General features: G+C 63.4%; 53 protein-coding genes, 1 tRNA gene and 1 pseudogene (2 of these 55 only partly in view). 35 read left to right on the plus strand and 20 right to left on the minus strand.

Features of this window, described 5'->3' with window-relative positions:
• The 4 genes from V9L20_RS12385 to argG form a co-directional block, all read left to right on the plus strand.
• On the plus strand, window positions 1-174 hold the 3' end of the coding sequence (locus tag V9L20_RS12385; protein WP_157614979.1) for an ArsC family reductase. It extends 186 nt beyond the left edge of the window; the window shows 174 of its 360 coding nt (coding positions 187-360); its start codon lies beyond the left edge, outside the window; its stop codon occupies window positions 172-174.
• A gap of 58 nt (window positions 175-232) precedes the next feature.
• Window positions 233-829: a hypothetical protein gene (locus tag V9L20_RS12390; RefSeq protein ID WP_258501648.1), complete on the plus strand. Its 597-nt coding sequence runs from the start codon at window positions 233-235 to the stop codon at window positions 827-829.
• A 144-nt stretch (window positions 830-973) separates the two neighbouring features.
• On the plus strand, window positions 974-1,300 hold the full coding sequence (gene ppnP, locus V9L20_RS12395) for a pyrimidine/purine nucleoside phosphorylase (protein WP_337296823.1): 327 nt from the start codon (window positions 974-976) through the stop codon (window positions 1,298-1,300).
• A gap of 27 nt (window positions 1,301-1,327) precedes the next feature.
• Window positions 1,328-2,668 carry an argininosuccinate synthase gene (argG, locus tag V9L20_RS12400; RefSeq protein WP_126746290.1) on the plus strand — a complete coding sequence of 447 codons (1,341 nt, stop codon included), beginning with the start codon at window positions 1,328-1,330 and terminating at the stop codon, window positions 2,666-2,668.
• Window positions 2,669-2,752: 84 nt separating this feature from the next.
• Here argG and V9L20_RS12405 read toward each other — a convergent pair whose 3' ends face one another.
• Entirely contained in the window at window positions 2,753-3,586 is an 834-nt protein-coding gene (locus V9L20_RS12405) for a glycine-rich domain-containing protein (RefSeq protein WP_337296824.1), read from the minus strand.
• Complete coding sequence (gene murB, locus V9L20_RS12410) at window positions 3,586-4,638, minus strand: UDP-N-acetylmuramate dehydrogenase (RefSeq protein WP_337296825.1); 1,053 nt, start codon at window positions 4,636-4,638, stop codon at window positions 3,586-3,588. The genes V9L20_RS12405 and murB overlap by 1 nt, the downstream gene beginning before the upstream one ends.
• A gap of 44 nt (window positions 4,639-4,682) precedes the next feature.
• Here murB and V9L20_RS12415 point away from each other — a divergent pair, with 44 nt between their 5' ends.
• A complete protein-coding gene (locus tag V9L20_RS12415) occupies window positions 4,683-5,168 on the plus strand; it encodes a YajQ family cyclic di-GMP-binding protein (RefSeq protein ID WP_028259207.1) in 486 nt (161 codons plus the stop codon).
• Between the two features lie 7 nt (window positions 5,169-5,175).
• Window positions 5,176-5,817: a retropepsin-like aspartic protease family protein gene (locus V9L20_RS12420; RefSeq protein WP_337296826.1), complete on the plus strand. Its 642-nt coding sequence runs from the start codon at window positions 5,176-5,178 to the stop codon at window positions 5,815-5,817.
• A gap of 12 nt (window positions 5,818-5,829) precedes the next feature.
• Here the strand turns inward: V9L20_RS12420 and V9L20_RS12425 are convergent, their stop codons facing one another.
• The 4 genes from V9L20_RS12425 to V9L20_RS12440 are packed head-to-tail and all read right to left on the minus strand — an operon-like array spanning window position 5,830 to window position 8,445.
• Window positions 5,830-6,183, minus strand: a complete 354-nt coding sequence (locus V9L20_RS12425; protein WP_042582160.1) for a RidA family protein — start codon at window positions 6,181-6,183, stop codon at window positions 5,830-5,832.
• 11 nt (window positions 6,184-6,194) lie between these two features.
• Entirely contained in the window at window positions 6,195-6,830 is a 636-nt protein-coding gene (gene plsY / locus V9L20_RS12430; RefSeq protein ID WP_126746295.1) for a glycerol-3-phosphate 1-O-acyltransferase PlsY, read from the minus strand.
• Between the two features lie 39 nt (window positions 6,831-6,869).
• Window positions 6,870-7,361, minus strand: a complete 492-nt coding sequence (gene ybaK / locus V9L20_RS12435; RefSeq protein ID WP_258501660.1) for a Cys-tRNA(Pro) deacylase — start codon at window positions 7,359-7,361, stop codon at window positions 6,870-6,872.
• Between the two features lie 22 nt (window positions 7,362-7,383).
• The gene (locus tag V9L20_RS12440; protein ID WP_258501661.1) at window positions 7,384-8,445 is read right to left on the minus strand and encodes an aldo/keto reductase; all 1,062 of its coding nucleotides are present in this window, start codon (window positions 8,443-8,445) and stop codon (window positions 7,384-7,386) included.
• Between the two features lie 115 nt (window positions 8,446-8,560).
• On the opposite strand from V9L20_RS12440, the gene V9L20_RS12445 reads away from it, so the two are divergent.
• Window positions 8,561-9,490, plus strand: coding sequence for an alpha/beta fold hydrolase (locus V9L20_RS12445; RefSeq protein ID WP_337296827.1), 930 nt, complete (start codon window positions 8,561-8,563; stop codon window positions 9,488-9,490).
• 13 nt (window positions 9,491-9,503) lie between these two features.
• Here the strand turns inward: V9L20_RS12445 and V9L20_RS12450 are convergent, their stop codons facing one another.
• From V9L20_RS12450 to V9L20_RS12470, 5 genes are read right to left on the minus strand one after another with little or no spacing between them, the layout of a single operon-like run.
• Window positions 9,504-10,211 carry an aspartate/glutamate racemase family protein gene (locus tag V9L20_RS12450; RefSeq protein ID WP_337296828.1) on the minus strand — a complete coding sequence of 236 codons (708 nt, stop codon included), beginning with the start codon at window positions 10,209-10,211 and terminating at the stop codon, window positions 9,504-9,506.
• A gap of 53 nt (window positions 10,212-10,264) precedes the next feature.
• The gene (locus tag V9L20_RS12455; RefSeq protein ID WP_337296829.1) at window positions 10,265-10,621 is read right to left on the minus strand and encodes a hypothetical protein; all 357 of its coding nucleotides are present in this window, start codon (window positions 10,619-10,621) and stop codon (window positions 10,265-10,267) included.
• Window positions 10,622-10,642: 21 nt separating this feature from the next.
• Window positions 10,643-11,464 carry a MetQ/NlpA family ABC transporter substrate-binding protein gene (locus tag V9L20_RS12460; protein ID WP_337296830.1) on the minus strand — a complete coding sequence of 274 codons (822 nt, stop codon included), beginning with the start codon at window positions 11,462-11,464 and terminating at the stop codon, window positions 10,643-10,645.
• Between the two features lie 49 nt (window positions 11,465-11,513).
• Entirely contained in the window at window positions 11,514-12,176 is a 663-nt protein-coding gene (locus tag V9L20_RS12465; RefSeq protein ID WP_047783086.1) for a methionine ABC transporter permease, read from the minus strand.
• Window positions 12,169-13,041, minus strand: a complete 873-nt coding sequence (locus V9L20_RS12470) for a methionine ABC transporter ATP-binding protein (protein ID WP_337296831.1) — start codon at window positions 13,039-13,041, stop codon at window positions 12,169-12,171. Before V9L20_RS12470 ends, V9L20_RS12465 begins: the two co-directional genes overlap by 8 nt.
• A gap of 238 nt (window positions 13,042-13,279) precedes the next feature.
• Here V9L20_RS12470 and V9L20_RS12475 point away from each other — a divergent pair, with 238 nt between their 5' ends.
• From V9L20_RS12475 to V9L20_RS12525, 11 genes are all read left to right on the plus strand, one after another.
• Window positions 13,280-14,098, plus strand: a complete 819-nt coding sequence (locus tag V9L20_RS12475) for a MetQ/NlpA family ABC transporter substrate-binding protein (RefSeq protein WP_337296832.1) — start codon at window positions 13,280-13,282, stop codon at window positions 14,096-14,098.
• Between the two features lie 201 nt (window positions 14,099-14,299).
• A protein-coding gene (prfB, locus tag V9L20_RS12480; protein ID WP_337296833.1) for a peptide chain release factor 2 occupies window positions 14,300-15,404 on the plus strand; the annotation gives its coding sequence in 2 pieces (ribosomal slippage) (window positions 14,300-14,380 and window positions 14,382-15,404; 1,104 coding nt in all).
• 3 nt (window positions 15,405-15,407) lie between these two features.
• Complete coding sequence (locus V9L20_RS12485; RefSeq protein WP_337296834.1) at window positions 15,408-16,097, plus strand: HAD family hydrolase; 690 nt, start codon at window positions 15,408-15,410, stop codon at window positions 16,095-16,097.
• Window positions 16,081-18,795, plus strand: a complete 2,715-nt coding sequence (gene pepN / locus V9L20_RS12490; protein ID WP_337296835.1) for an aminopeptidase N — start codon at window positions 16,081-16,083, stop codon at window positions 18,793-18,795. Before V9L20_RS12485 ends, pepN begins: the two co-directional genes overlap by 17 nt.
• A 23-nt stretch (window positions 18,796-18,818) precedes the next feature.
• The gene (locus V9L20_RS12495) at window positions 18,819-19,838 is read left to right on the plus strand and encodes a class 1 fructose-bisphosphatase (protein WP_293409554.1); all 1,020 of its coding nucleotides are present in this window, start codon (window positions 18,819-18,821) and stop codon (window positions 19,836-19,838) included.
• A 25-nt stretch (window positions 19,839-19,863) separates the two neighbouring features.
• Window positions 19,864-19,939: transfer RNA gene (locus V9L20_RS12500), tRNA-Thr, on the plus strand.
• Window positions 19,940-20,342: 403 nt separating this feature from the next.
• Window positions 20,343-20,522 (plus strand): hypothetical protein, encoded by a 180-nt coding sequence (locus V9L20_RS12505; protein WP_337296836.1) that lies wholly within the window; start codon window positions 20,343-20,345, stop codon window positions 20,520-20,522.
• 161 nt (window positions 20,523-20,683) lie between these two features.
• Window positions 20,684-22,246 (plus strand): class I SAM-dependent DNA methyltransferase, encoded by a 1,563-nt coding sequence (locus V9L20_RS12510; RefSeq protein WP_337296837.1) that lies wholly within the window; start codon window positions 20,684-20,686, stop codon window positions 22,244-22,246.
• A complete protein-coding gene (locus V9L20_RS12515) occupies window positions 22,236-23,552 on the plus strand; it encodes a restriction endonuclease subunit S (RefSeq protein ID WP_337296838.1) in 1,317 nt (438 codons plus the stop codon). Before V9L20_RS12510 ends, V9L20_RS12515 begins: the two co-directional genes overlap by 11 nt.
• Window positions 23,549-24,286, plus strand: coding sequence for an abortive infection family protein (locus V9L20_RS12520; protein ID WP_337296839.1), 738 nt, complete (start codon window positions 23,549-23,551; stop codon window positions 24,284-24,286). Before V9L20_RS12515 ends, V9L20_RS12520 begins: the two co-directional genes overlap by 4 nt.
• Window positions 24,286-27,456, plus strand: coding sequence for a type I restriction endonuclease subunit R (locus V9L20_RS12525; RefSeq protein ID WP_337296877.1), 3,171 nt, complete (start codon window positions 24,286-24,288; stop codon window positions 27,454-27,456). Before V9L20_RS12520 ends, V9L20_RS12525 begins: the two co-directional genes overlap by 1 nt.
• A gap of 133 nt (window positions 27,457-27,589) precedes the next feature.
• Here the strand turns inward: V9L20_RS12525 and V9L20_RS12530 are convergent, their stop codons facing one another.
• Together V9L20_RS12530 and V9L20_RS12535 are read right to left on the minus strand one after the other, a co-directional pair.
• Entirely contained in the window at window positions 27,590-28,111 is a 522-nt protein-coding gene (locus V9L20_RS12530) for a hypothetical protein (protein WP_337296840.1), read from the minus strand.
• Between the two features lie 12 nt (window positions 28,112-28,123).
• Window positions 28,124-29,245, minus strand: a complete 1,122-nt coding sequence (locus tag V9L20_RS12535; RefSeq protein ID WP_337296841.1) for an XRE family transcriptional regulator — start codon at window positions 29,243-29,245, stop codon at window positions 28,124-28,126.
• Window positions 29,246-30,169: 924 nt separating this feature from the next.
• Between V9L20_RS12535 and V9L20_RS12540 the strand changes: the two genes are divergently transcribed.
• Window positions 30,170-31,183 (plus strand): hypothetical protein, encoded by a 1,014-nt coding sequence (locus V9L20_RS12540; RefSeq protein WP_337296842.1) that lies wholly within the window; start codon window positions 30,170-30,172, stop codon window positions 31,181-31,183.
• Between the two features lie 95 nt (window positions 31,184-31,278).
• Here V9L20_RS12540 and V9L20_RS12545 read toward each other — a convergent pair whose 3' ends face one another.
• The gene (locus V9L20_RS12545; protein ID WP_337296880.1) at window positions 31,279-31,665 is read right to left on the minus strand and encodes a hypothetical protein; all 387 of its coding nucleotides are present in this window, start codon (window positions 31,663-31,665) and stop codon (window positions 31,279-31,281) included.
• Between V9L20_RS12545 and V9L20_RS12550 the strand changes: the two genes are divergently transcribed.
• The 3 genes from V9L20_RS12550 to V9L20_RS12560 all read left to right on the plus strand — a co-directional run bounded on the left by V9L20_RS12550 (window position 31,558) and on the right by V9L20_RS12560 (window position 32,802).
• Window positions 31,558-31,800: an HNH endonuclease gene (locus tag V9L20_RS12550; protein ID WP_337296843.1), complete on the plus strand. Its 243-nt coding sequence runs from the start codon at window positions 31,558-31,560 to the stop codon at window positions 31,798-31,800. The two genes, V9L20_RS12545 and V9L20_RS12550, sit on opposite strands and share 108 nt — an antisense overlap.
• A 440-nt stretch (window positions 31,801-32,240) precedes the next feature.
• Entirely contained in the window at window positions 32,241-32,480 is a 240-nt protein-coding gene (locus V9L20_RS12555) for a hypothetical protein (protein ID WP_337296844.1), read from the plus strand.
• An 85-nt stretch (window positions 32,481-32,565) separates the two neighbouring features.
• Window positions 32,566-32,802, plus strand: a complete 237-nt coding sequence (locus V9L20_RS12560) for a helix-turn-helix transcriptional regulator (protein WP_337296878.1) — start codon at window positions 32,566-32,568, stop codon at window positions 32,800-32,802.
• Between the two features lie 67 nt (window positions 32,803-32,869).
• Here V9L20_RS12560 and V9L20_RS12565 read toward each other — a convergent pair whose 3' ends face one another.
• Both V9L20_RS12565 and V9L20_RS12570 read right to left on the minus strand, forming a co-directional pair.
• Complete coding sequence (locus V9L20_RS12565) at window positions 32,870-33,397, minus strand: hypothetical protein (protein WP_337296845.1); 528 nt, start codon at window positions 33,395-33,397, stop codon at window positions 32,870-32,872.
• A complete protein-coding gene (locus tag V9L20_RS12570; protein ID WP_337296846.1) occupies window positions 33,394-33,612 on the minus strand; it encodes a hypothetical protein in 219 nt (72 codons plus the stop codon). Before V9L20_RS12570 ends, V9L20_RS12565 begins: the two co-directional genes overlap by 4 nt.
• A gap of 1,082 nt (window positions 33,613-34,694) precedes the next feature.
• On the opposite strand from V9L20_RS12570, the gene V9L20_RS12575 reads away from it, so the two are divergent.
• Together V9L20_RS12575 and V9L20_RS12580 are read left to right on the plus strand one after the other, a co-directional pair.
• Window positions 34,695-38,711: an RHS repeat-associated core domain-containing protein gene (locus V9L20_RS12575; RefSeq protein WP_337296847.1), complete on the plus strand. Its 4,017-nt coding sequence runs from the start codon at window positions 34,695-34,697 to the stop codon at window positions 38,709-38,711.
• A 9-nt stretch (window positions 38,712-38,720) separates the two neighbouring features.
• Window positions 38,721-39,194: a hypothetical protein gene (locus V9L20_RS12580; RefSeq protein WP_337296848.1), complete on the plus strand. Its 474-nt coding sequence runs from the start codon at window positions 38,721-38,723 to the stop codon at window positions 39,192-39,194.
• Between the two features lie 49 nt (window positions 39,195-39,243).
• On the opposite strand, the gene V9L20_RS12585 is transcribed toward V9L20_RS12580, so the two are convergent.
• Entirely contained in the window at window positions 39,244-39,513 is a 270-nt protein-coding gene (locus V9L20_RS12585; protein ID WP_337296849.1) for a hypothetical protein, read from the minus strand.
• Between the two features lie 456 nt (window positions 39,514-39,969).
• On the opposite strand from V9L20_RS12585, the pseudogene V9L20_RS12590 reads away from it, so the two are divergent.
• From V9L20_RS12590 to V9L20_RS12620, 7 genes and pseudogenes are all read left to right on the plus strand, one after another.
• A pseudogene (locus V9L20_RS12590) lies at window positions 39,970-40,227 on the plus strand (helix-turn-helix domain-containing protein); the annotation flags it as partial.
• A 619-nt stretch (window positions 40,228-40,846) separates the two neighbouring features.
• A complete protein-coding gene (locus V9L20_RS12595; protein ID WP_443098574.1) occupies window positions 40,847-41,833 on the plus strand; it encodes a bifunctional enoyl-CoA hydratase/phosphate acetyltransferase in 987 nt (328 codons plus the stop codon).
• Between the two features lie 170 nt (window positions 41,834-42,003).
• A complete protein-coding gene (locus tag V9L20_RS12600) occupies window positions 42,004-45,012 on the plus strand; it encodes a transglycosylase domain-containing protein (protein WP_337296850.1) in 3,009 nt (1,002 codons plus the stop codon).
• Window positions 45,013-45,168: 156 nt separating this feature from the next.
• The gene (locus V9L20_RS12605; RefSeq protein WP_337296851.1) at window positions 45,169-45,915 is read left to right on the plus strand and encodes a 2Fe-2S iron-sulfur cluster-binding protein; all 747 of its coding nucleotides are present in this window, start codon (window positions 45,169-45,171) and stop codon (window positions 45,913-45,915) included.
• Window positions 45,912-46,904 (plus strand): FAD binding domain-containing protein, encoded by a 993-nt coding sequence (locus tag V9L20_RS12610; RefSeq protein WP_337296852.1) that lies wholly within the window; start codon window positions 45,912-45,914, stop codon window positions 46,902-46,904. Before V9L20_RS12605 ends, V9L20_RS12610 begins: the two co-directional genes overlap by 4 nt.
• Window positions 46,901-49,078 (plus strand): xanthine dehydrogenase family protein molybdopterin-binding subunit, encoded by a 2,178-nt coding sequence (locus V9L20_RS12615; protein ID WP_337296853.1) that lies wholly within the window; start codon window positions 46,901-46,903, stop codon window positions 49,076-49,078. Before V9L20_RS12610 ends, V9L20_RS12615 begins: the two co-directional genes overlap by 4 nt.
• A 56-nt stretch (window positions 49,079-49,134) precedes the next feature.
• Window positions 49,135-50,064 carry an SMP-30/gluconolactonase/LRE family protein gene (locus V9L20_RS12620; RefSeq protein WP_337296854.1) on the plus strand — a complete coding sequence of 310 codons (930 nt, stop codon included), beginning with the start codon at window positions 49,135-49,137 and terminating at the stop codon, window positions 50,062-50,064.
• On the opposite strand, the gene V9L20_RS12625 is transcribed toward V9L20_RS12620, so the two are convergent.
• Complete coding sequence (locus V9L20_RS12625; RefSeq protein ID WP_337296855.1) at window positions 50,048-51,247, minus strand: acetate/propionate family kinase; 1,200 nt, start codon at window positions 51,245-51,247, stop codon at window positions 50,048-50,050. The genes V9L20_RS12620 and V9L20_RS12625 overlap by 17 nt on opposite strands.
• Window positions 51,248-51,399: 152 nt before the next feature.
• Here V9L20_RS12625 and V9L20_RS12630 point away from each other — a divergent pair, with 152 nt between their 5' ends.
• Complete coding sequence (locus V9L20_RS12630; RefSeq protein ID WP_337296856.1) at window positions 51,400-51,927, plus strand: nuclear transport factor 2 family protein; 528 nt, start codon at window positions 51,400-51,402, stop codon at window positions 51,925-51,927.
• A gap of 6 nt (window positions 51,928-51,933) precedes the next feature.
• On the opposite strand, the gene V9L20_RS12635 is transcribed toward V9L20_RS12630, so the two are convergent.
• Complete coding sequence (locus V9L20_RS12635; protein WP_337296857.1) at window positions 51,934-52,836, minus strand: LysR substrate-binding domain-containing protein; 903 nt, start codon at window positions 52,834-52,836, stop codon at window positions 51,934-51,936.
• A gap of 110 nt (window positions 52,837-52,946) precedes the next feature.
• Here V9L20_RS12635 and V9L20_RS12640 point away from each other — a divergent pair, with 110 nt between their 5' ends.
• The 3 genes from V9L20_RS12640 (at window position 52,947) to V9L20_RS12650 (ending at window position 55,347) form a co-directional block, all read left to right on the plus strand.
• Entirely contained in the window at window positions 52,947-53,864 is a 918-nt protein-coding gene (locus V9L20_RS12640; protein ID WP_157615009.1) for a dihydrodipicolinate synthase family protein, read from the plus strand.
• A gap of 73 nt (window positions 53,865-53,937) precedes the next feature.
• Window positions 53,938-54,897, plus strand: coding sequence for a Bug family tripartite tricarboxylate transporter substrate binding protein (locus V9L20_RS12645; RefSeq protein WP_337296858.1), 960 nt, complete (start codon window positions 53,938-53,940; stop codon window positions 54,895-54,897).
• Window positions 54,898-54,999: 102 nt separating this feature from the next.
• The gene (locus tag V9L20_RS12650; protein ID WP_258501693.1) at window positions 55,000-55,347 is read left to right on the plus strand and encodes a GFA family protein; all 348 of its coding nucleotides are present in this window, start codon (window positions 55,000-55,002) and stop codon (window positions 55,345-55,347) included.
• On the opposite strand, the gene V9L20_RS12655 is transcribed toward V9L20_RS12650, so the two are convergent.
• Window positions 55,319-56,054 carry the 3' portion of a cyclopropane-fatty-acyl-phospholipid synthase family protein gene (locus V9L20_RS12655; RefSeq protein ID WP_337296859.1) on the minus strand. Its footprint extends 566 nt past the window's final position, so the window shows 736 of its 1,302 coding nt (coding positions 567-1,302); its start codon lies off the right edge, out of view; it ends in the stop codon at window positions 55,319-55,321. The genes V9L20_RS12650 and V9L20_RS12655 overlap by 29 nt on opposite strands.

Below are 56,054 nucleotides of genomic sequence, written 5' to 3' on the forward strand. Positions count from 1 at the left end.
CGCAAGCTCGATGAAGCCGAACGAAACGCGGTGGTCGATGCCGCTTCGGCCCGGGCGGTGCTCCTGGCCAACCCGAGCCTGATCAAGCGGCCGGTGGTCAACTGGGGCGCCAAAACCGGCGTTACGACAGGATTCGACGCTCAAGCCTGGGCTGCCGCTGTGAACGCCGTGTAAACGCCGGAACCCTGCCTTGCCGGCCAGCCTCCAACCCCGATCTGCAGGAGAGAACACCATGAACAGACACGTCTTTCGCACCCTCGCGGGCCTTTCGGCGGCCGGTTTGCTGGCGGCGGGCGCCGCCACCGTGCAGGCCCAGGAAGCATGGGCGCGGGTGATTTCGGCCACCCCCGTGTATGAGACGACCGGCAGCAGCCCCAGCTACAACGTCACCTACGAATACAACGGCCGGCAGTACACCACGCGCATGAACAGCCGGCCGGGCGCCACCATCCCGATCCAGGCCAACGCCTACGGCGTGACCACGGCACCGGTTGCGCCGCAGCCTCAGCTGCAGCCCTATCCGGTCGAGGCCGACCGCGGCCAGCAGCAATACCAGCAGAGCCCGCAATACGCGCAACCCTCGCAGCAGGGCGGGTCGCCCTGGGACAACGTGGTGCCCGAGCCGGGCGTGGTGGTTTCCAATGCGCCGCCGCCGGCACCGGTCTACGTGCGGCCGGCTCCGGTCTACGCGGCGCCCGTGTACGTGCAACCGACCTACGTCTATCCGCAGCCCTACGTCTACCCGCCGGTCGGCCTCTCGCTGAATTTCGGCTACTCCAGGGGATGGGGCGGCTACCGCGGCGGATGGGGCCACCGCCACTGGCGCTGAGCCGTGCCTAGGCAGGCCCGCGCAGAGGCTGCGGGCGCGGGTTCGGCCAAGCCCTAAAATCGGGGACTTTTCCAACCCCGAGGGGTGCGCCGCCGCGGTGGTGCGTCCTCGACAAGCCGACCGCGCACGCGCCGGCGCCATCCAATGACGACGACTACCGACACTCTCAACAGCGCCGCAGTGGCGACCAAGGCCAATGTGTACTTCGACGGCAAGTGCGTGAGCCACAGCCTCACCCTGGCCGACGGCACGAAAAAATCGGTCGGCGTGATCCTTCCGTCCACCCTGACCTTCAAGACCGGCGCCCCTGAAATCATGGAAGGCACGGCCGGCAGCTGCGAATACCAGCTCGAAGGCTCCACCGAGTGGGTCACGGCAGGCCCCGGCCAGAAGTTCAGCGTGCCGGGCAACTCGAGCTTCCAGATCCGCGTGGCGGGCGAGCCCTACAGCTACATCTGCCACTTCGGCTGAACCCAGACCTGCCAACCGGACACCCACATGTCGACCATTCTCCAAAACGTTCCCGCCGGCCAGAAGGTCGGCATTGCCTTTTCGGGCGGCCTGGACACGAGCGCCGCGCTGCACTGGATGAAGCTGAAGGGCGCGATTCCCTATGCCTACACCGCCAACCTCGGCCAGCCCGACGAGCCCGACTACGACGAGATTCCCCGCAAGGCGATGCTCTACGGCGCGCAGAACGCCCGCCTGATCGACTGCCGCGCGCAGCTTGCGAATGAAGGCATTGCCGCGCTGCAGGCCGGCGCTTTCCACGTGACCACCGCGGGCGTTACCTACTTCAACACCACGCCGCTGGGCCGCGCGGTGACCGGCACCATGCTGGTGTCGGCCATGAAGGAAGACGACGTCCATATCTGGGGCGACGGCAGCACCTACAAGGGCAACGACATCGAGCGCTTCTACCGCTACGGCCTGCTCACCAACCCCAACCTGAAGATCTACAAGCCCTGGCTCGACCAGCTGTTCATCGACGAGCTCGGCGGCCGCGCCGAAATGTCGGCGTTCATGACCAAGGCCGGCTTCGGCTACAAGATGTCGGCCGAAAAAGCCTACAGCACCGACTCCAACATGCTCGGCGCCACGCACGAGGCCAAGGACCTGGAAAACCTCGACAGCGGCATGCAGATCGTGCAGCCGATCATGGGCGTCGCGTTCTGGAAGGACGAAGTCGAGGTCAAGCGCGAAACCGTTACCGTGCGCTTCGAGGAAGGCCGCCCCGTGGCCCTGAACGGCGTGGAGCACGCGAACCTGGTCGACCTCATCCTGGAAGCCAACCGCATCGGCGGCCGCCACGGCCTGGGCATGAGCGACCAGATCGAGAACCGCATCATCGAGGCCAAGAGCCGCGGCATCTACGAAGCCCCCGGCCTCGCGCTGCTGTTCATCGCCTACGAGCGCCTGGTCACCGGCATCCACAACGAAGACACCATCGAGCAATACCGCGACCATGGCCGCAAGCTCGGCCGCCTGCTCTACCAGGGCCGCTGGTTCGACCCGCAGGCCATCATGCTGCGCGAAACGGCACAGCGCTGGGTGGCACGCGCCATCACCGGCGAAGTGACCATCGAGCTGCGCCGCGGCAACGACTACTCGATTCTCAACACCGTGTCGCCCAACCTTACGTACCAGCCCGAGCGCCTGAGCATGGAAAAGGTGGCCGGCGCGTTCACGCCGCTCGACCGCATCGGCCAGCTCACGATGCGCAACCTCGACATCGTCGACACGCGCGAAAAGCTCGCGATCTACACCCGCACCGGGCTGCTGTCGCCGGGCCAGGGCACCTCGGTGCCGCGGCTCACCAACGACGACGAAACCAAGTAAGCCAGCGCGCTTTCTTCCAATGACAAACGGGCCCTCATGGGCCCGTTTTCATTTGTGCGATGTGCGCGCCAGCCGGCCGACCGATCAGTCGCCGCCACCGCCTCCGCCGCAACCACCACCGCAGCCGCCGGAAGAATCCCCTCCTCCGCTGCCGCCGTCGCCGCTGCCGCTCGATTCGCTGCCGCCGAAGCCGCCGGCATCGCCCGCGCCACCGCCATCCGACGACGAATCGCCAAAGCTGGTGCCGCAGTAAGCATCGGAGCCGCTTTGCCGGTCGATCGCCTTGCAGTCGGGCACGTAGTCGAAGCCGCCCGGAACGCCGAACTTCACGTCCAGCGCAAACAGCAGCGGCAGGCGCGAGGGCCTGCGCGGATCGATGCTTTCTTCCTTGCAGGCCCAGTACCAGCTGCGCCGCAGGCCGTCGTTGCGCTTCGGGTCCCTGCCCAGCACTTCGGCGGGACTGTGATGCAGCATGCCGCCGAAGGCCGCCTTGCACCAGTTCTGGTAGCCCTGCGTGTGCAAAATGAACTCGTGCCAGGCGGTGTCGACCACCTTGGAAGGCATGGCCACGAACTTGCGGCCGCTGCGCAGATGGGCCATGAAGAACTGGCGCAGGCCGCGCAACACCAGTTCGGCGTCGCGCACGCTGAGCCCCGGGTGCGCCGCGCGCAGCTTGCCGATGAGAAACGGCGGCATGCGGGCTTCGCGGATGAACTGCCGGCGCAGGCTGGTTTCCATGAAGCCCAGCGTGGCCGCCAAGGCCCATGCGCCAAGAACCAACGGCACCAGCACCAGCAAGCCGCCACGGCGGAAGGTGAAGAACACCGCCACCAACGTCGCCATCATCACCGCCCGGCGTGCCCACATCAGCGCAGCAATGCGCCGCCGATAGTTCAAGTGCAGAAAGTCGAGGTCCATCAAACGACCACCGGCTCCGGCTCCAGCCGGATGCCGAAGCGCTCGTACACGCTCGTCTGGATGGCCTTGGCAAGCGTCATAACCTCGCCGCCGGTTACCGGGTTTTCAAGGCCGCCGCGGTTCACCAGCACCAGCGCCTGCCTTTCGTACACGCCCGCATTCCCGACCGACTTGCCCTTCCAGCCGCAGGCGTCGATAAGCCAGCCGGCCGCCAGCTTGATGCTGCCGTCGGCCATGGGGTAATGCACGATTTTCGGGTCGCGCGCGATGATGTCGGCGCACTGCTCGGGCGTCACCGTGGGGTTCTTGAAGAAGCTGCCGGCATTGCCGAGCACCCGCCAGTCGGGGAGCTTGGCGCGGCGAATGGCGCAGATCCAGTCGAACACGTCGGTGGCGCTGGGCGTGAAATTGCCCGTTTCTTCCATCTTGCGCTCGAGGTCGAGGTAGCCCACCACCGCTTTCCAGGGCTTGGGCAGCCGAAAGCGCACCCGGGTGATCAACGCCCGGCCCGAAAGCCCGAAGTCGTTGGGCCCGCTGCGCACGTGCTTGAACACCGAGTCGCGGTAGCCGAAGGCACACTGCGCGGCGTCCAGCGTAAAGGTGCGCCCGGTGTCCAGGTCGATGGCGTCGAGCGATTCGAAGCGGTCTTGCAGCTCCACCCCGTAGGCGCCGATGTTCTGCACCGGCGCGCCGCCTACCGTGCCCGGAATGAGCGCCAGGTTTTCAAGCCCCGGGTAGCCGTTTGCCAGCATCCATTGGATGGCCTCGTGCCAGACTTCGCCCGCGCCGGCCTCCACGATCCAGGCTCGCGGGGTCTCCTCGACCAGCCGCAGCCCCTTGATCTCGACCTTGAGCACCAGCGGCTTCACGTCGCCCGTGATCACGATGTTGCTGCCCCCGCCCAGCACAAAGCGGGGGGCGTCGCGCCAGCGCGGATCGGCCCGCAGCTCGGCCACGTCCGCCTCGTTGGCGATGCGCGCCAGGTTCTGCGCGCGCGCGACGATGCCGAAGCTGTTGTACGGCTGCAGCGGGACGTTGTTCTCCACGATCATGGGAGAATTGTCGCATCCAGCTACCGTGAATCCAGGAGGAGCCCATGCCGTCTTTCGATACCGTCTGCGAACCCAATCTGCCCGAAGTGAAGAACGCGGTCGAAAACACCGCCAAGGAAATCGCAACACGCTTCGATTTCAAAGGCACGGCAGCCGCCGTCGAGCTCAAGGACAAGGAAATCACGATGATCGGCGACGCCGAGTTCCAGCTCGTGCAGGTCGAAGACATTCTTCGCGCCAAGCTCACCAAGCGCAGCGTCGATGTGCGTTTTCTCGACAAGGGCGACGTGCAGAAAATCGGCGGCGACAAGGTCAAGCAGGTCATCAAGGTCAAGAGCGGCATCGAAACCGAGCAGGCCAAGAAGATCACCCGCATCATCAAGGACAGCAAGCTCAAGGTACAGGCCGCCATCCAGGGCGACGCAGTGCGCATTACCGGCGCCAAGCGCGACGACCTGCAGGCCGCCATGGCGTTGATCAAGAAGGACGTGCCCGACATGCCCCTCTCGTTCAACAACTTCCGCGACTGAGCCCCGCATGAAATCGCTGGTCGTCGCAGCGCAGTTGCTGGCTGCCGCTGCAGGCGCGCATGCGGCGAGCTCGGTCATGCTGACCGGCACCATCGGCAGCCGGGCCATCCTCATCGTGAACGGCGCTCCGCCCAAGACGGTGGCGGTCGGCGAAACCTTCCAGGGCGTGAAGCTGGTGTCGCTGCAGGCCGAGCAGGCCGTGGTCGAGCTCGAAGGCAAGCGCGTCAACCTGCGCATGGACACGCCGGTAAGCATTGGCGGCGGCACGGGCACGGGCGGCGGCAGCCGCATCGTGCTGCCGGCGGACAGCCGCGGCCATTTCATGACGCAGGGCGCCATCAACGGCCGCACGGTCACGTTCATGCTCGACACCGGCGCCACGTCCATTGCGCTTTCGGCCGCCGATGCGCAGCGCATCGGGCTCGACTACAGCAAGGGGCAGCGCATCCAGATGAACACCGCCAACGGCGTTTCCAGCGGCTACAGGCTGCGGCTGCAGTCGGTGCGCGTGGGCGACGTCGAGGTGTACGACGTCGAAGCCATCGTGTCGCCGCAGCCCATGCCATTTGTGCTGCTGGGCAACAGCTTCATCAACCGCTTCTCGATGCGCCGGGACGCGGACCAGATGGTCCTGGAAAAGCGCTACTGAAGCGCGTCAGCGTCAGGCCTGCGCGGCCGTGACCACGATCTCGATCTTGTAGGCCGCATTGGCCATCTTGGCCTGCACCGTCGCGCGCGGCGGCGTGTTGCCGGCGGGAATCCACGCGTCCCACACCTCGTTCATGGCCGTGATGTCGGTGATGTCCGCCAAGAAGATCTGCGTCATGAGAATGCGCGACTTGTCGCTGCCGGCTTCGGCCAGCAGGCGGTCGACCATGGCCAGCACCTGCGTGGTCTGGCCGCGGATGTCCTGCGAGGTGTCGTCGGGCACCTGGCCCGCAAGGTAGATGGTGCCGTTGTGCACCGCCGTTTCAGACAAACGGGGGCCGACGTGAAAGCGGGTAATGGTTGCCATGGTGTTCTTTCTCAAGCCTTTTTCTTGGAGCCGAGCTTCGACTCCGTGCCGGCCGCGAGTCGGCGGATGTTTTCGCGGTGCCGCCAGACGAGCAGCAGACTCATGATGATGATCGCAATCAGCACCGTGCGGTCGAGCGGCCACGCAATGTTTCCGCCGATCAGGTAATAAGCAGGCGCAAAGAAAGCCGCCACCAATGACGACAGCGACGAATAGCGGAAGAACACCGCAATGATCAGCCAGGTGACGCCGGTGGCCAGCCCCAGCCACGGCGCAATGCCCACCAGCACCCCGGCCGCCGTGGCCACACCCTTGCCGCCCTGGAAGCCGAAGAACACGGGGTACAGATGGCCCAGGAAGGCCGCCAGGCCCGCCAGCGCAGCCACGCCCTCGCCCAGGCCCCACTGCGCGCCGAAGTGGCGAATGACGAACACCGGCAGCCAGCCCTTGAGCGCATCGAGCAGCAAGGTGGCCAGCGCCGCGCCCTTGTTGCCCGAGCGCAGCACGTTGGTGGCACCGGGGTTGCCGCTGCCGTAGCTGCGCGGGTCGGCCATGCCGAGCGATTTGCTCACGATGACCGCAAACGACAGCGAGCCGATCAGGTACGAAGCCACGATGGCAAGGAGGGAAGGCAAATGAAAGCTCAAGGCGGCTCCACGAAGGATGGATGTTCTTATTCGGGCCGGCTATTCTGCCAGCGCGCACTGCACCGGCTTGGCGCCGAGCAGCGCCACGCACACCTGCGGGTCGATGCCCACCAGGTAGCCGCGCCGCCCGCCGTTGATCGCGATCTTCGGCAGCTCGAGAATGGTCGACTCGATGTACACCGGCATCTGGCGCCGCGTGCCGAAGGGCGAGGTGCCGCCCACCATGTAGCCGCTGTGGCGCTGCGCGACCTCGGGCTTGCAGGGCTCCACCGACTTGGCGCCGATCTGCCGCGCCAGGTTCTTGGTCGACACCGTGCGGTTGCCGTGCATCAGCACGATGAGCGGCTTGGCATCCTGGTCCTGCATGACCAGCGTTTTCACCACGGTAAAAGGGTCGAAGCCCAGCACCTCGGCGCTGTGCTGCGCACCGCCGTGCTCCAGGTACTCGTACGGGTGCTCCGTGAAGGCGACCTTGTGCTCGCGCAGCAGCTGGGTGGCGGGCGTTTCGGAAACGTGCGCCTTCTTGCTCACCGGCGCACCCCTGGCGCTGCGCTCACGTTGCCGGGTCCCGGATTTCCCAGCGGATCTGGTCGATCTCGGCCAGGACTTCCGGCGAAAGCGTGGTGCCCCACACGTCCAGGTCTTCGTCGAGCTGGGCCACCGTGGTCACGCCGATGATGGTGCTTGCCACCTGCCACTTGGTGTAGCAGAAGGCCAGCGCCAGCTGCACCGGCGTCAGGCCGTTGTCGCGCGCCAGCTGGTTGTAGCGGCGCGCCGCCTTCAATGCATCGGGCCGGCCCCAGCGCTGCTTGCGCACCGATTCGTAGCTCGAGATGCGCGCGCCCTTCGGGGCTTCGGGTCCCTCGATGCCGCCCTGGTCGTACTTGCCGGTCAACAGGCCAAAGGCCAGCGGCGAATACGCCAGCAGCGAAACGCCGAGCCGGTGCATCGTCTCGTCGAGACCGTTCTCGAGCCCGCGGCTCACCAGGTTGTAGACGTTCTGCACCGAGGCCACGCGCGGCAGGCCATGCTGCTCGGCCAGCCGCACGAACTCGTGCACGCCATACGGGGTTTCGTTCGAAAGACCGATTTCCCGCACCTTGCCGGCCTTGACCAGCCCGCCCAGCGCTTCGAGCTGCTCGTGGATCGGCGTTTGCGAAGTTTCCTTGGCCGGGTCGTAGTAAAGCGCACCGAAGGCCGGCACGTGGCGCTCGGGCCAGTGGATCTGGTACAGGTCGATGACGTCGGTCTTCAGCCGCTTCAGGCTGGCGTTGCACGACGCCACGATGTCGGCCGCCGTCATGCCCGTGCCTTCGCGCACCCAGGGCGTGGCGCGCACAGGGCCGGCCACCTTGGTGGCCAGCGTTATCTTCTGGCGCGCACCGGGGTTGGCCGCAAACCAGTTGCCGATGATGGTTTCGGTGGCGCCGTAGGTCTCCTGGCGCGTGGGTACCGCATACATCTCGGCCGTGTCGATGAAATCGACGCCGCGCTCGAGCGAGCGGCTCAAGATGGCATGCGAGGTGGGCTCGTCCACCTGTTCGCCGAATGTCATGGTGCCAAGGCAGATCGGGGTGACCTGCAGGCTGCTCTGGCCGAGTTGGATTTTTTTCATGCGCGGAATGCTACCGCCCTCCTCTACGGTGCGCTGGCCGCGGGCTCAAAACCCGAGCGCGCGCTGTCTTGTGGCGGACTGCGCCGCAGCCCGCGGCTCCGTATCATCGGCGCCCATGTACCAAGCCCTTCGTCCTTCGCGCACCGAATTCGTGCCCGTGCGCAACCTCCGCTACCACGTGCGCGTGTGGGGCGAGCCCTCCGCGGAGCGGCCGCCGCTGGTGTTGCTGCACGGGTGGATGGACGTGGGGGCGTCGTGGCAGTTCGTGGTCGATGCGCTGGCCGAAGAGCGCTTCATCATTGCGCCCGACTGGCGCGGCTTTGGCCTGACCGATGGCGGCGGCGTCGACAACTACTGGCTGCCCGACTACCTGGCCGACCTGGAATGGCTGCTCGACCACTACGCGGGTGAAGGCGATGCGGCGCGGCCAGTCGACCTGGTCGGCCACAGCATGGGCGGCAATGTCGCCATGCACTATGCGGGGGCAAGGCCCGGGCGCATTCGGCGTCTGGTCAATTGCGAAGGCTTCGGCATGCCCGCACGCAAGCCCGAGGAAGCGCCCGCGCGCTACGGGCAATGGATCGACGAACTCAAGCGCCTGCACCGCGGCGAAATGGCGCTCGCCAGCTACTCCGCCGTGGATGGCGTGGCGCGCCGGCTCATGAAGACCAATCCGCGCCTCACACCCGACAAGGCCAACTGGCTGGCCGGCCATTGGTCGACCGCGCAAACCCAGCCCGACGGCAGCGAGCGCTGGCAGATCCTTGGCGAAGCCGCGCACAAGATCATCAACGCGAACATCTTCCGGGTCGATGAAACGCTCGCGCTCTATGCGCGGATCTCGGCGCCCACGCTCATGGTCGAAGCCGCTGACGACAGCCTGCACGGCTGGTGGAAAAGCCGCTACACGCTCGAAGAGTTTCACGAGCGCCTGAAGTCCGTGCCCTCGGTGCGCATCGAGCAGGTGGCGGATGCCGGCCACATGCTGCACCACGACCAGCCGCAGCGCGTGGCCGGGCTGATCGAGCAGTTCCTGGCCGGCTGAGCCCTGCCGGGGCTCAGCTCGCGGCGCGGCCCTGCACGGTGCGCTGCAATGCCGCGCGCGCCAGCAGCCGCGTCGAATCGAGTGTGGGCAGCGGCGAATTCACGTCGTTCATGATCAGCGGAATCTCGGTGCAGCCGAGCACCACGGCGTCGCAGCCGTCTTCGTCCTTCATGCGCTGTATGACGCGCCGGAACGCCGTGACCGCATCGGGCGTGAAAACACCGCAGACGAGCTCGTCCATGATGATGCGGTTGATTTCTTCGCGCTCATCGGTAGTAGGCCGAACGTACTCGAGCCCCCTGGCAGAGAGCTTCTCGGGATAGACCTCGCTCTCGACCAGCCAGCGCGTGCCGGTGATGGCCAGGCGCTTGAACCCGCGCTGCGCGGCTTCTTCGGCCACGCACTCGGCAATGTGCAGCCACGGCAGCGGCGAGCGCGCCTCGATGAACGGCAGCGCCTGGTGAATGGTGTTGTCCGGGCAGACCAGAAAGCTCGCCCCTATCTTCGCGAGCTTGTTGGCCGAAGCGAGCATCACCTCACCCACGCCGCGCCAGTCGTTGCGGTAGATGTGCTGCATGTAGTCGGCAAGCGACGGCGTGTGCATCGAGACTTCAGGATGCGCATGCGGCCCAAGCAGTTGGGCCCCTTCCACGCAGATGGTCTGGTAGCAGAGCGCCGCGCCTTCGGCGGAGCATCCGACGATTCCGATGTGCTGGGTCATCCGCACATGCTACAAGCCCGCGGGCCCGGCGCGCGCCAGACCCGGCTTTGCACTCAAGCTTCTTCGTCCGCGTCGTTGCCAGTCAGCATCAGCACCTCTTCGACGAAGGCGTCGAAGTGCGGCAGCGCGGCGGGCAGCGGCCGGGCCGGCGCGGCATGGCCGTCGTCGAAGAAATGCTCCGCGCCGGCCGACATGGCCACCCATTCGCCCGCCTCGAACAGCAGGCCCAGGTAGCCGTCGTCCGTCCGCACATAGAACAGGCTCGCCCGCTCGAGCGGCCGCAGGCCCGCGGGCGCGCCTTCGCGGCCCCAGCTCACGCCCTGCCTGCCCAGGTGCTCGTTGATGCGGCCGTCGCACACATGCGTGTCGCACCAGCGTCCTTCGGCATCGAAAACAGCGAGCACGGGCATGGGCGTCCTTTTGCTTGATAGTTACTGCAGGAAGCTGGGCTTGGCATAGCCCTGGAACTTGGTGTCGACCACGGCCTTGAACTCCTTGGAGCGGTAGGCGTCGGCAATGTCCTTGGCCCAGGGCGCGTTCTTGTCCGCGCTCTTCACGGCCACCACGTTCAGGTAGTAGTCGGGGGTCTTTTCCAGCACCACGGCCTCGGTGAGCTTCAGGCCCGACGAGATTGCGAAGTTGCCGTTGACGATGGCGTAGTCGGTGTCGCCCAGCGAGCGCGGCAGCTGCGCGGCTTCGAGCGGAATGAACTTCAGCTTCTTCGGGTTCTCGGCCACGTCTTTTTCAGACGCGCGCAGCGGATCGACGCCAGGCTTGATGGTGATGAGCTTGTTCTGCTCCAGCAGAACCAGCGCGCGCGCCAGGTTGCTCGGGTCGTTGGGCAGCGTGAATCGGTCGCCCTCTTTCACTTCGGCCAGGGTCTTGCGCTTGGTCGAATACACGCCCAGCGGCGCGATCGGGCCTTGCACCAGTTCGGCAAGGTCCAGCTTCTGGTCGGCCGAGAACTTCTTCAGGTAGACCTGGTGCTGAAAGAAGTTGGCGTCGAGCGAGCCCTGGGCCAGCGCGAGGTTGGGCTGCACATAGTCGTTGAACTCGACCAGCTTCACCTTGTAGCCCTTCTTCTCGAGGATGGGGACGATGCCGGCCTTGAGCTGGTCGATGTTCGAGCCGGCGGTGCCGCCGATGACGAGGTTCTTCTTGGCTTCTTGCGCCTGTGCCAGCGAAAGGCCGCCAAACGACAGGGCGACCAGGGACAGGGCGAGGACGGAACGGCGCAGCAGTGCGGTTTTCATGGAATGAGCAGGAGGGAAAAGAGACAAAAGGAAAGAGAAAAACAAGAAATCAACGCTTGTCCAGCCTGCGCGCCGTGGTGTTGCCCACGAATTGCAGGATCTGTACCAGCACCACGAGCAGCGCCACGGTGAGCACCATCACGTCGGTCTGAAAGCGGTAGTAGCCGTAGCGGATGGCCAGGTCGCCAATGCCGCCGCCGCCCACCACGCCCGCAATGGCCGAGTAGGAGAGAAAGCTCACCGCCAACACCGTGAGCGCCAGCACCAGACCGGAGCGCGCCTCGACCACCAGCACGCGCCAAACGATCTGCAGCTCCGAAGCGCCCATGGCGTGCGCCGCCTCGATCACGCCGCGCGGCACTTCGCGCAGGCACTGGTCCACCAGCCGCGCAAAGTACGGAATGGCCGCAAACGACAACGGCACCGCGGCCGCCAGCGGCCCGATGGAAGTGCCCGCGATCACCCGCGTGAACGGCACCAGCGCCACCAGCAAGATGATGAAAGGAAACGAACGCACGGTGTTCACGATCCAGTTCAGGACAAGGAACGCCGGCTTGTTTTCGAGCGACTGGCCCGGCCCCAGCAAGAACAGCAGAATGCCCAGCGGCCCGCCGATCAGCACCGCCGCCGAGAGGCCGATGGCCAGCATCAGGAAGGTCTGACCCGTGGCCACCCACAGCTCGGGGAGGATGGGCGCGATGTTTTCAAACATAGGCCACCTCGTGCGCGCTGCGCTGCACCGGCAAGGCGCGCGGCGTGATGGGTTCGCGCGCCTCGCGCTCGCGGCGACGCACCAGCTCGTCGATTTCGCGGCCCAGCGCCGTCTTGCGCTCTTCGGCCGGCGCATCGAGCACCGCAAACTGCTCCACCAGGCGGCCCTTCTCCAGAATGGCCACGTTGCGGCACAGCACCTCGACCACCGAGAGCTCGTGCGTCACGATGACGATGGTCACGCCGATCTTCTGGTTGATGTCGCGCAGGGTTTCGAGCAGCGCGCGCGTGGTTTCGGTGTCGAGCGCCGAGGTGGGCTCGTCGCACAGCAGCACCTGCGGCCGCGGCGCCAGCGCACGCGCAATGGCCACGCGCTGCTTCTGCCCGCCCGAAAGCTGGGCCGGGTAGGTGTCGATCTTTTCGGCCAGGCCCACCAGGGCCAGGCATTCGCGCACGCGGGCGTCGATTTCGGCCTTCGAATGGCGGCCGTGGATCTTCAGCGGAAACGCCACGTTGTCGAACACCGTGGCGTTCTGCAGCAGGTTGAACTGCTGAAAGATCATGCCGATGTTCTGGCGCATGTCCCGCAGCTCGCGGCGCGAGAGCGTCGTCAGGTCGCGCCCGCCCACAAAGACCTTGCCCGCATCGGGCCGCTCCAGCAGGTTGATGAGGCGCAGCAAGGTCGACTTGCCCGCGCCGCTCTTGCCGATCAGGCCGAACACGTCGCCCTGGTGAATGTCGAGCGAGAGCGACTGCACGGCGTCGAACACCTCGCCGCTGGGCAAGGCGAAAGACTTTTGCACCGATTGAAGTCGGATGACCGGCGCCGCGTTGCCGCGGGCCGTATCAGGCGAATGGTTGGTCATAGAGAGGAGGCACGGCCCGCGTCAAGGCGGGCCGCGGAGTTCGCAAAAAGGTGCCGAGTATGAAAACAAAATCGTCAAAAGGGAACGAACAAATCGGCGCTTGCTTATGCATGAAAACGCATAAGCATTGAAGAAGCCCGGCGAGCAACGCCATATCGATATGCGCATTGGTTCGTTCCCAAACCGGCGGGGCAATGCCACATTCGCGGCCTTACTTTTTTTGATTTCGCGCAACAACATGCACAGCACCCTTCGCCGCCGCACCCTCGCCCTTGCAACCGTTGCAGGCGTCCTTTTCTTCACCGGTAGCGCCGCCTTCGCGCAAGACAACAAGACCGCCATCAAGGTGGGCGTGTCCGTCGGCAACGGCGAGCAGATCTTCGAAGTGGTGAAGAAGGTCGCCGCCAAGGACGGCCTGAACATCCAGGTGGTGGTGTTCAACGATTACCAACTGCCCAACGCCGCGCTGGCCTCGGGCGACCTGGATGCCAACGCCTTCCAGCACCAGCCCTTCCTGGACAACCAGAACAAGGCGCGCGGCTTCGACATCGTGCCCGTGGGCCTCACCATCACGGCGCCGCTGGGCTTCTACTCGCGCAAGATCAAGTCGATCGACCAACTGCCCGACGGCGCCTCGGTCGGCATCCAGAACGATCCGTCGAACGGCAACCGCGCCTTGCTGCTGCTGCAGACCGCCGGCCTCATTACGCTGAAGCCCGAGGCGGTGAAGAACAACAACGCCACGCCGCTGGACGTGGTGAGCAACCCAAAGAAGCTGAAGCTCGTGGCGCTGGACGCGGCCCAACTGCCGCGCTCGCTCGACGACCTGGCCATTGCCGCCATCAACAACGACTACGCCGAAAAGGCCGGCCTGTCGCTCGCCAAGGACGCGGTGATCAAGGAAGCCCCGAAAAGCCCCTACGCCAACCTGATTGCCGTGCGCCGTGCCGACAAGGACAAGCCCTGGGCCAAGCGGCTGGTGGCGGCCTACCAGTCGGCGGAGGTGAAAAGCTTTATCGAGAGCCAGTTCAAGGGCTCGCTAGTCCCCGCGTTCTAACTTCGCCTTCCTCCCTCCCCCGCTGGGGGAGGGCCGGGGTGGGGGCACGGCGGCTTCCAAATAAGCACAGCGCTTGATCGAAGGCCCGCCCCCGTCCCAGCCTTCCCCCAGCGGGGGAAGGAGCAATACAGGGGCTCTCCTCGGCAACGGTGCGGTCCATGAGAAAATGTCCGGTTTCCCCCGAACACAGTCAGGACACCCATGGACGCAGAACAAATCAACCAAATCGGCGCAACCCTCGCGGACCTGAGCGCCCGGACGGCCGATTTACGGAGGTATCTTTGACTACGATGCCAAAGCCGAACGTCTGAGGACGGTTAACGCATCGCTCGAAGACCCGAACGTCTGGAACGACCCCAAGAAGGCCCAGGAACTCGGCCGCGAAAAAAAATCGCTCGACGACGTGGTCGTGACGCTCGACCGCCTGACCAGCGGCCTGTCGGACAACGCCGAGCTCTTCGAGATGTCGAAGGAAGAAGGCGACATGGACGGCTTGCAGTCCATTGCCGACGACGCCGCCGCGCTCGAAGCCGACATCAAGCAGCTCGAATTCCGCCGGATGTTCAACAACCCGGCCGATCCGCTCAACGCCTTTGTCGACATCCAGGCCGGCGCGGGCGGCACCGAGGCTTGCGACTGGGCCAGCATGCTGCTGCGCCAGTACCTGAAGTACGCCGAGCGCAAGGGCTTCAAGACGCAGATCGAAGACGAAACGCCGGGCGACACCGCCGGCATCAAGGGCGCGACCATCAAGGTAGAGGGCGACTACGCCTTTGGCCTGCTGCGCACCGAAACCGGCGTGCACCGCCTGGTGCGCAAGTCGCCGTTCGACTCGTCGGGCGGGCGCCACACCAGCTTTGCCTCGATCTTTGTCTACCCGGAAATCGACGACTCCATCGAGATCGAGATCAACCCGGCCGACGTGCGCACCGACACCTTCCGCGCAAGCGGCGCGGGCGGCCAGCACATCAACAAGACCGACTCGGCCGTGCGCCTGACGCACATCCCAACCGGCATTGTGGTGCAGTGCCAGGACGGCCGCAGCCAGCACAGCAACCGCGACGTGGCGTGGAAGCGCCTGCGCTCGCGCCTGTACGACCACGAGATGCGCAAGCGCCAGGAAGAGCAGCAAAAGCTCGAAGACAGCAAGACCGACGTGGGCTGGGGCCACCAGATCCGCAGCTACGTGCTGGACAACAGCCGCATCAAGGACCTGCGCACCAACGTTGAAGTCTCGGCCACGCAAAAGGTGCTCGACGGAGACCTGGACGTGTTCATCGAAGCCTCGCTGAAGCAAGGTGTGTAATCGATGAGCCTGACCCACGACAAGGTCGAAGCCTTCATCTTCGACATGGACGGCACCATGATCGACTCCATGCCGTGGCATGCGCGCTCGTGGGTCGAGTTTGTGGCGCGCCACGGGCTCAAGCTCGACGTGACCGACATTCTTGCGCGCACCACGGGCCGCACCGGCACCGAGTGCATGCGCGAGCTGTTCGAGCGCGAGCTTTCAGACGCCGAGTGCCAAGTCTTGGTGCACGAAAAAGAAGAAATCTACCGCGCCATGTTCAGCGACAACTTCACCGAGGTTGCCGGCTTTACCGCCTTTGCCAAGGCCGCCGTGGCGCGCGGCCTGAAGGTGGCCGTGGGCACGGCGGGCGACAAGCACAACATCGAGTTTGCGATGTCGCGCCTGAAGATGGACCCGCTGCCGCTGGCCATTGTGGGCGGCGACGAAGGCTTTGCCGGCAAGCCCACGCCCGAAATCTTTTTGGAAGCCGCGCGCCGCATTGGCGTGGCGCCCGAGCGCTGCATCGTGTTTGAAGATGCGCCCTTCGGCATAGAGGCTGCGCGCCGCGGCGGCATGCGTGCCGTGGCCGTGTGCAGCACCCATACCGCCGCCGAACTTGCCGGCCCCCATGTGATTGCCGCCGTTCGCGACTACGACGAACTCGCCCATTCGAATTTTCTGGAGACACTCGATGCTGCTGCAGCGTGACGCCCAAGGGCAACCGATTGCCATTCGCCGCGAAGACTATGCCGCTCCGGCATTCTGGATCGACACCGTCGACCTGACCTTCGACCTCGACCCCGCCAAGACCCGCGTGCTCAACCGCATGCAACTGCGCCGCAACCCCGACGTGCCGGCCCAGCCGCTGCGGCTGGACGGCGACGAGCTGAACCTGGCCCGCGTGCTGGTGAACGGCCAGGGCGCATCGTTCCGCATGGAAGGCGAGCAGCTCGTGATCGACGGCTTGCCCGATGCCTTTGAGCTAGAGATTTTCACCACCTGCTGCCCCATCAAGAACACCAAGCTGATGGGCCTGTTCGTGAGCGAAGACACCTTCTTCACGCAGTGCGAGGCCGAAGGCTTCCGCCGCATCACGTACTTTTTGGACCGCCCAGACGTGATGGCGATGTATACGGTAACGCTGCGCGCCGCCAAGGCCGCCTACCCCGTGCTGCTGTCGAACGGCAACCTGGTCGAGCAAGGCGAGCTGCCCGAAGGCCGCCACTTCGCCAAGTGGGTCGACCCCTTCAAGAAGCCCTGCTACCTGTTCGCCCTGGTGGCCGGCAAGCTGGTGGCGCGCGAGCAGCGCATTACCGCGCGCAACGGCAAGGAGCATTTGCTGCAGGTGTACGTGCGCGCCGGAGACTTGGACAAGACCGAGCATGCGATGAACTCGCTGGTCAACTCCGTGCTGTGGGACGAAGCCCGCTTTGGCCTGCCGCTGGACCTGGACCGCTTCATGATCGTGGCCACCAGCGACTTCAACATGGGCGCCATGGAGAACAAGGGCCTGAACATCTTCAACACGAAGTACGTTCTGGCCAACCAGGCCACCGCCACCGATGCCGACTACGGCAACATCGAAAGCGTGGTCGGCCACGAGTACTTCCATAACTGGAGCGGCGACCGCGTAACCTGCCGCGACTGGTTCCAGCTTTCGCTGAAAGAAGGCCTCACCGTCTTCCGCGACCAGGAGTTCAGCCAAGACCTGTGCGCCGACGCTTCGGCCCGCGCCGTGAAGCGCATCGAAGACGTGCGCGTGTTGCGCACCGCCCAGTTCCCCGAAGACGCCGGCCCCATGGCCCACCCGGTGCGGCCCGACAGCTACATCGAGATCAGCAACTTCTACACCGTCACCATTTATGAAAAGGGTGCCGAGGTGGTTCGCATGATGCAGACGCTGGTCGGCCGCAAGGGCTTTGAAAAGGGCATGACCCTTTACTTCGAGCGCCACGACGGCCAGGCCGTAACCTGCGACGACTTTGCCCAGGCCATTGCCGACGCCAACCCCGATTCGGAACTGGCCCGCCTGCTGCCGCAGTTCAAGCGCTGGTACAGCCAGGCCGGCACGCCGCGCCTTGCCGCTCACGGCGTGTACGACGCGCAAGCGCGCAGCTACACCTTGAGCATTGTGCAAAGCTGCCCGCCCACGCCGGGCCAGCCGACCAAGGAACCGTTCGTCATTCCGGTGAACATTGGCCTGCTCGACGCCAGCGGGCGCGAACTGCCGCTGCAGCTCGAAGGCGAAACCGAAGTGACCCGCGGCGCGCCGGGCACCCCGTGCACGCGCACCGTGGTGCTCTCGCGCGCCGGCGAGCAAATTAGCTTTGTGGGTCTCGACTCGGAGCCTGTGCCTTCCATCTTGCGCGGCTTCAGCGCGCCGGTAATTCTGGACTTTGAATACACCGACGCCCAGTTGCTCACCCTGCTGGCCAACGACCCCGACCCCTTCAACCGCTGGGAAGCCGGCCAGCGCCTGGGCCTGCGCGCCGCGCTGCAAGGCATTGCGGCGCTGGCAACCGACACCACCCCGGTGCTGAATGACGCGTATCTGGACGCCATGCGCAGCGTGCTGCGCAACCCCAAGCTCGACGCCGCCTTCAAGGAGCTGGTGCTCACCCTGCCTTCGGAAACCTACATTTCCGAGCAGCTCGACGTGGTCGATCCGCAGCGCGTGCACCTGGTGCGCGAAGCCATGCGCGCCCAGCTGGCCACCGCCCTCTTCCAAGACTGGCAACAGGTCTACGAAGAAAACCACGACACCGGCGCCTACACGCCCGACCCCACCTCTTCAGGCCGCCGCGCGCTCGCCGGCATGGCGCTCAACTTCTTGTGCCTGGCGGCGCGCTCTTCGGGCGACACCGTGTGGCCCGGCAAGACGCTGCAGCGCTTTAAAGACGCCGGCAACATGACCGACCGCTTCAACGCGCTCAACGCGCTGGTGTCGTCGGGCCACACCCTGGCCGCGCAGGCGCTCGCGCGCTTTCATGCGCTGTTCAAGGACGAAGCGCTGGTCATCGACAAGTGGTTCTCGCTGCAGGCCGGCGCGCCCGACCGCGGCGGCGACATCTTGCCGCTGGTCAAGCAGCTGATGAAGCACCCGGACTTCTCCATCAAGAACCCCAACCGCGCCCGCAGCGTGATCTTCAGCTACTGCAGCGCCAACCCCGGCGCATTTCACCGCCCCGACGCGGCCGGCTACGTGTTCTGGAGCGAGCGCGTCATAGAACTGGACGCCATCAACCCCCAGGTGGCCGCCCGCCTTGCCCGCGCGCTCGACCGCTGGAGCAAGCTGGCCGAGCCCTATCGCAGCGCCGCGCGCGAAGCGATTGCCCGCGTGGCCGCCAAGCCCGACCTGAGCAAGGACACCCACGAGGTAGTGACCCGCGCCCTGGCCGGTAACTAACCAAGCAAGGAACACACAAGCACATGGCTTATCAACAACAGAAGATCTCCCTCACCCGCTACCTCGTCGAACAACAGCGCGCCGACGGCCTTATTCCCGGCCAGCTGCGCCTGCTGCTCGAAGTGGTCGCCCGCGCCTGCAAAAGCATCAGCCAAGCCGTGAACAAGGGCGCGCTGGGCGGAGTGCTCGGCACCGCCGAAAGCGAAAACGTGCAGGGCGAAATCCAGAAGAAGCTGGACATCATCGCCAACGAAGTGCTGATTGAAGCCAACGAATGGGGCGGCCACCTGGCGGCCATGGCCAGCGAAGAAATGGACAGCATCTACGTGGTGCCCAACCGCTACCCGCAGGGCGAATATCTGCTGATGTTCGACCCGCTCGACGGCAGCAGCAACATCGACGTGAACGTGAGCATTGGCACCATCTTCAGCGTGCTGAAAAAGCCCGACGACACCCCCGGCGTGCAGGAAGCCGACTTTCTGCAGCCGGGCACCCAGCAAGTGGCCGCCGGCTACTGCATCTACGGCCCGCAAACCACCCTGGTGCTTACCGTGGGCAACGGCGTGGCGATGTTCACGCTAGACCGCGAGCAAGGCAGCTTTGTGCTCACGCAGGAAGACATCCAGATTCCGGCGGACACGAAAGAATTTGCCATCAACATGAGCAACATGCGCCACTGGGACGAACCCATGAAGCGCTACATCGACGAGTGCCTGGCCGGCAAGGAAGGCCCGCGCGGCAAAGACTTCAACATGCGCTGGATTGCCAGCATGGTGGCCGACGTGCACCGCATCTTGATGCGCGGCGGCGTGTTCATGTACCCGTGGGACAAGCGCGAGCCCGAAAAGGCCGGCAAGCTGCGCCTGATGTACGAGGCCAACCCCATGAGCTGGCTCGTCGAGCAGGCCGGCGGTGCCGCCACCAACGGCAAGCAGCGCATCCTCGACCTGCAGCCCACCAAACTGCACGAGCGCGTGAGCGTGATGTTGGGTTCGCGTAACGAAGTCGAGCGTTTGACCCAGTACCACGCCGAAAAGGCCTGACGGTGTTGCTATAATCCGAGGCTTCGCCGGTGTAGCTCAGTCGGTAGAGCAGCTCATTCGTAATGAGAAGGTCGGGTGTTCGATTCATCTCTCCGGCACCAATACAGATAAGGCCCCGTAGCTATCATATCGATAGCTATGGGGCTTTTTTCTTGGGCGATGTAACGGGCGATGTAAGAGGATTTAAAAGCATGGCCATGGTGCTGTCGCGCTCCCAGTCGACTCCATCCCAGAGCGTGCTCTCGTTTTGGCTGAAATCCTTAGCCCCTGCCCTCATGGCCGGCAGGATTCTTCCGGCTGCAGCGCACCCGACCGTCTACCGCAGCGAGATCATCGGCAAGGTCACCTACTCGGATGCCCCATGCGTCTGGGCCGAGGTGATCGACGCGATGCCCAAGCAAGGCATGGATAAGATGACCGGGCAGTGCCGCACAGCTGCCGCTGTCCATCAATACCGCTTTCGACAGCGCCCCGCGACCGCCTCATGGCCGCTCGCATGCCGACATGGACGTGATGCGACGCCGCGTGAAGCCAACCAACCATCAACAGACGCAATCCGCGCGCTTAGACGACCGCCTCCCCTCACTGGAAGCCGTCGCCGCAGGAGCCGCGCGGGCCTTCGCCTCGCCAGCTGATGTTGATCTGTACAAAGCCTGCAAGCAGTTCTTCGACCTGAAGTGCTGAGCTGCGATGATCGGCAGGTGCGGGCCTCACCAAACTCGGCCTTTGGGCAACAAGGACAACGGCTCGTGGTTCCTGAATGACACTAGATCGTCGCTCCCGCGTATGCGACGGCCGGACGGGCCGACGGGCCTCTACACAAACGACTGGATAGACAAAAGAACATGGTACAGACCGATACGAGCAAAAACGGTGGCAGCCTTGGCTTTGAGGCCGAGCTGTTCAAGGCGGCCGACAAGCTACGCGGCAATATGGAGCCGTCGGACTACAAGCATGTCGCGCTCGGGCTCATCTTCCTGAAGTACATCTCGGACGCGTTCGAGGCTAAGCACAAGGCGCTCTTGGCGGAATACCCGAAGGCAGCCGAGGACAAAGACGAGTACCTCGCCGACAACGTCTTCTGGGTTCCGAAAGATGCTCGCTGGTCATACCTCCGGGCTAACGCTAAGCTGCCGTCCATTGGGACGCTGATCGACGACGCGATGCGCGCCATCGAGAAGAACAACGAGTCGCTCAAAGGAGTACTGCTCAAGGACTACGGTCGTCCTGCGCTCAACAAGGTGATGCTTGGCGAGCTGATCGACCTGATCTCGGGAATCGCACTCAACGAGGAAGGCGACCGCTCCAAGGACATTCTGGGGCGTGTGTACGAGTATTTTCTGGGCCAGTTTGCCGGGGCCGAGGGCAAGCGCGGCGGCGAGTTCTATACACCTCGCTCCGTGGTGCGCGTGCTCGTCGAGATGCTCGAACCTTATTCGGGCCGCATCTACGACCCCTGCTGCGGTTCAGGTGGCATGTTCGTACAGTCTGAGAAGTTCGTGCAAGAACACGGCGGGCGCATCGGCGACATCGCCATCTACGGACAGGAATCGAACTACACCACATGGCGTCTGGCCAAAATGAATTTGGCCGTGCGCGGCATCGACTCCGACATCCGCTGGAACAACGAGGGCAGCTTCCACAAAGATGAGTTGCGCGACCTGAAGGCCGACTACATCCTTGCCAATCCACCGTTTAACATTTCGGACTGGGGTGGTGACCGTCTACGAGAGGATGTTCGCTGGAAATTCGGTGTGCCGCCAGTTGCCAATGCCAACTACGCCTGGCTACAGCACATCGTCCACCACCTCGCCCCCTTCGGCACCGCCGGTGTTGTGCTAGCCAATGGCTCAATGTCGTCCAACCAATCGGGTGAAGGCGACATCCGTCGCGAGATGATCAAGAAGGACATCGTTGATTGCATGGTGGCTCTTCCGGGGCAGCTCTTCTATTCGACTCAAATTCCGGCCTGCCTGTGGTTTCTTGCCCGCGACAAATCCAACGGCCGGGCCGGCAAAGCCCATTTGCGCGACCGGCGCAACGAAATTTTGTTCATTGACGCGCGCAAACTGGGCGTGCTGGTAGACCGAACGCGACGCGAATTAACCGATGCTGACGTGCGGAAAATCGCCGAGACCTATCATGCCTGGCGCGGTGAGAAGGAGGCGGGCGCCTACGCTGACATCTCCGGCTTCTGCAAATCAACCACGATCGAAGAAATCGAAGCGCACGGCCACGTGCTCACACCTGGCCGCTACGTGGGCGCCGAACAAGCCGACAACGACCGCGAGGCCTTCGACGAAAAGATGCCGCGCCTCGTCGCAGAGCTGCATGCTCAGTTCGCAGAATCCGCGAAGCTGGAGCAAGCCATCAAAGCAAACCTAAGTGGACTGGGCTATGGCGGCTAAGACAACGGTCGGGGACTATGTCACGCTTCAGCGCGGCACCACCTACAAGGGCAACCTCGTAGGTAAGCCCGGCCCCGCTTTGCTCGGGCTTGGGGCAATTCAGCCAGGAGGAGGGTTTCGCGAAGGCGACTACAAAACCTATGGTGGAGAGTGCCCGCCTAAGCTCATGCTTTTTCCCGGCGACCTTTTCGTTTCGCTAAAGGGTGCGACCAAAGATGGCAAGATGATCGGGTCCGTGGCTCGTGTGCCCTCTTCCGTTTCGTCGGGGCGGCTGACGCAAGACACCGTCAAACTTGAGTTCGGCGATTCGAGTACAGAGGCGAAAAACTTCCTCTACTGGGTCTTGCGCACCCCTCAATATAGAGAATACTGCGACGGTCGTGCAACGGGCAGCGCTGTGGTTGCGCTGAGTCGGGACGACTTTTTGACCTACCCGGTCCCGCCTGTGACCACGACAAGGAAACGCATTGTCGAGTTGCTTGAAACGCTGGACTCCAAAATCGAGTTGAACCGGCGGATGAACGCAACGTTGGAGGCGATGGCGCAGGCGCTGTTCAAGAGTTGGTTCGTCAAATTCGAACCTGTCCACGCCAAACTTCACGCGCGCCCCCTTCCCGGGATGGACGACGCCACCACTGCCCTTTTCCCCGCCACCTTTGAAGGGTCAGGAAGCAAGCAAATCCCGAGCGGATGGACCATTGAAACGGTCGGCGAAATTGTTGATTGTGTCGGCGGCGGGACACCAAGTACTGCCGAGCCGAAGTATTGGGAGGACGGCACGCATCACTGGGCAACGCCAAAAGATTTCTCATCGCTCCAAGCGCCTGTTCTCCTTGACACCGACCGCAAGCTCACTGACGCCGGCATCGCCAAGATTTCCTCGGGCTTACTTCCCGTTGGAACCCTCCTGCTCTCATCCCGTGCACCTGTCGGCTACCTCGCCATCACCGCAATACCTGTTGCTATCAACCAGGGATTCATCGCGATCAAGTGCAACGAGCGCGCCTCAAATTTTTTCATGCTGAATTGGTGCCAGACTAACATGGCCGAGATCGAGAGCCGCGCCACCGGCACTACGTTTGCCGAGATCAGCAAACAGAATTTCCGGCCGCTTCCCGTGGTGGTCCCACCAGAAAAACTTATGACGGCTTTCACCACCAAAGTCGCTCCGCTGTACGCCCAAATCTCCACCAACCTTCGCCAATCCAGCAACCTCGCCAACCTGCGCGACACTTTGCTTCCAAAATTGTTCTCTGGAAGGTTGGGGGTTATGGATGTCGATGAAGTTGCTGGAGCTCTTGAATGAGCATGGACTGGTGCCCCGGCATCCGAGAGGTCTGTTCGCATTGGCGTGACGCGTCGATGCTCCAGCAGACCTTCGATGAATTGGAACGGGCACTTGCCGAAAACAACGATGCCTGCATCGACTCGGCGAAGGCCATTGTGGAGGTGGTCTGCCAGATCATCTTGCAAGAGCTGGACTCGCCTTCGAATCCCGTACGTCCAGCCGAAGCATTGCCGACCTTCGGCGCGTGGATGAGCGCAACCGTCCGCGCGCTGAAGCTCGGGGACATCCGGCACAACGGGTTCCAGAAGCTGGTGTCGCAGCATAGAAAGCTCACCGATGCTTTGGGCGAGCTGCGTAATGATTCAGGGACCGCTAGCCACGGGCGAGAGGGGTTTCTACAACGCCTGTCGGTTCATCACCATCGCGCAGCAGTGTTATCGGCCGACGCGATCGTGACGTTCCTGCATCAGGCATATCTAGAGGCCGAACTGGATTTGGTTCGGACACGCGAACCTTACGAACGCTTTGACCACCTGCACGAGCTGATCGATGCGAACGTCAAATTACAGGCGGATGTCGATGAGGAGGGATATCTCGCAGTGGACATAAGGCTACCTTCTGGTGACCTACTGCCACTGCGAGTAGAGGCCAGTCGTTTGCTATATCAACTGGATCGAAGTGCCTATGTCGAGGCGTTGAACGCTGCGCGCGGGGCACCGGTGCCGATAGTGGAGCAAGGCGGAGAAGAATGATGGCGTTCTTGTCAGAGGCAGCCGTTGAACTGGTGCTACTTGAGCAATTGCGTGGGCTGGGCTACAGCATCGAGCAAGAGGAGAACATCGGTCCCGATGGTCACCACCCGGAGCGGGAAAGCCACGACGAAGTGGTACTAAGGAAGCGCTTTGAAAACGCCGTCGCGCGGCTCAATCCAGGTCTTCCGTTCGAGGCGCGTCAAGATGCAATCCGCAAGGTGATGCAGTCTGAATTGCCGTCGCTCCTTGAAGAGAACCGCCGCATACACAAGCTGATGACCGAGGGCGTCGACGTTGAGTACTACGCCGACGACGGCACTTTGACCGTTGGCAAAGTCTCGCTCATCGACTTCGAACGACTAGAGCAGAACGACTGGCTCGCGGTGAGCCAGTTCGTGGTCATCGCGGGTCAATACAACCGTCGACCGGACATAGTCTTGTTCGTGAATGGGCTGCCACTTGGTGTGATCGAGTTGAAGGCCCCCGGGGATAGCAATGCAACCCTAGTCGGAGCCTTCAACCAGTTGCAGACCTACAAGAAGCAGATTCCTGCGCTGTTTAATCTCAATGCTTTGCTAGTTACTTCCGACGGCATCACCGCAAGGATTGGCTCGCTTTCGGCGGATCTTGAGCGTTTCATGCCTTGGCGCACGACCGACGGCACAGACCTTGCGCCAAAGGGCGCACCGGAACTTTCCACCTTGATTGAAGGCGTTTTCGAGCAGCGCCGCCTGCTCGACTTGCTTTCCTACTTCACGGTGTTCGGGGAAACGGACTCCGGCTTGGCAAAGATTATCGCGGGCTACCACCAATTCCACGCCGTCCAGCATGCGGTGAAGCGTACGGTGACCGCGATCTCGCCCAGTGGCAATCAGCGGGTCGGCGTGATCTGGCACACGCAGGGGTCGGGCAAAAGCCTGCTGATGGCGTTCTACGCTGGGCAACTAGTCAAGCATCCGGCGATGGCCAATCCAACGCTGGTGGTGCTGACCGACCGCAACGATCTCGACGACCAGTTGTTCTCCACGTTCTCGATGTGTCGCGACCTGATCCGGCAGACGCCGATCCAGGCCAACAGCCGCGAAGATCTGCAAAAGGTGTTGAGCCGAGCCTCGGGCGGCGTGGTGTTCACGACGATCCAGAAATTCTCTCCAGAAGCTGGGGAGAGCGAGTACCCGAAGCTGACCGACCGCCGAAATGTCATCGTGATCGCGGATGAAGCCCACCGCAGTCAGTACGGCTTCCGAGCGAAGGTGGAGACTAAGACGGGCGAGATAACCTATGGATTCGCCAAGTACTTGCGCGACGCACTGCCAAACGCCTCGTACATCGGCTTTACCGGTACGCCGATTGAAACCGACGATGTCAATACCCCTGCCGTGTTCGGCAACTACATCGATGTCTACGACATAAGCCGTGCTGTGGAGGATGGCGCGACCGTACCGATCTACTACGAGTCCCGGCTCGCACGCATCGAGCTTGACGAGGACGAAAAGCCCAAAATTGACGCTGAAGTTAACGAACTCACTGAGGACGATCCGGAAGTCGAGCAAGAGCGATTCAAGAAGAAGTGGTCAACGGTCGAAGCCTTGGTGGGAAGTGACAAACGGCTTGCACTGGTGGCCGAGGACATGATCACTCACTTCGAGGATCGTCTGACCGGATTGGACGGCAAAGCGATGGTGGTATGCATGAGCCGACGCATTTGCGTGAAGCTGTACGACGAAATCATAAAGCTTCGCCCGAAGTGGCATAGCACCGCTGACAACGCCGGTGCGATCAAGATCGTCATGACTGGCGCTGCAAGCGATCCGCAGGAGTGGCAACAGCACATCGGAAACAAGACTCGTCGCGATCTTCTGGCAAAGCGCGCTCGCGACCCTAAAGACCCACTCAAGCTGGTGATTGTTCGGGATATGTGGCTTACCGGCTTTGACGCCCCGTGCATGCACACGATGTATGTGGACAAGCCGATGCAAGGACACGGACTAATGCAGGCGATTGCTCGGGTGAACCGCGTGTTCCGCGACAAGCCCGCAGGGTTGATCGTGGACTACATCGGAATTGCACAAAGCCTCAAGTCGGCTTTGCAGCAATATTCAAAGAATGACCAGGAGAACACGGGTGTCGATGAGGCACAAGCTATCGCGGTGTTGATAGAGAAATACGAAGTCGTACGAGACATGTACTACGGCTTCGACTACGCGTCGGCGATGGACGGAACACCACATCAGCGTTTGATGATGATGGCCGGTGCGATCGAATGGATTCTCGACATGCAGCAGAAGGCGGCGGCGATAGAGAAGACCGAGGAGGGCAAGACGAATGCTCACCGCCGGTATCAGGATGCAGTCCTGGCGCTTTCAAAGGCATTCTCGTTGGCTTCTGCCTCTGATGAGGCTCGGGAAATCCGCGAGGAAGTTGGGTTCTTCCAGGCCATCCGCGCGGCTTTGGTCAAGAGCGCCACCCGTTCAGGGGTGACCGGGCAGGAAAGAGAGTTGGCAATCCAACAGATCGTGAGCCGAGCCGTGGTCTCGACCGAGATAGTCGACATCCTGGCCGCTGCAGGAATCAAGAGCCCAGATATCTCCATCCTGTCGGATGAGTTCCTGGCTGAAGTCCAGCAGATGGAGCGAAAGAACCTCGCCCTTGAGGCGCTGAGGAAGCTCATCAACGACGGCATCCGATCCCGGAGCAAAGCCAATGTCGTACAAACCAAGGCGTTCTCTGAGCGACTGGAAGATGCGGTCGCACGATATCACGCCAACGCAATCACGACCGCCGAAGTGCTCCAAGAGCTGATCAAGCTCGCCAAGGACATCCGCGCCGCTCGCCAGCGGGGCGAAGAGTCCGGGTTGTCCGACGAGGAGATTGCGTTCTATGACGCGCTCGCAGAGAACGAAAATGCTGTTGAGATGATGGGCGATGACAAGCTCCGCTTGATCGCACAAGAGCTCATGGCGGGTCTACGCGCAAATGCATCCGTTGATTGGGCACGTCGCGAGTCAGCGCGAGCAAGAATGCGAGTCCTCGTCAAGCGCATATTGCGCAAGTATGGATATCCGCCGGACCTACAAGACGCGGCCGTGCAAACGGTGCTGCAACAAGCAGAGGTTCTATCGGCGTCATGGCGGGATCGGCCTGTCAGGCTGACAGGATTCGCATCTTAGCCCTCCCCCATTGCGGAGTACGGTCGATTCGCGTCAAGAGTAAATTCGCGCGACGAGAGTTCTTTCGGACCAAGATGCCGGCGCCGCCGGGTGCTGCAGATGATATCTGGCACTGGTTCCCGCTGAGCGTGCCTCACGGGATGACTCCCAATCTGATCTTGGTCTTAGTGCTGGACAACCAGTCCTCACGATACTGCAATGCAAGCGCATCGAGATGAACACGACCAACTCCAGCCTGGCGGGCCAGACTCTCCAGCGATGTCATGCAGTCCAGCCATCCGAGCCCGTTCGAGGCGACTAAAGCAGCCTTGTCGGCCGTTGTGACCACGACGACTTGCGATGGCAGCAGCTTGTTGGCAAACAGCCAGGCGAAAAGGTGCTTCTCGCCGTCGTCGAGGGGGCCACTCGGCGGATGGCTCAAAACTAATGTGGCGAGTTCCTTGCGCGTGACCGGATGCTGCCCGGCCAGTCCGGCGTTCAAGTCGGCAGGCAAGACTGCAACATGACGAGAATCGGCAGGATTGCCGGTCAGCGTTTCCTCAACGCACTTCTGGACCGTCTCGATAGCGAAGTGGCTGCTGATGGCAGCCCAGCAACCCGTGCGGAACGATTCGAGGATGACATTGGTGTCCGCGAAGACTCGGATTCTCGACATACGATCGCCCGCCTACAGCTCGAACGGTGCGGCGAGGTCGTATTGAGCAAACAGTTCGATCAACCCGTTAAGCCCAAGGCCTATGGCCTTAGCCGCCTTGCGAGCCGACAGCTTTCCGTTGTCCAGGGCTTCGTGAAGCATCTTCACGAAGGTTGGAGAAAACCGCTTTGGTGGGCCTGACACCGATGGCCGCTGCTTTTCCTGAGAAAGCCTGCGTCGAGTGTCGTCGGTGATGAGCTTGAGGTTGAACAGTCGCCATGACAGCGTGACTGGGGCAACGCGCAACAGGGCAGCGACTTCGCACAAATGCGCGATGTCTTCCAGTCGACTTCGGTCGATCAACTTATCGAGCGAAGCGCGCGGCATCAGGAGCGCGGCGGCGAAGTTATCCGCAAGCTGCTCAATGCGCTTGCCCTTGTTGCGACCCTCGACAGAGTTCGACTCCCGGTGCTCTGGCTCCAACGCATCCCAGGTCAGAGCATGAAAGAGCTCATGCGCCAGGTCGAAGAAGCGCCGGGCCTCGCTCTCATTGCGGTTGATCAGGATGACACCCATCTCCTCAAGATGGCAAGTCGCGCCGGAGATTGACTGACCGTCGGCAGCATCCACCGTGTCGACGAATAGAACCGGGATGTCCATCTCGCGCTCGATCTTTTCGATCAGGCTTTCGGCGGGCACGATGCCGAGCTCAAGCTCGACGCACAGGCTCTCTGCGCGCTCCTGCGCATCCTCATAGGAAGATTGGGCGGACAGCCGTAGTGCCCGCTTGAGCACACTTGCCCGGCTGTCTCGTTGCTCACGAAGCCAACGAAGCAGGCCAATCCATTGGCCGGCCTTCAGCTCAAACTGGTCAAGAGTGTCCTCGGGCACTTCTGGCGCCGCTCGCCATGAAAACCGTGCCTCGCCAGCAACGGCCAATGGATCGATAAAGAACTCGATGTCGCGGTCCAATACGTCGGACAGCGTCAACATCTCATCAGGCTTCAAGGCACGCTTGCCGTTCTCAATGTCAGATATCGATTGACGGTCGTTTAGGTCTAAGTGTTTGGCAAGTTCGTCCTGCGTCCAGCCTCTGCCCTCACGTGCAGCTTTGACGCGGTAGCCAATCAGCTTCTGTGAAATTTTTTCAAGCATTTGCGATCACCTTAGCCGCTGAATTTAATCTTGCGCTGCTAAATTTGCAAGATTATCTTGCGATATCCTATTCGCAAGACCAGGGTATTCAGGCCCTATTGCACACCTGTCCCGAATGAAGTGGCCGATGAACTGTGGCGCGATCTGCGACTGAGTTCCGTTGACGGCAATCGGGCCCCGCCCTCGCCAGGGCGCCGGCTGAGGCTGCGGCACGCTGGCTCGAACCGCTTCAGACGGGTCAACGGGTAAGAGGTGGTAGTCCATGCAACGGCGGCTGGCGCCGCTATGAGCTGAGGCGCTTGACCCCCCCGGCGACATCACCAACCGGCTTTACTGGGTAAACATCCAGTGTTCGATTATGGTCGTCACTATGTACTCGATTCCCTCCCGCCTGTGGTGCAGCTGTTGCACACCACATGCAGCGGCGCGGGCGCACCGTGGCGCTTGAGGTACTGGAAACGAGAAGCCTAGCCACGAACCCCAGAGGACGTTGACTATCGCGTGACCGGCGCGCTGCCTACAGCTACTTGCGATCGGCTGGGCTAATGTGGGGGAGCCTTGCCGTCGTGTACTTGGCCACGTTGCCGCCACGGGGTTGCGAGCCGCCCAATGCGCACCTAATGCGCCTCAGGTCAGCCCGAAGCCGCCTACGCCTGCGCCCGCCGCCGGTGCGCCAGGTTTTCTTCAGAGCGATGAACCGCGGCCACCAATTCCACAAGCCGGGCGGCGACCGCCTCCGCTTCCACCGCGAGCCGGCATGCCGAAAGGCAGGTCTATGCGGCCGATGACACAGCTTGTCGTGAACGCTACGGCTCACGGAGCGATGCAGGGCTCGAAGGTTGACCGGCGCCCGAGGTGCGACTCGGGTTGAACGCCCCCACCTGAACGGTCGCAACGTGTGGCGGCGGGCTTGATAATCAGATCATGGCCTTCGACAAAGAAAAGCTGCTCCAGAACGCGCTCGACTCGATTCGGCTCGGCGTCGAAGACTTCCAGCGGGCGTTGGGGAACACCGCCGAGACGAAAGATCCCGCGCGAACACTGTCCGCAGTCCGAAACCTGTTTGCTGGGACGCTCCTCCTCTTCAAGTACCGAATCGTCTCCTCGACTGACGACGATGACGAGGCCGAAAAGCTGATATTCATCCCGCCTGAGATCCTTCCCTTCCCGGACGACGACGGTGGCATCGAATGGCGGCCGGCCGGCAAGTTCAAGTCGAAGACGATCGACGTAGCGGACATCAAGAAGCGCTTCGAGAGCTTTGAAATAAAGGCCGACTGGGAAGCCATCGATAGGCTGCAGAACGAGCGAAACCATCTTGAGCATCTTCATCCGTCGACGACGATCGGTGCCATCTCGGACTTCGTTGCCGCACTGTTTCCTATGCTGCGCGACTTCATCACTAGTGAGCTGAAGAAGTCGCCCCCGGACCTGCTGGGCGAGTCCTGGACCGCCATGCTTCAACATCACAAGTTCTACGCGCAGACACTTGAAGAATGCGCGGATCGCTGGAAGGCGGCGGGGGTCCCGAAAGGTATGTGGTCCACGTTGGAGGCCGCAGTTTGCGACGACTGCGGCTCGCAACTCCTTCGGCCCTCTGAGGAGTCGATCGAAGAGGAGGCGAAAGTCGAGCACCACGATCACACCTACGTTTGTGTTGGTTGCGGCCACTCTGATGACACGACTGAGCTACTCATGAAGACGCTTGAGCAGGCGCTAGTCGGAAGGCGAAGCTACAAGGAAGGCATCACGGAGATCGAAGATTGCCCTTCGTGCGACCACGCCTCCTTTGTTGTCGCAGAACGGGAGTGCAGATGGTGCGGCCATACGCTCGATTACGAGAATTGCAACGTCTGCAACGAGCCTCTTGGCCTCGACGATCAAGACAACGACGGCCTCTGTAGCTATCACCATTACTTGTTCAACAAGGATGACTAGCGTCGCGCCGGACACGCCGCATTAACACCAGCCCGCTCATGCGGGATTTTTGCTTCCGCCGCTCGTACTGGAGCGCTGTTCGAGGACCCAGCCGCTCATGTGACTTGCTGGCGCTCCGCGCGGCGATATTCGGCCAGAGCCTTGGCGAAGCGCTGCTCGTAGAACTCCTTAGCGTCAGGTTGCAACCCAGTCAGGTGGAACACGGTCGGCTCGTTCGTGCACAAGGTGTCGTACAAGAAGATCGCGCTGTCGAGTAGCGGCTGCATCGCAGGGACGTTCATCACCCGCACGTCGTCCAGGTGGGCGACGAACTTGTCGCGATATTCTCGGACTGCTGCACGCAAGGCGGGGTTTGCTTCTACTGCCATCGGCCCATGGGCAAGGATGTGACCGCCGAGCACTTGGTGGCGCGCATAGATAGTGGCAAGAACACACGCAGCAACATCGTGGCAGCTTGTCGGCGTTGCAACGCGCTGCGCCATGAAATGTTCCCTGGTGCGGCCCCTGACCCAGAGACCTACCAAGCCTTTGTTCTATTGATGAGGGCAGCGGGCCTTTGGGGCAACGAAGCAGGCGGTTCAGGCACAAAGAAGCGCGCAGCGGGCTTGGTGCGATAGCCACGGCTGACTTTTCAGCCGCAGCGGGTCGCGGCATCACCCACAGATGGCGCGAAATTTGTTTCGGTCCACAGCAGTAAATGTTTGCACGTGCATTGATTTATGTTTACATTAAATCAATCATGACCAAACTTACCGGAAGAGGCGGCGCTGGCCGAGGACAGGGACGGAAGCCTAGCGAGACGACGGTCGAGACGGTGCCCGTCGCGATTCGCATGACTGTCGAGCAGCGCGAAAAGTTGCAACGCCTCGGGGGGGCACCTTGGGTGCGCGATCGCATCGACAAAGCAAGGCTGCCAGAAGAATGACCGCCGCACCTCAGGGCGAGATGTGTCCAACTTGGAACACATCGATCTGAGCTATATCGGCGACGGCCTCGAAGTTCGTACCTCCGAGGCCGTCTAACCACAACGTGCAAATCCCATTGAAAGGCGCACACCATGGCTAAGCTTGATCCTACCGTTTTCAACCGTCTCCGGCTCACGATCGACGACTTCACCGATGCTGCTCACCGCTTGGTGCAGCAACTCGATGGCGAGATCGACAGCGTGGTCGGTCCGGCAAAAAACGAACTCCAACGGTACCGCGATCTAGTCGCCGACCTCGGCCGCCAGCTCGACTCGTCCGACCCGGATGGCGGCGAGGTGGCCGGTGAGTGGGGCGCCTCGAAGGGCGAATGACGTTGATTAAAACTCAACCCTCGGACGCGACCGAAAGCGAGGCGAGGCATTGACTCGGCTCGACTCCGCCCACCCGCCTGCCGCAATGGGGCGCGCGGACGCGGCCGCTTACGTGGGTCTGAGCGAATCCACATTCGGCCGTCAAGTGCAGAAGGGGTTGATTCCTCGGCCGCGCCAGCTTGCCGAGAAGCGGGTGGCATGGTTGCGGTGCGAACTAGACGCGTGGCTGATGGCCCGGCCGGTGTCTGATCAGTTACCGCCACCGAACACCGGGGCGCCCAAGCCTCGCCCCAAGGGGGCACGCGTCGGCCGTCCCGCTTAAGCAGTTCGCAGTCACGCAGCGCAAATTGCTAAAGCGGGTGCAGTCCTGCTGGCTTATCTATGCGCCTTCACGTCCTTGACGGCCCGGCGCACCGAATCAGCATCGTCGACGGCCAAGCCGAGGTCGGCGCACAGTACATGAACTCGTCGGCGCTGCTGCCATCGAGGCCGTGCGCACGCGCCAGTTGTCGCGCTAGCTTCCGCAGCGGTTCGCGGTCTCCGCTGGTGAACCACTGTGGGTTTTCCACCTGATCACGCATTGCCACCTTGATCGTGATGGGCAAGTTGGCGCCGTGGATGAAAAAGCGCAAGTACTTCAAGAAATTGCGGTGACTGAAAATGTCCGTGCCTTGGGTGCCGTTGCCTTCGAATACCTCGAGTCGCGATTTGCGCCCCGCCCCCCACCCGGGCTGCGTGAAACATTGCTGGCGCCGTTCTGGAATAGCACCGCGCGCCAGCAACATCGGCGTGACCATGCCGGCTGCTCCCAGCATCGGCAGAACGGTATCAGGGTCGCGAGAGTTGGTGCGGAAGTCGATCACATCGACCAGCGCTTTTTCCTCGCTGGATATCTCAATAGTGCCGATATCGTTCATGTGGAGCAGAAGCGGGACAACGCAATTGCCAGGGTTGCACCAGCCGCTGCCGCTGCAACGACGGCGAAGATTGGAAGCCACGTGTACTCGCGCGGGTGGATGGCCTTCGCGTTGAACTCGGCCTGCTCGGCCGCGAGCTTTGCGGTTTGGGCCATGAGCTTGCCAATTTCCGCGCGGATGCGATCGGCGGAGAAGGGTTCGATTTGAAGGCTCATGGATCCATGCTAAGGGAGAAATACAGGTTTGACCGGCTCGCTGCACTGGTTGAGCGCTACTTCACGGCTGTTCCGTGCACCGGACCTGCTTGGTTGTCTTGAGCATTTTTGCGCGGGACGCGTGGTCGCAAGCTAGACGCACAGCCTTGCAGGGCTTGTCACTAATCGGGGTGGTCACGCGGCGAGTCTGGTCCGATAGCTGCGGCTGCATTCGACGCGTCTGTCGCACAGCAGCAACGAGGGTCGTCACTTTTGCGCGTACTTTCATTTTCAACTTCTTTTGAATTGAAAGCCTAGGGAGATTGCTCTGAGGAAAAGATGTAAAGCTCCGCGCGTTTTGAAACAGAATGAATCTTTGGCGTGCTGATGCCGGAAGCCGCTGTGGGCTTTTCATTCCGATCTAAAGAGGGTCGGCGATGCTAATTTCATTCTTCAATTCTGCGACGAAAATGAAAACTAAAATATTGCTTTTTCTGACTTCGACCGTCGACCTTCTCTCGAAGCGCGCATCAGGTCTTACTCGAATTGCTCTGATTTTTTGGTGCGGAGCGTTGCCGAATGCGTCGCACGCCGCGACCTCGTATTACCCGACTTTTGGACCCGGCGAGACTGCAGAAACCGTCTGCAGGGCGACCATTGAGAGCATGGATAGGAGCAGCACTAATGGCACACGATATCTTTACGTAAATTCCTTTTACACCGAAACCTTGCCGCCTGGGTACTATAGTAAAAACATTACTTGCGTTGTCGATCAAATCGAGCAAATTCCGCCCAACTCCCGTTGGGATTTTTGGGGTGGAAATGCTTGGGCTTGTCCAGTTGGCGGTACGAGGAGTCTTTCTTCTGGCTTATGCGAAGGCGCCCCTGATTGTCCCTCAGGCTCTGAGAGGGATCTGGCAACGGGTGAATGTCGAGTATCGTCTCCGCCAGAGCCTCAATCGAATAGCTGCAAAAATGACGGATTCTCGTTCGGCAACCCAATCATTCCCAGTAGTTCGGAAAAAATTCGCATCGAAGTCGATTTGACAGAAGATGGTCCTCATCCAATATCTTTTGCTCGAAATTACCGCAGCAACTGGGGAATGGACCCATCGAGAAGTGGCGAAGCACTTAGTCGACCATGGGGGCACAACCACAGTACCGTATTAAAGATTGACTCGTCGGACTCTGTAGGTAATCCCTTGGCAGTTTCGATTATTAGTCCAGAAGGCTATGCGCGTTCGTTCACTCGTGCAGATGCGTCGTCGGTGTGGATCACGAACAACAGCAACGACACACTTTCAGGAACATCCACTTGGTTGTATCGACGTTCGGAAGACGATGTCACGCAAAGCTTTAATTCGGTTGGACATCTCATTTCTCAGACAGAGCGGAATGGATGGATCACCAATTACACGTATGATGATCAGCGTCGCTTGTCAGTAATCGAAGCCCCTTTTGGCCGAATTGTGTCGCTAAGCTATAACGGCACGGGGCAGCTTGTAAGTGTTTCTTCTGCGAGTGGAAAATCGATCGCCTACACATATGACGGTATTGGGCGGCTTAGCTCGGTCATCTATCCCGATTTGAAGTCACGTTCATTTCTATATGAAAATGCGAGCTTCCCTTACGCTCTGACAGGTATCGTAGACGAGACTGGCTCGCGGTGGGGCACCTTTTCTTACGACAGTCTCGGGAGAGCAGCTAGCACGGAATTAGCGGGAGGTGCTGATCGATATTTGGTGAGCTACCCGTCGGCGGGGTCGGCCATCGTCACCGATCCGCTAAATACGAGTCGCACTTATAAATATGGCGCGCTCGCAAAGAAGCTCGCAATTATTGAAGGTTCATTGCCTGCTGCGGGACGCAAGAGCGATGCTGCAAGTCGTGTGCAAGCCGCAAATGGCTTGACGACGGCCGAAACCGATTTCAAGGGCGTAACAACCACAACAGCATGGGACACTGATCGCCGGCTTCCTATCTCTGTGACCCGCGCAGTTGGCACCCCCGAAGCCCAGACCAGCACCATACAGTGGCACGCCACATGGGCGTTGCCGGTACTCGTCACCGAAGCCGGCCGCACTACCGCGAACACTTATGACGCCCAGGGTCGGCCTCTTACGCAGACTGTCACTCACACCGCCGCAGGCAACAAGATCCAGACCACCAGTTGGACTTACAACCCGCAGGGTTTGATCGCCACCGAGACCGCGCCAAACGGTGCCCTTACCAGCTACGCTTACGACCCCTTCGGCAATGTCATCAGCTCCACCAATGCCTTGGGCCAGGTCACAAGCTATACCTATGACAGCGCCAATCGCATGCTCAGCCAGACCGAGCCCAATGGCCTGGTCACCACTTACACATGGGATATCCGTGACCGCCTGCTCACGCGGACCGTCGGCGGCCAGCAGACCACCGCGCTGACCTATACCCCTTTCGGCGCACTAGCTACCCTCACGTTGCCCACCGGCCTGAGCGTGAGCTACAACTACGATGCTGCGCATCGCCTGAGCGGTTGGAGCAACAACCGCAGCGAAAGCGGCAGCTTTACGCTCGATGCCATGGGGAACCGCATCGGCGAGCAGATCGTCGATAGCGCGGGCGCTACGGCTTGGACGGCCGCGCACACGATCAACAACACTAACCGCCTGACCGCCAAAACCAATGGTTCGAACCAGACCAACACTTTTGGCTACGATGCGAATGGCGAGCTAATAAGCGAAACCGACGGAGCGAACGCAACCACGCGTTATGGACTTGACGGGCTGCGCAGGGTAAAGACGGTCACTAAGCCTACGACGGCACTTTCCACCCTGACGTATGACGCGCTTGACTCTGTCACGCAAGCCAGCGACTTCAAAGGCGTGGCCACCACTTACGCCCGCGATGCGCAAGGCAATGCCACCGCGGAGAGCAGCACCGACATCGGTACGCGCAGCACCACCTACGACGCGCTGGGCCTGCCCAGCCAGATTGTTGATGCGCTGGGCCAAGCCACGACCATCCAACGCGATATCTTGGGCCGCCCGACGCAACTGACCTTTGCCGACGGAAAAATTACAACCCTACGCTACGACCTCACGGGTAGCAACTACAACGCTTCCGCCAATGCCAGCATTGGCTACTTGAGCGAGATTCAGGATCGCGCCGGCATCACTAGTTATCAGCGTGATGTCTTCGGTCGTGTCGTGCGCAAGACCCAGACGCTGCTTAACGGTGGGGCCGGCGTCGCGAGCTACAGCTATAACACCGCGGGCCTGTTGAGCAGCATCCAGTATCCCGGCGGGGCTGACCATATTCTGCAGAGTTTCTACGACGGTACTGGTCGGCTCACTGGGATGAACTGGCGCGGCGAGCCGCTGCTTACTGGCATCACTTGGAATCCGATGGGGCAGCCCAACGGATGGACCTGGGCCTTTGGCGCTGCCAACGGCCTCAATGGCGTCAACCTCGCCACCACACGTAGCTACGACACCGCTGGGCGCCTGACCAACGTCACCGCTGATGCTCAGACGGTCCTGAGCTACACCTACAACTCTGCTGGGCGCGTAGCGTCACTCAGCCAGTTGTTGGTAGAACCGTCTCAGTCCTGGGACCCGAATTCGCCGCTCTCCTTGAACATGCGGACGTGGAACGTCCGCTACAACGGCCACAGCGCTATTGACTCCTTCAATCGCACCGGCACACCCACCGTCACCGCTGACTACTCGTACGATGACAATGGGAGTCTAGCTTCGGCACAGAGAAACCGTGGGGGCGTCGAGTCGAACCGTTACTACCGCTTCGCGGCAAATCGGTATGCAAGCTTTGATCAGTCGATCGGTGGCACATGGACCAGCGTGACATTCGCCTACAACGCCAACGGCGATATGACCGGTGACGGTCTGCGGACCTACACCTACGATGCCGAGGGACGCCTTGCCACCGCCACCACAGGTGCCACCGACAGCAGCCCGACGACACGGTATGCACACAACGCCCTCGGCCAGCGTGTCTTCAAGACCGAGCCGCTGTACCCGCCGAGCCAGGGCGACGAAGCCGCCCCGGGCTTCTGGAGCGGCCTGGTGGCGTTCTTCAGCAAGTTGTGGAGCCCGGCCACCACGGAAGCCGAGCAGCTCGGCTTCGCGTACGTCTACGACGAGAACGGCAGCCTGATCTCGGAGGCCGGCAGCGGCGGGGCGAACAGCGCGGGGGAGAGTCAGTACATCTACCTGCCGACGGCGAACGGACCGATGCCGATCGTGGCGGTGATCAACGGCAACACCTATGCGGTACACAGCGACCATCTGAACACGCCGCGCAGGCTCAGCAATGCGGAGGGGCAGGCGGTCTGGCAGTGGAGCTACAGCGCGTTCGGGGAGGACAAGCCGACGATCGCGAAGTACAGGTTCGCCGATCTGGAGGTCACGCCAAATCCGGGCACGACGAACATCTCGGAGGTGAAGTTCAATCTGCGGTATCCGGGGCAGTATGCGGATGAAGAAAGCGGGCTCTTCTACAACGGTTTCAGAACTTACGATCCCCGGCTGGGGCGCTACACGCAAGGTGACCCGATTGGACTCGACGGCGGCTGGAACCGGTTTGGTTACGTGTATGGCAACGCGCTGAGCTACGTTGATCCACTGGGTTTACAGGTTCCGATGCCTCCGCCGCCAATGCCGTGGGCCCCGGGTACGCCGAACCCAGGTCTTGAGGGGAGCAAGAATATTGCGAATCAACTGAGCCGGGCGATTGAGGGTCGTGACAAGCGAGAGAAGACGTATCAGACATACACTCGTTGGAACCCCCTCACCGGGCAGTGCTACACAGGTCGAACGTCGGGTTATGGCACTCCGCAGGAAAACATCAGAGATCGCGCATATGGACAGCCTCTGCTCAATGCCGAAAAATTTCTACCACCCGTGCTGGATCGATCATCCTCAAGCTACAACGCGATCCGTGGACGAGAACAACAAGTAATGGAATTGAATGGTGGCGCTCGAAGCAGTGGTGGAGATTCGAGGAATATGATCAATGGGATCTCGCCCGGCAACTTGGCTGGACCGCTGATCTACATACCGAGCGCGAACCGAGAATTTGGTCCTCCAGTTCCTGCTGGCAGGTGCACTTGCCAATAGTAGGATGAAATGAGAAGCAGCCTTTCACCAGAAGACTATGAGCAGTTAAAGAAGTTCTTTATCTGCTACGTTGAGCTATTCGTCCCCCCAACGCACCGCAGCCACGAGCCTGAGCATCAGCCCTTAGCGTTCCTTAGCAACCTGGAAAAGACCTCTGTCTCCTATGCCAAGAAGGGCTTACAGATGGCGGTCAACGATGTTGTTGAAATGTGTTCGGATTGGACGCCCGAGCAGCTTGCTGAAGCTGACGCGAAGTTCAGCGCGGCCGGGACCTTCACCCTCAGTGAAGTCAGGAGGCGCTACTCAAAGAAGTATCTGCAGATACTTAAGCGAGGGGTGATTCGCTCCGAGACGGAGTACTACTTGGTTAAGGGCATCATTGACGGTAGTGGTATCGAACCCGGAGCGACAGAGTCGACCCAGCTGCAGGCCATGCTCAACGAGTATGAAACGCGGCTCTCCGCGTCTGACCGACCCACGTGAGAGATTACGCTGCTGTGCCGTGCGCTAGATTCACGCCGCCGGTTCTTTCTCACCCCACAGGGTGACGGACTGGACCTTCCGAGAGAACCGCACCGAATTTGATGGCCATCTTCGCGATCTCGGCAAGCCCGTGTTCCGTGATGCGAAGCACCATGACCAAGCGGGATGAAGCGTAGGGCGCGCCCGGCTTGCGAAGCGCTATTTCGGCTTCAATCAGTCCGATAGCCACGAGCACCGAGACGGATCGGATTTCTTCCGGGCAGGCAACGCGGACCGGAAGCTGCACATGCTGCAGCCTCATCAGGAACAAGAGCGGCATTCGAGTCTCCGAGTGCCGGCGTTTGCTCTGTTCGAAATACCAGCCGGCTTGGTCGCCGGAATGTAGCCGCAATTGCAACCAAGTCGCAATTATTTAATTATCAAATAGCATCAATTTTGTGCACTGCATCCCGCGCGGGCTCAGATGAACGAAGGCGCGAATCACTGCCACCGCCGTTCGCGAACCCCAAAGAATCGCCTTTGGCATTAATCGGCACCGGCGTTGGCAGAGTCGTCCCACACGGCCCCCAGCACCACCCGGATATGCGACGCGACCGCAGCCAGCCGCGCATCGGACACCGCCACGGGCGGCGCGTCATCGAGGTGGTTGGCGAGCGCCTGGAGCTCGGCTGTTGATTGCCACCGAAAAATGACCCGGCTAACGCGCTAATTTCCGTCTAAGACTGACCCACGTAAAACTCTACCCTGCTCATTTTTAAGGCAGGGGATCCTAGGAGTGATAGACGTGGCGACATTGAGTGTCATCAGACGCTGGGCCCTGCGCGAGCAGATGTCCATTCGCGAGATAGCCAGGCGTACAGGCCTGTCTCGCAACACCGTAAAGAAGTACCTGCGAGCCGGCGAAGAAGCGCCGCGCTACGCCAAGCGGGCGAGCTCAAGCAAGCTCGATCCCTATGCCGAGAAGCTCGCGACCTGGCTCGCGATCGAGGCCACCAAATCGCGGAAACAGCGGCGCAATCTGCGCCAGATCCACACACTCAATCCAAAAAGGAGAACATCAAGCACTTATCCACACCGTGAAGCCCTCGGGCTCACAAAGCGGGTGGGTCAGTATTCGATGGAAATCTCGGGTCAGAGATCGGTGGAATTCAACATCGGATTTCGTCTCCAACGCCGACGCAGCATGAGCGGTGTACCTCCAACTCCCGATTTCCCGTAAGCGTGACGATCTTCCGGTCCGTCTGCGCGCGCACTTTTTCTACGATGCCCGTGAAATCGAGCGCTGCTGCAGAGGGGTCGGGTAAAAGCGACAAATGGTTCATCAAGACTTTGGGTGGATGGACAGCGGCCGAGCCTACCGGGAGCGCGGCTCTTCCTCTAGGTGCGCGGCCTGCGCGCGCGGCGCGGGCGAACCCCCGATTATCCGTTACACGCGGTGCCGAGCCCATGCTCGGCTGGTTCGCCTTCCATGGTGGTGGCCTTGCGGAAGCTCTTACGTGCTAGGCGTCAAATGAGTGAGATGAGTCAGCTCAAGCTGAGCCGAAAAGCTCGGCCGACCGCAGGCGTTTTTCTTCTGCGAAAGTTCGGGCGGCCGTTAACGATCTCGCCGCATCTTTCGCTTTGGACGGAAGTCCTTCAGTCAGCTACTGCAAATTTCCAGAACAACCCATACTTGGAGCCCGCATGACGCCTTCAACTCCTCCCACCCCCACCCCCACTACGACCGCCTAATCACCGCAGCCCGCGCCCTCCCACCACTCCGCGTCGCAGTCGTCCACCCAGCCAACGCCGTCTCCCTCGAAGCAGCCCTCGCTTCAGCCGCACTCGGCCTCATCGCCCCCACACTCATCGGCCCCCGCGCAAAGATCGAAGCCGCGGCACGCGAGGCGAATGCAGACCTCTCCAACATCCCCATCGTCGACGCCCCGCACAGCCACGCCGCGGCCGACGCCGCCGTCGCCATGGCCCTGCGCGGCGAGGTCGATGCGTTGATGAAGGGCAGCCTGCACACCGACGAGCTGATGGGCGCGGTGGTGCGGCGCGAAGGCGGGCTGCGCACGTCGCGGCGCATCAGTCACTGCTTTGTGATGGACGTTCCGGGGCACCCGCAGCCGCTGATCATTTCAGACGCGGCCATCAACATTGCGCCCACGCTCGACGAAAAGGTCGACATCGTGCAGAACGCAATCGACCTTGCGCATGCGTTGCAGATGCCCGCGGTGCGGGTGGCAATTCTCTCGGCCACTGAAACGGTGAGCACCAAGGTGCCTTCCACGCTGGATGCGGCGGTGCTGTGCAAGATGGCCGACCGCGGGCAGATTACCGGCGCAGAGGTCGACGGGCCGTTGGCCATGGACAACGCCATCGACCCGGAGGCGGCGCGCATCAAGGGCATCGTGTCGCCGGTGGCGGGCCGTGCCAATGTGCTGATCGTGCCCAGCCTGGACGCGGGCAACATGCTGGCAAAGAGCCTCACCTTTCTGGGCGGGGCGTATGCGGCGGGCATTGTGCTGGGCACGCGGGTGCCGGTCATCCTGACGAGCCGGGCCGACTCGGAGCCGGCGCGCCTGGCCTCTTGCGCGGTAGCGTCGATGCTGGCCAAGGCGGGGCGCGAGCGACTCATCAAGGCGGTGGGCTGACGCCTCTTTTCCAGGCCCGGCGGCAACCCGCATTTGTATGCCGGCGCACCGCTAACCCCCAATAGGTAGTTCTCCCTCGTTTCAGGCTGCACTGCACCACCCAAACTGCTGCCAAAGGCGCATCATCGCCTTGGGCGAACCCGCGTTGCAGACCGTGTGCGAGGCAGAGCATGACAAGGTTCAAGAAGGTCTTCTGGATCGGCACTGGGCTCGCCGTGCTGGGTGCGCTCGGTGCCTTTCTGGTGGTCAATGAACTGAAGACTTCGCGGCTGCAATCTGCCCTGTGGCGCGACTTTTCCGCCGGCGCCACCTTCAGCGTCGATTCGGGCCCCAGCAACGCCATCCGCTTTCCGCAAACGGGGCCTTACGACGAGCGAATGGGCTATCACGATCTGCCCCGCTTCATCGAGCAGCTCGGGCCGCACGGCTTCACCATCACCCGGCAGGCGCGCATGTCGCCGCGGCTCATCGAGCTGCAGGAGCACGGGCTTTTTACGCCCTACCGCGAAAAGAACCAGGCCGGCCTTACGGTGCGCGACTGCCGCAACACGGCGCTGCTGCACACGCGGGTGCCGCAGCGCGCGTACGAGCGCTTTGAAGAGGTGCCGCCGCTCTTGGTGAGCAGCCTGCTGTTCGTCGAAGACCGCCACCTGCTCGACGCGGAGCCGCCGCAGCGCAACCCGGCGCTCGACCCCGAGCGTTTTGCCAAGGCCGCGCTGGAGCATGGGCTGCGGGTGTTCAGCCCCAGCCAGTCCGCCACGGGCGGCAGCACGCTGGCCACGCAAATCGAAAAGTACCGCCATTCGCCGCACGGCCGCACGGGATCGGTGCGCGAAAAGCTGCGGCAAATGGCGTCTGCATCGGTGCGGGCCTATCAAGACGGAGACGACACGCTGGCGCGGCGCCGGCAGATCGTGGTCGACTACCTCGACACGGTGCCGCTGGCCGCGCGCCCCGGCATGGGCGAAGTGCACGGCATGGGCGACGGGCTGTGGGCCTGGTACGGGCGCGACTTCAGGGAGGTAAACCGCCTGCTGGCCGACCAGGCGGAGGGCGCCGCCCCCACGCCCGATGCGCTGCGGCGCCAGGCGCAGGCCTTCAAGCAGGCGCTGTCGCTGATGATTGCGCAGCGCCGCCCGTCGCAGCACCTGCTGGGCGACGGCGCAAGCCTTGGCCGGCTCACCAACAGCTACCTGCGGCTGATGGCCGAGGCGGGCGTTATTTCGCCCACGCTGCGCGATGCGGCGTTGCCCCTGCCCTTGCACCTGCGGCCCGAGCTGCCCCCGACCGCGCGGCCCGACTTCGTTCAGCGCAAGGCCACGAGCGCGCTGCGCACCCACATCTCCACCCTGCTCGACGTGCCGCGCGCCTACGACCTGGAGCGGCTCGACCTGGAGGCCGAAACCAGCCTGGACGGCGAGGCGCAAGCGCTGGCGGCGCAGGTGCTGGCCGGCCTGCGCACGCCGGCAGCGGCCAAGGCGGCGGGGTTATACGGCCCGCACCTGCTGGATTCGGGTGCCGACCCGAGCCCGCTGGTCTACAGCTTCACGCTGTTCGAGCGCGGCCCGCAGGGCAGCCTGCTGCGGGTTCAGGCAGACAGCATCGACCAGCCCTTTGACGTGAACCAGGGTGCGCGGCTGGACTTGGGCTCTACCGCCAAGCTGCGCACGCTGGTGAGCTACCTCGAGCTGGTGGCGGAGCTGCACGGCCGCTGGGCCGGCCTGGGCACCGCGCAGCTCACGGCGCTGGCGCCCAGCCCGCGCGACCCGTTGGGCGTGTGGGCGCGGCAGCACCTGTTGCGCGCCAAGGACAAGCGCCTGGCGCCCATGCTCGAAGCGGCCATGGATCGCAAATATTCGGCCAACCCGGGCGAAGCCTTCTTCACCGGCGGCGGCCTGCACCAGTTCGAAAATTTCGAGCGCTCGCGCAACAACGAGTTCATCACCGTGCGCGAAGGCTTCAAGCATTCGATCAACCTGGTGTTCATTCGCCTGATGCGCGACGTGGTGCGCCACCGCATGTTCGGCGGCGAATCAGACGCCGAGCAACTGCTCAAAGACCCGGCCGACCCGCGGCGGCGCGAACTGCTCGTGCGCTTTGCGGACCGCGAGGGCTCGGCCTTTTTGATGCGCTTCTATCGCAAGTACCAACGCCTGCCGGCCGCCGATGCCCAGGCCTTGCTGCTGCGCGGCGTAAGGCCTTCGGCGCCGCGCCTGGCCAGCGTGCTGTTCACCGTGGAGCCTGAGGCCGACGAGGCTCGGCTCGAAGAACTGCTCACGCAGAAGCTGGGCCGCGCATACGACAGCTCGCCGCGCGAACTGCGGGCGCTGCGCACCACCTACGCCAACCTGTCGCTGGCAGACCGCGGCTACGTGGCGCGCGTGCATCCGCTGGAGCTGTGGCTGGTGGGCTATTTGCAAAAGCACCCCGGCGCCACGCTGACCGATGTGTTGAACGCGAGCACCAGCGAACGGCAAGAGGTCTACGCCTGGCTCTTCAAGACGCGCCACAAGAGCGCGCAAGACACGCGCCTGCGCGAGCTGATAGAGATCGACGCGTTCGCGCAAATCCACCGCTCGTGGCAACGCCTGGGCTATCCGTTCGAATCGCTCACGCCTTCATACGCAAGCGCCATCGGCGCATCGGGCGACCGGCCGGCCGCACTGGCGGAGCTGATGGGCATCATCGCCAGCGACGGCATGCGCCAGCCGGTGCAGCGCGTGGGCTCATTGCACTTTGCGCGCGACACCCCTTACGAAACACGGCTGGAGCCGCGCAACGCCAGTGCCGAGCAGGTGCTGCCCGCGGAGGTGGCCGCCACCGTGCGCCAAGCGCTGGTCCAGGTGGTGCAAGACGGCACGGCCCGCCGGCTTAAGGGCGTGCTGGTGGATGCGAACGGCCGCGCGCTCGAAGTGGGCGGCAAGACCGGCACTGGCGACCACCGCTACGGCCACACCGGCGGGGGGCGCAAGTCTGCGGAGCGCAAGATCAGCCGCTCGGCCACCTTCGCCTTCACCATTGGCGACCGCTACTTCGGCACCATCATGGCCTACGTGCACGAGCCCCATGCCGCGCGCTACAAGTTCACCAGCGCGCTGCCAACGCAGTTGCTCAAGTCGCTGGGGCCGCAGCTGCTGCCGGTGCTGGAGCGCAGCGGCTGCGGCGGCGGTGGCGACTGACGCGCACCCCGCAGGTATAAAAAAAACCGATGCCTGCAACAAGTTATCGATAGCTAAGCTGGAACGTCGAAGCCTCTGAAAGCGCACATGGGCCCACACCCGTGCAGCGAACGAGGTCCTTTTTCTTCATCGATCGACCAGCAGTTGCCACACACGATGACATCTCTCCTCTCCGATGAACGGCCGGCCGACGGCTTGCCTGACCCCACCCTTCTTCCATCACCCGCAGGCCAACTGACACGGCGCGCCTTCATTGCAGAGGGCGGGGCGACCGGCATTGCCGGCGTGCTGGCTTCCGCGCCCATGGCCGCGTCAGCAGCAGCCGCTGCACCGGCAGGGGCGAATGCAGTGCAGCCGCCCTCTTCTTCTACTTCCGTGCCACTGGCGCTGCGCGTCAACGGCAAGAGCCATGCGCTGCAGGTCGACCCGCGCACGACGCTGCTCGACTTGCTGCGCGAGCAGATGGCGCTGCCGGGTACGAAGAAAGGCTGCGACCACGGCCAATGCGGCGCGTGCACGGTGCTCATCAACGGGCGGCGCATCAACTCTTGCCTGGCGCTGGCGCTGTCTTACGACGGAGCGGAGGTCACGACCATCGAGGGGCTGGCGCGCGGCAACGAGCTGCATCCGATGCAGGCCGCCTTCATCAAGCACGATGGCTTCCAGTGCGGCTATTGCACCTCGGGGCAAATCTGCTCGGCGGTCGGCATGCTGCGCGAAGCCGGGCAAGGCGCACCGAGCCATGTCACTGCAGACGTGCGGCGCACCGGGCCCGTGGCGCCGCTGAGCGATGCGGAAATTCGCGAGCGCATGTCGGGCAACATCTGCCGCTGCGGCGCCTACCCCGGCATCGTGGCCGCGGTGCGCGAAGTGAGCCTGATGCCCCGAAGGAGCCGCGCATGAAGCCCTTTGCATTCACCCGCGCCACCGATGTGAACACGGCCGTGCAGGCGGCCAGCCAGCCGGGCGCGAAGTTCCTGGCCGGCGGCACCAACATCGTCGACCTGATGAAGGAAGGCGTGGAAGCGCCGGACCAGCTGGTGGACATCAACCGCCTGCCGCTCGCGGCCATAGAGGCGCAGCCCGCGGGCGGCCTGCGGTTGGGCGCGCTGGCGCGCAACAGCGACACGGCCAACCACCCCCAACTGCGCACGCGCTACCCGCTGGTGGCGCAAGCCATTCTTGCGGGCGCCTCGGGCCAGTTGCGCAATGCCGCAACCAACGGCGGCAACCTGCGCCAGCGCACGCGCTGCCCCTACTTCTACGACGTGACCCAGCCCTGCAACAAGCGCGAGCCGGGCACGGGCTGCAGCGCGCTGCAGGGCTTCAACCGCAACCATGCGGTGCTGGGCACCAGCCCCAAGTGCATTGCCTGCTATCCCGGCGACATGGCGCAGGCGCTGCACGCGCTCGACGCGGTGGTGCAGCTGCAGGGGCCATCGGGCCGCAGGGCCATACCGATTGCGCAGTTTCATCGCCTGCCGGGCGACACGCCCGAGCTCGACGCCAACCTTGCGCCGGGCGAGCTCATCACGGCCATCGACCTGCCGGCCGAGAGCGCCCGCTTCGCGCAGCGCTCGCACTACCTGAAGGTACGCGACCGGGCCAGCTATGCCTTTGCGCTGGTGTCGGTGGCGGCTGCGCTCGACATGGAGGGCAACCGCATCCGCCAGGCGCGCATCTGCCTTGGCGGCGTGGCCCACATGCCGTGGCGCGCACGCGAGGCCGAGTCGCTGCTGCAAGGCGCCGAGCCCGGCATGCCGCTGTTCCGCCAGGCGGCGGAGGCCGCATTGGCCGGTGCCACCGGCTTAGAGCACAACCGCTTCAAGATCGAACTGGCCAAGCGCGCCGTGGTGCGCGCGCTGGAAACCACGAGCAGGAGCACCGCATGAACAGACAAGCCCTCCCCCTCGTCGGGCAACCGGTCGACCGCGTGGACGGCCGCCTGAAAGTGACCGGCCAGGCCCGCTATGCGGCTGAGTTTTCTTATCCGGGGCTGGTGCACGGCGTTTCGCTGGGCAGCACCGTGGCAGCCGGGCGCGTGCGCGACATCGACACCACGGCGGCAGAAAAAGCGCCCGGCGTGCTGCTGGTGCTCACGCACAAGAACGTTCCCAAGATGCCGCCGCCCCCGCCCGAAACGCCGCAGAACCGCTTCACGCGCGCCACGCCGCTGCTGCAAGACACCGTCATTCATCACCACGGCCAGCTCATCGGCTTCGTGGTGGCAGAGACCATCGAGCAGGCGCGCCATGCGGCCACGCTGGTGAAGGTGAGCTACGACGCGGCCGAGCCGCGCATCGGCTTCGATGCCAACGTGCGCAACGCCTACGCGCCGGCCGCCATCAACGCGGGTTACAAGACCGACACGCGGCGCGGCGACATCGACCAAGGCCTGAAGGCCGCGGCGGGCACCGTCGACGCGGTGTACAACACCCCCATCGAGCACCACCACCCGATGGAGATGCACTCCACCGTGGCAATGTGGGAGGGCGACAGCAAGGTGACGGTGCATCACTCGCTGCAGATGGTGGGCGAGGCCGCCCCCGCCATTGCATCGACCTTCGAGATTCCGCGCGAGAACGTGCGCGTGGTGTGCCCGTTTGTGGGCGGCGGCTTCGGCAGCAAGATCCTCACGCGCGACAACGCCATGCTCACGGTGCTGGCCGCGCGCATGGTGAAGCGGCCTGTCAAGCACATGCTCACGCGGCAGCAAATGTTCATGGTGGTGGGCCTGCGCCAGCACAACCGCCAGCACATGCGGCTGGGCGCCGACGCGGGCGGCCGGCTTACGGGGCTGGGGCACGACACCGTCACCCACACTTCGGTGCATGAAGAGTTCGTGGAGCAAACCGGCGTCATCTCGCGAATGATGTACAACGTGCCGAACTCGCAGGTCACCCACCGCGCCTTTCGCCTCAACGTGCAAACGCCCAAGTGGACGCGCGCACCGGGCGAGGCACCGGGCAGCTTTGCGCTCGAATCGGCCATGGACGAGCTTGCCGTGCAGCTGAAGATCGACCCGGTGGAGCTTCGCGTGCGCAACGACGTGATGACCGACCTCGACACGGGCAAGCCCTTCGGCAGCCGCTCGCTCATCGAATGCATGCGCATCGGCGCCGAAAAATTCGGCTGGAGCAACCGCAGCGCGACACCCCGCAGCCGCAGGCAGGGCCACTGGCTCGTGGGCTACGGCATGAGCGCCGCATCGCGCGGCGCGCCGCACCGCGGTGCTTCGGCCAACCTGCTGCTCACGCGCACCGGCCGCAATGTGCGGGCGGTGGTCGAAATGTGCGCGACCGACCTGGGCACCGGCAGCTACACCGTCATTGCGCAAACCGCCGCCGAGGCGCTGGGGCTGCCGCTCGACAGGGTCGAAGTGCAGCTCGGCGATTCGGCGCTTCCGCCCACGCCGGGTTCGGGCGGCTCCTGGGGTGCCAACACTTTTTGTACCGCCGCTCTTGCGGTCTGCGAAGCGGCCAAGCAGCAGTTGCGCGAGAAGGTGAGCCTGCGCTTCGTGCGCGAGCCCAGCGTGGCGGAGCTGCTGCAGGCGGCCCAGCTGAACGAATGGCGCGCCAGCAACACGGCCGTGCCGGGCGCGGACATTGCCACCTGGTCGCACTACGCCTTCGGCGCCAACTTTGCCGAAGTGTGGGTGGACGAAGACCTGGGCCTGGTCCGCGTGCCGCGCTACCTGGCGGCGATTGCGGCCGGGCGCATTCTCAACCCCAAGACGGCGGCGTCGCAGATCATCGGCGGCGTGGTCTGGGGCATCGGCAATGCGCTGATGGAAGAGTCGGTGCTCGACGAGCGCCGCGGCCACTTCGTCACGCGCACCCTGGCCGACTACCACGTGCCCGTGAACGCGGACATCGGCGATGTGCAGGTGCTCTTCGCGCCCGAGACCGACACGCGGGTCAACCGCATGGGCGTCAAGGGCGTGGGCGAAATCGGCATCACCAGCGTGGCCGCCGCCATTGCCAACGCGGTGTACAACGCCACCGGCCGGCGCGTGCGCGACCTGCCCATCACGCCCGACAAACTGCTGACGCCCATCCAGGCATGACGAAGTAGCCGGGAAGAAGCAAACTCGGAGGCCTTGCAAAGAAAAAGGGGCCTCCGATGCAAATCCGCGAACTCGCCACCGGCCTGCAGTTTCCCGAAGGGCCCATCGCCATGGACGACGGCTCGGTGCTGCTGGTTGAAATTGCGCGCGGCACGCTCACGCGCGTGCGGCACGACGGGCTGGTGCAGGTGGTGGCCGACCTGGGCGGCGGCCCCAATGGCGCGGCCATGGGGCCCGACGGCGCGGTGTACGTGTGCAACAGCGGCGGCTTTCGCTGGCACACCGAGGCCGACGGTTGCCACCGCCCCGTGGGCCAGGCCGAAGACTATTCGGGCGGCCGCATCGAGCGCGTGAACCTTTCCACCGGCTATGCCGAGCGGCTGTACGACACGGTCGACGGCGCTGCGCTGCGCGGGCCGAACGACATCGTGTTCGACGCGCAAGGCGGCTTCTACTTCACCGACCTGGGCAAGACGCGCGACCGCGACATGGACCGCGGCGGCGTGTTCCATGGTCACAGCGACGGCAGCGCCGTGCTTGCCGTCGTGCGGCCGGCCATGACGCCCAACGGCATCGCGCTGTCTCCGGACGGGCGCACGCTCTATTACGCGGAAACCGAAGGCGCGCGGCTCTGGGCCTTCGACATCACGGCACCCGGCAGGCTGCGCAAGGACGGCTGGCCCTCGCCGCACGGCGGGCGCATGCTCTGCGCATCGCCCGGCGGGCACTACCAGCGCTTCGACTCGATGGCCGCCGATGCGCTGGGCAACCTTTGCGTGGCCACGCTGCTGCACGGCGGCATCACCATCGTCGCGCCGGACGGCAGCACCTGCGAGCACGTGCCGCTGCCTGATCGCTACACCACCAACATCTGCTTTGGCGGGCGCGACATGCGCACGGCCTACGTCACGCTGTCGGGCAGCGGACGGCTGATTGCCATCGACGATTGGCCGACGCCGGGACTCAGGCTCAACTACCAGGCCTGAGGGTTCGCGCGGTGTGCCGCGCAATCACGGCCTCTTCGTCGGTCTTGAACACCCAGGCGCTCACAGGACTCTCGGGCGTGGTCAGCCGCGTGGCGCCTTCAGCGTTGGCAGCGGCATCCACGTTCACGCCCAGCCAGTCGCATTCTTCGAGAATGCGCTCGCGCAGCGCGGCGGCGTTTTCGCCGATGCCGCCGGTGAACACGATGGCATCGACACCGCGCAGCGCCGCGGCAAGGCTGCCCATGTGCTGAAGCACCTGCTCGACGAAGTGCGTGATGGCTTCGGCGGCCGCAGGCATTTTTGAAGCCTCGAGTTCGCGCATGTCGCTGGACACGCCCGAAAGCCCCAGCAGGCCCGACTCGCGGAACAGCAGCTTCTCGACCTCATCAGCCGACATGCCGCGCGAGCGCATCAGGTACAGCACCACGGCCGCATCGAGCCGGCCGCAGCGCGTGCCCATGGTGAGGCCGTCGAGCGGAGAAAAGCTCATCGTCGTCGCGACCGATCGGCCTTGCGCCATGGCGCACATCGAAGCCCCATTGCCCAGATGCGCAACGATCACGCGTTGTTGCGCGAGCTGCGGCGCATGCTCGGCGAACTGCGCCACGATCGATTCATAAGACAGCCCGTGAAAGCCGTAGCGGCGCACACCCGCATCGTGCAGCGCGCGCGGCAGCGCGAAGCGGCGGTTCACGTCGGGCTGCGTGGCGTGAAAGGCGGTGTCGAAGCACAGCACCTGCGGCACGCCGCTGAAGGCCTGCATGGCGGCGCGCACGCCCGCAAGGTTGTGCGGCTGGTGCAGCGGTGCCAGCGGCTCCAGCGCGGCCAACTCGGCAAGCACCGACTCATCGGCGCGCACCGGCTCCATGAAGCTGCCGCCGCCGTGCACGATGCGATGGCCCACCGCGGCAATGCGGGTGGCGTCGTGCTGGCGGGCGTGCCACTCAAGCAGCGCGGCCAGCGCGCCCTGGTGCGAAGCCTGGTCGCCTTCGAGCGCAGCGTCGTGCAGCATGTCGCCGCTTGCATCGTGCACTCGCAGCCTGGGCTTGAGGCCAGTGCCCAGTCCATCGGCCTGGCCCGACCAGCGCGCAACGGGGAGCGAGCCGCCGCTCTCGGCCGCGTCGAACAGCGCGACCTTGATCGATGACGAGCCGGCATTCAGCGTAAGCAGCGAATCGGTCATGAAAAGAGTGTTGAGGCGGGCCCGTTTTCTCGGAGGATCGTACAAGAAAGCTGGACAACCTTGCTAACGGCACGGCGCTTGCGGCGGCAGACTTGTCTTCGGCTTTACGGCCCCGTTCGCTTGACCCTCAACCTGAGACAAAGGAGTTCTGCATGACCAAGCCACGATATCTTTCCAGGCTGCGGGCGCCCGCCCTGGCCGCGGCGCTGCTCAGCCTTGGCGCTCTTGTGCCTTTGCACGCGGCAGCCAATACCGCAGCGTCGCAGCAAGTGGCGGAGAGCAACCGCCAGTTCATTGCCGATGCGTTCACGCAGTGGCAGCAAGGCGGCAAGACCTTCTTCCAGGACGTGCTGTCGCCCGACGTGGTGTGGACCATCAAGGGCACGAGCCCCGTGGCCGGCACCTACCGCGGCCGGCAAGACTTTCTCGACCGTGCGGTAAAGCCGTTTGCCGACCGGTTGTCGGCGCCCATACGCCCCGTGGTGAAAGACATCTGGGCCAACGGCAACGACGTGGTCGTGCATTGGGACGGCACCACCACCGCGGCCGACGGCGTGCCCTACAGCAACAGCTATGTGTGGATCTTCCGCATGAAGGACAGGCGCGCGAGCGAGGTCATCGCCTTTCTCGACCTGGCGCCTTACGACGACGTGCTCCGGCGAGTGCCCGCCCCAAAGTAGGCAACCCTACGGCCTTGCAGGGGCCGGGTACGCCTGCTGGATGAGCATGCGCAGCGTATCCGCCACGCCATGCCGGCCGCCGCGGCGCCAAGCCAGGTGCAGCTCGACGTCGAAGCCGCTCGCATCCTGCAGCGGCTTGAACACCACGCCGGCATAGCGCAGCCTGTGCGCGGAGTGCGGCACCACCGCCACGCCCACGCCCGCGTTCACCAGCGACAGTATCGAGTGCGTGTGGCTCAGCGTTTGCACCACTTCGGGCGCGACACCTTCGGCGCGCAGCCTTCCGGCCACCAACTCATAGAGGTAGCGCGACTCCGACGGGCAGAACTCGATGAAGGCCTGCCCTTCGAGCGCACCGAGCGGAATCGATTCAAGCTGCGCCAGCGGGTGCTCCGCGGGTATCGCAAGCACAAAGGGCTCGCGGAATATGGCGGCCGATTCGGTAAAGCTGCGCGGCGCAAACGGCCGCACGATGCCCAACTCGATGCGGTCGGCGCCAATGGCCTCGATCTGGTCGGCGGTCTGCATCTCGCGCAGCATCACCTGCACGTCTGGCAGCTGGGCACGCACCGTGGCCAGCAGCTGCGGCAGCATGGTGAAGCTGGCCGCGGGAATGAACCCCATGGTCACGCTGCCGGCATCGGCGCGCATGGCGCGGCGCGCGGCCAGCGTGGCCGCCTGGCTGCGGCGCAGGATGTCTTCGGCCTCTCGCAGAAACACCTCGCCGGCGGGCGTGAGCCGCACGCTGCCGCCCGCACGCTCGAGCAGCAGCACGCCCACTTCATGCTCCAGCAGCTGGATCTGCCGCGTGAGCGGCGGCTGCGTCATGTTCAGCGAGGCGGCGGCGCGGCCGAAATGCAGTTCGGTGGCAACGGCCACAAAGCAGCGGAGTTGGGTGAGCTGGAACACGATTCAAATCTTGAATGGCGGCATCCCATGTATGGATTGGACGCTGTTGCCGGTGGCTCCTAGAGTAGCCGTTCTCCGCGCTTCATCCATTTTCCAATCCTGTATTCGACATGAGTTCTTTCCAAGGCCGCGCGTTGCGCGAGGCACTCAACGGCATCTCCGGCATTCTGGTGACGCCCTTCGACGCCAGCGACGCCATCAGCGTTGCACCGCTCAAGCCGGTGGTCGACCGCGCCGTGCAGGCCGGCGTGCATGTGCTGGTTGCCAACGGCAACACCAGCGAGTTCTACGGCCTGCAGGCGCATGAGGCCGAGCGCATGGTGCATGCCACAGCCGAATGCATTGCGGGCCGCGTGCCCCTGTTGGCCGGCGTGGGCCGCAGCGTTCATGAAGCCTGCGCCCTGGCGCGCGCCTCGCGCCAGGCCGGTGCCGACGCGCTGATGGTGCACCAGCCGCCCGACCCTTTTGTTGCGCCGCGCGGCGTGGTGGCGTACCTGCGAAAGATCGCGGACGCGGCCGATGGCCTGCCGATGGTGCTGTACCTGCGCAACGAGAACATCGGCCTGGCCGCCATCGAGGAGCTGTGCCGCATTCCCGAGATCGTGGGCGTGAAGTGGGCCTCGCCCACGCCGCTGGTGCTGGCCGAGGCCATGCGCCGCACCGCAGACCGCCAGTTGGCCTGGGTGGGCGGCCTGGCCGAGGTGTGGGCGCCGCCCTTCTATGCCGTGGGCGCGCGCGGGTTCACCTCGGGCCTCATCAACGTGCTGCCGGAGCGCTCGGTGGCCATCTACAACGCGCTTGAAGCGGCCGACCATGCGCTGGCCATGCGGCTCATCGGCGAGATGCTGCCCTTCGAAGAGCTTCGCGCGCAAGAAAACAACGGCACCAACGTGACCGTGGTGAAGACCGCACTGCAGTTGATGGGCAACGACTGCGGCGCGACCCGTCCGCCTTCGGCCTGGCCGCTGACGGACCACCAGCACCGGCAGTTGCATGCGCTCATGTCGGGCTGGAACCTGCTGCGCTGATCTCTTGCGGCAGTGCGCGGATTCGAAGTTGCCGCTCTCTCTTTCCTTCTCCATAACTATTAAGGACAAACCAATGAACCATCGCCGATCGCTCCTGGCACTTGCCATGCTTCTTCCGCTCTGCGGCGCCGCCAGCGCGCAGAACTTTCCCGCGCGGCCCATCACCATCGTGGTGGGCTCCAGCGCCGGCAGCGCCACCGACGGGCTGGCGCGCGCCATCGGGCTGGAGCTGACCAAGGAAACGGGCCAGCCCGTGATCGTCGACAACCGGGCCGGCGCCTTCGGCGGCATTGCGGCGCAGTTTGTCGCGCGTGCGCAGCCCGACGGCTACACGGTGTTCATGACCACCAACACCACGCAGTCGGCCAACCCCCACCTGCAGAAAAAGCTCTCGTACGACCCGATCAAGGACTTCGCGCCGGTGTCGCTGCTGACCAAGGGCTATCAGCTGCTGGTGGTCAACCCGCAGGTCAAGGCCAACAACGTGGCCGAACTGGTTGCCGCCGCCAAGGCCGCGCCGGGCAAGCTCAACTATGGCTCGGGCAGTTCGTCCGCGCAGGTGGCCACCGAGCTGTTCCAGCAGATGACGGGCACCAAGTTCAACTACGTGCCCTACAAGGCCAACCCGCCGGCAGTGCTCGACCTGGTGGCGGGCCAAACCGACCTGATGATTGCCGACCTTGCCACCACCCTGCCCCACGTCAAGGCGGGCAAGCTGCGCGCACTGGGCGTGAGCAGCCCCAAGCGCCTGCCGCTGGTGCAGGGCGTTCCGGCCATTACCGAATCGCTGCCCGGCTACGAGTTCGGCTACTGGAACGCGCTCTACGCGCCTGCCGGCACGCCGGCCCCGGTGGTGCAGCGGCTGAATGCGCTCATGCACCGCGCCATCGAAACGCCCGCGGTGCAAAAGCTCGTCGAACAGGCCGGCATGGAGGCTGCGCTCTCCACGCCCGATGAACTGGCGCGCTTCCAGCTGGCGGAGCTCAGCCGCTGGGGGCAGATCATCAAGACCGCGGGCATCGCTGCGGAATAAGTGGCATCGCCTGCGCCAGTTTCCGGTGCAGGCCTTGACAACGCCGCCGCATCATCCAATACTCAACCCAACGGTTAACTATTGGATGAGAGGACACCCCGCATGAAATACCAGGGAAGCTGCCACTGCGGCCGCATCAAGTTCGAGGCCGAGGGCGAGATCACCTCGGCCCTGTCGTGCAATTGCTCCATGTGTCAGCGCAAGGGCACGCTGATGTGGTTTGTGCCGCGCGGCAACATGCAGCTGCTCACGCCCGAAGAAGACACCAGCGTCTACCTCTTCAACAAGCACGTGATCAAGCACCGCTTCTGCCCCGAGTGCGGCATTCACCCCTACGGCGAGGCCAAGGCTCCGTCGGGCGAGCCGATGGCGGCCATCAATCTCCGTTGCATCGAGGGCATCGACCTGCAGGCGGTTCCTGTCACGCAGTTCGACGGGCGATCGGTGTAGGCGCAGCCTGGCTCGGCGCGTGCGTCAGCGTGAAGAGCCCTACATCGACCCGCCCCGACAGAAAGCCCGCCTCGCAGTAGCAGAGGTAGTACTCCCACAGCCGCTTGAACGAGGCGTCGAAGCCCAGCGGCTCGATGGTCGGCCATGCCGCAAGAAAGCGGTGCCGCCATTCGGCGAGCGTGGCGGCATAGCTGGCGCCGAACGATTCGGCGCATTCCAGCGCAAGGCCCGCGCGCGCGGCCTCGGCCTCGAGCGCGTCCACCGAGGGCAGCATGCCGCCCGGAAAGATGAAGCGCTGGATGAAGTCGGGGCTTCGGCGGTACTGCTCGAAGTGCTCGCCCGCAATGGTGATGACCTGCACCACCGCCGTGCCGCCCGGCGCCAGGCTCTCCCGCAGCGTGTCGAAGTACACCGGCCAGTAGCGCTCGCCCACCGCCTCGAGCATTTCGATGGACACGATGCGGTCGTAGCGACCCTGCACGTCGCGGTAGTCCTGCAAGCGCAGGTCGATCTTCGCTGAGAGCCCCTCTTCCTGCACACGCTGCTGCGCATGCGCGAGCTGTTCGGAAGACAGCGTGAGGCCCGTGACCTGCGCCCCGTGCCGCCGCGCCAGCGCGAGTGCGAGTGCGCCCCAGCCGCATCCGATCTCGAGCACCGAGTCGCCGGGCGCCGGTGCAAGCAGCTCGGCAATGCGGTCGATCTTGGCC

The organism is Variovorax sp. CCNWLW225, from assembly GCF_037204045.1.
Taxonomy (GTDB): domain Bacteria; phylum Pseudomonadota; class Gammaproteobacteria; order Burkholderiales; family Burkholderiaceae_C; genus Variovorax.

Excerpts from the sequence above, each read along its gene's own strand:
- V9L20_RS12390 (WP_258501648.1), top strand. The coding sequence starts at position 233 with ATGAACAGACACGTCTTTCGCACCCTCGCGGGCCTTTCGGCGGCCGGT.
- ppnP (WP_337296823.1), top strand. The coding sequence starts at position 974 with ATGACGACGACTACCGACACTCTCAACAGCGCCGCAGTGGCGACCAAG.
- argG (WP_126746290.1), top strand. The coding sequence starts at position 1,328 with ATGTCGACCATTCTCCAAAACGTTCCCGCCGGCCAGAAGGTCGGCATT.
- V9L20_RS12405 (WP_337296824.1), bottom strand. The coding sequence starts at position 3,586 with ATGGACCTCGACTTTCTGCACTTGAACTATCGGCGGCGCATTGCTGCG.
- murB (WP_337296825.1), bottom strand. The coding sequence starts at position 4,638 with ATGATCGTGGAGAACAACGTCCCGCTGCAGCCGTACAACAGCTTCGGC.
- V9L20_RS12415 (WP_028259207.1), top strand. The coding sequence starts at position 4,683 with ATGCCGTCTTTCGATACCGTCTGCGAACCCAATCTGCCCGAAGTGAAG.
- V9L20_RS12420 (WP_337296826.1), top strand. The coding sequence starts at position 5,176 with ATGAAATCGCTGGTCGTCGCAGCGCAGTTGCTGGCTGCCGCTGCAGGC.
- V9L20_RS12425 (WP_042582160.1), bottom strand. The coding sequence starts at position 6,183 with ATGGCAACCATTACCCGCTTTCACGTCGGCCCCCGTTTGTCTGAAACG.
- V9L20_RS12440 (WP_258501661.1), bottom strand. The coding sequence starts at position 8,445 with ATGAAAAAAATCCAACTCGGCCAGAGCAGCCTGCAGGTCACCCCGATC.
- V9L20_RS12445 (WP_337296827.1), top strand. The coding sequence starts at position 8,561 with ATGTACCAAGCCCTTCGTCCTTCGCGCACCGAATTCGTGCCCGTGCGC.
- V9L20_RS12450 (WP_337296828.1), bottom strand. The coding sequence starts at position 10,211 with ATGACCCAGCACATCGGAATCGTCGGATGCTCCGCCGAAGGCGCGGCG.
- V9L20_RS12455 (WP_337296829.1), bottom strand. The coding sequence starts at position 10,621 with ATGCCCGTGCTCGCTGTTTTCGATGCCGAAGGACGCTGGTGCGACACG.
- V9L20_RS12460 (WP_337296830.1), bottom strand. The coding sequence starts at position 11,464 with ATGAAAACCGCACTGCTGCGCCGTTCCGTCCTCGCCCTGTCCCTGGTC.
- V9L20_RS12465 (WP_047783086.1), bottom strand. The coding sequence starts at position 12,176 with ATGTTTGAAAACATCGCGCCCATCCTCCCCGAGCTGTGGGTGGCCACG.
- V9L20_RS12470 (WP_337296831.1), bottom strand. The coding sequence starts at position 13,041 with ATGACCAACCATTCGCCTGATACGGCCCGCGGCAACGCGGCGCCGGTC.
- V9L20_RS12475 (WP_337296832.1), top strand. The coding sequence starts at position 13,280 with ATGCACAGCACCCTTCGCCGCCGCACCCTCGCCCTTGCAACCGTTGCA.
- V9L20_RS12485 (WP_337296834.1), top strand. The coding sequence starts at position 15,408 with ATGAGCCTGACCCACGACAAGGTCGAAGCCTTCATCTTCGACATGGAC.
- pepN (WP_337296835.1), top strand. The coding sequence starts at position 16,081 with ATGCTGCTGCAGCGTGACGCCCAAGGGCAACCGATTGCCATTCGCCGC.
- V9L20_RS12495 (WP_293409554.1), top strand. The coding sequence starts at position 18,819 with ATGGCTTATCAACAACAGAAGATCTCCCTCACCCGCTACCTCGTCGAA.
- V9L20_RS12505 (WP_337296836.1), top strand. The coding sequence starts at position 20,343 with ATGGACGTGATGCGACGCCGCGTGAAGCCAACCAACCATCAACAGACG.
- V9L20_RS12510 (WP_337296837.1), top strand. The coding sequence starts at position 20,684 with ATGGTACAGACCGATACGAGCAAAAACGGTGGCAGCCTTGGCTTTGAG.
- V9L20_RS12515 (WP_337296838.1), top strand. The coding sequence starts at position 22,236 with ATGGCGGCTAAGACAACGGTCGGGGACTATGTCACGCTTCAGCGCGGC.
- V9L20_RS12520 (WP_337296839.1), top strand. The coding sequence starts at position 23,549 with ATGAGCATGGACTGGTGCCCCGGCATCCGAGAGGTCTGTTCGCATTGG.
- V9L20_RS12525 (WP_337296877.1), top strand. The coding sequence starts at position 24,286 with ATGGCGTTCTTGTCAGAGGCAGCCGTTGAACTGGTGCTACTTGAGCAA.
- V9L20_RS12530 (WP_337296840.1), bottom strand. The coding sequence starts at position 28,111 with ATGTCGAGAATCCGAGTCTTCGCGGACACCAATGTCATCCTCGAATCG.
- V9L20_RS12535 (WP_337296841.1), bottom strand. The coding sequence starts at position 29,245 with ATGCTTGAAAAAATTTCACAGAAGCTGATTGGCTACCGCGTCAAAGCT.
- V9L20_RS12540 (WP_337296842.1), top strand. The coding sequence starts at position 30,170 with ATGGCCTTCGACAAAGAAAAGCTGCTCCAGAACGCGCTCGACTCGATT.
- V9L20_RS12550 (WP_337296843.1), top strand. The coding sequence starts at position 31,558 with ATGGGCAAGGATGTGACCGCCGAGCACTTGGTGGCGCGCATAGATAGT.
- V9L20_RS12545 (WP_337296880.1), bottom strand. The coding sequence starts at position 31,665 with ATGGCGCAGCGCGTTGCAACGCCGACAAGCTGCCACGATGTTGCTGCG.
- V9L20_RS12555 (WP_337296844.1), top strand. The coding sequence starts at position 32,241 with ATGGCTAAGCTTGATCCTACCGTTTTCAACCGTCTCCGGCTCACGATC.
- V9L20_RS12560 (WP_337296878.1), top strand. The coding sequence starts at position 32,566 with ATGGGGCGCGCGGACGCGGCCGCTTACGTGGGTCTGAGCGAATCCACA.
- V9L20_RS12565 (WP_337296845.1), bottom strand. The coding sequence starts at position 33,397 with ATGAACGATATCGGCACTATTGAGATATCCAGCGAGGAAAAAGCGCTG.
- V9L20_RS12570 (WP_337296846.1), bottom strand. The coding sequence starts at position 33,612 with ATGAGCCTTCAAATCGAACCCTTCTCCGCCGATCGCATCCGCGCGGAA.
- V9L20_RS12575 (WP_337296847.1), top strand. The coding sequence starts at position 34,695 with ATGGACCCATCGAGAAGTGGCGAAGCACTTAGTCGACCATGGGGGCAC.
- V9L20_RS12580 (WP_337296848.1), top strand. The coding sequence starts at position 38,721 with ATGAGAAGCAGCCTTTCACCAGAAGACTATGAGCAGTTAAAGAAGTTC.
- V9L20_RS12585 (WP_337296849.1), bottom strand. The coding sequence starts at position 39,513 with ATGCCGCTCTTGTTCCTGATGAGGCTGCAGCATGTGCAGCTTCCGGTC.
- V9L20_RS12600 (WP_337296850.1), top strand. The coding sequence starts at position 42,004 with ATGACAAGGTTCAAGAAGGTCTTCTGGATCGGCACTGGGCTCGCCGTG.
- V9L20_RS12605 (WP_337296851.1), top strand. The coding sequence starts at position 45,169 with ATGACATCTCTCCTCTCCGATGAACGGCCGGCCGACGGCTTGCCTGAC.
- V9L20_RS12610 (WP_337296852.1), top strand. The coding sequence starts at position 45,912 with ATGAAGCCCTTTGCATTCACCCGCGCCACCGATGTGAACACGGCCGTG.
- V9L20_RS12615 (WP_337296853.1), top strand. The coding sequence starts at position 46,901 with ATGAACAGACAAGCCCTCCCCCTCGTCGGGCAACCGGTCGACCGCGTG.
- V9L20_RS12620 (WP_337296854.1), top strand. The coding sequence starts at position 49,135 with ATGCAAATCCGCGAACTCGCCACCGGCCTGCAGTTTCCCGAAGGGCCC.
- V9L20_RS12625 (WP_337296855.1), bottom strand. The coding sequence starts at position 51,247 with ATGACCGATTCGCTGCTTACGCTGAATGCCGGCTCGTCATCGATCAAG.
- V9L20_RS12630 (WP_337296856.1), top strand. The coding sequence starts at position 51,400 with ATGACCAAGCCACGATATCTTTCCAGGCTGCGGGCGCCCGCCCTGGCC.
- V9L20_RS12640 (WP_157615009.1), top strand. The coding sequence starts at position 52,947 with ATGAGTTCTTTCCAAGGCCGCGCGTTGCGCGAGGCACTCAACGGCATC.
- V9L20_RS12645 (WP_337296858.1), top strand. The coding sequence starts at position 53,938 with ATGAACCATCGCCGATCGCTCCTGGCACTTGCCATGCTTCTTCCGCTC.
- V9L20_RS12650 (WP_258501693.1), top strand. The coding sequence starts at position 55,000 with ATGAAATACCAGGGAAGCTGCCACTGCGGCCGCATCAAGTTCGAGGCC.